Consider the following 57,548-nt stretch of genomic DNA (forward strand, 5'->3'; position numbering starts at 1 on the left):
ACCACCCTGTTGCGCGCGTTGGCGGGCGAGGTGGAACCGGCAGCGGGCAAACGGATTCAGGGCCAGACCGTCCAGATCGGCTGGCTGCGACAGGAACTCGACGACCTGCCGGTCGATATGCGGGTGCTCGAAGCCGTCCAGCAGGTCGCGCAGCGAATCATGCTGGGCGACAAGGAGATCTCCGCCGGTCAACTCGCCGAGCGGCTCGGGTTCACCCCCGCCCGGCAGCGCACACCGGTCGGTGATCTGTCCGGTGGTGAGCGCAGGCGACTCCAGCTCACCCGGATCCTGATGGCCGAACCGAATGTGCTGCTGCTCGACGAGCCGACCAACGATCTCGATATCGACACCTTGCAGCAGTTGGAGGATCTGCTCGACAACTGGGCGGGCACCCTGGTCGTCATCAGCCACGATCGCTATCTCATCGAGCGCATCGCGGATTCGACGTGGGCGCTGTTCGGCGACGGAAAACTCACCAACCTGCCCGGCGGCATCGACGAATACCTGAAAAAGCGTGCGGCCCAGGGGGAGACCTCGGGCAAACCGGGCGACGGCAAAGCGGTCGTTACGGCGGCCACGGCCACCGATTCCGCCGCCTACCGCGCCGCCCGCAAGGAATTGTCCAAACTCGAACGCGCCATCGACAAACTCACCGAGCGCGAGCGGAAACTGCACGCGGCGCTTGCCGACGCGGCCACCGAACCGGATCGACTCGTCACGCTGGGCGCCGAACTCAAACAGGTGCTCGCCGACAAGGAGATCGCCGAGGAACGCTGGATGGAACTGGCCGACGAATCCTGAGACGTCAGCTGGTGCCGGAGGCGCGGCCTTCCGGTACGACCACCGGAAGGCAGGTCTGCACGAAATCCGCGCCGAATCCGGTGAGCACAATGCTGCGGTAGTACACCTTGGTCCCGAATCCGGAGCGCTTCAGCACTTCCCGCACCGGTGACTGCGCCTCGAGGATCTGGTAGCGGTTGGGATTGCCGACCGGTTCGTGCGCGACATCGATCAGCCCGAGTCGGCGCAGGTTGGGCAGATACTGCTGGATTCGGTTCGGGAAACGCAGGCCCGCGTGGTCACCGATCAGATTGAGCCCCGACACGACCCGCTCCGCGCCGAGTCCGCGCGGACGCCCGGTGCGGATATCGATGGAAGGCTGCGGGCCGTCCAGGTGCAGGAAACGCAGGATGCGGGCTTCGTCGGGAGTCAGATCCGCGAGCATCCGCGCGAAGGCGGGGTGGATCTCCGCGGCGTCGGCGTGGGTGCTCGCGGACAGTTTCAGCAGCGCCGCGCCCTGTTCGCGCAGCGTCGGCACCTCGGCGTCGCGGCTGGTGGCCGGTGCGGCGGAAATACCGAGTGCCTTGCGGACCGCGCCCTTGAATTCGGCCTCGGCGTCGGCGAGGACCTCCCGCGTCGGCGTGCCCGCGATACTGCCGCGCACCACGGCGGCGCCGACTCCGAGCGCGGTGTCGACACTCCACGCGGTCACCGCGCCCGCGGCCGTGACCGCGACCTTGGCGACGCCGGTGGCGGCGCGCACGGTGTCACGAGCGGAAGGGCGGTGGCGTCCGTGTTCGGGAAGATCGACGGCACCGGCGGGCCGTCGAGCCAGTTCCGTGGAAGGCGTCGGCGACGCCGACTCGACGGTTCCGGAGGGCTCGACGGCCTCGATATCGCCGCCGTCGCCGTCCGCATCCGTCATAGCCATGTCGTCGCCACTCCCGTTCCGAAGATCAGGATATGAGCGTATCCGGCGAACAGCCCGAGCACACCGCCATGGAGAAAAAGGAGCCATTCGTCCTGTTTGATGGCCGCTCGCAGCATATCCACGAAGTCGTTGGGCGAGAGCGCCGACATCTGTTTGGCGATGTAGTCGTTGATCTGCTTGCCCTGGCGGACGTTGAACTCCGGGTCCGCGAAGGCGATGGGGGCGATCCCCATGGCCTCGGTGGTCAGGGTGGATTGCAGCGAGTCGTACTCGCGGCTGCCGAGCATGAACTTGACCGCGGGCCTGGCCGCGCCGAGCGCGCGGTCGGCGGCGGGGCGCAGGGTGTCCTCCAGCATCTGCATGGTGCGGTCCGAGCGCGGGCCGTTGAGCAGTTCGTCACCGATATTGGCGACCGTCATGACCTGGCTCGACACCAGTTCGGCGTAGCCCGCGGTGATCTCGTCCTGGCGTTTGATCAGCAGGCCCTGCCGCCACGGGCACCACCATTTCGGGTAGGCGGGGGCGAAGATCATGTTCAGGCCGACGTAGTTGACCACCCAGCCGATGATCACACCGCCGATCGGCAGTACCACCAGACTCGACCAGCCCGTCAGGTGCAGCACGCCGACCAGCACCACACCCATCGGCGCGCCGAAGTAGAAACCGAAGTTCTGCATGAACCGCAGTTCCTTCGCGCCGAGCACCTGGAAGAGCGTATTGAGCAGATGCGGCCTGGCCTGGAAGTACCGGATCACCATTTGCTTGACGTCGATCAGTTGATCGATATTCGCGCCGAGTTCATTCGTCAGTTCCAGCAGAATCTCGGGCAGCTGCTGCTTGACGCGCGCGTGCACCATCTCACGCACCTGCGTCGGCAGGTTGTACCAGAACTGCGGATGTTCGCGGCGCAGGATTTCCTCGACGATGTCGCGGATCTGCGCGTCGGCGATGGACGTCAGATGTTCGGCGAGTTTGTCCGGCTCCAACTCCCGATAGAAGTCGGCCACACTGCCGAGTTTGGCGAGCCCTTTGTCGACGGCGATGCTCGCCATTTTGTCGGCACGGGACGGAACGATGCCCTGCCAGCCGATTCGCCCGTCGTAGCTCAGCAGCGGAAGAACTTGAATTCGCTTGGGCAGGAAGGGGAAAACCGCACGAAGACCGGGTAGCCGGACGCCGTGGAAAGCGATCGGCTTGAACAGCATCAGGATGCCGGTCCAGTTCGTGATGTAACCGATCACACCAGTGAAAAGCGGAATGGTCACAAGCTCGAGAAGGATTGTCGGGTGGATTCCGAAAATATTCTCCAGCACGACACCCTCCTGCAGATACAACCGGTGGTCCGCCGCCTCACCGGCACCCCAAACTAGCACCCCTGGGCGTGCTGGACCCCATTGTGAGCTGTCGAGCCGTGTCGGGTCCGACGCCGCGCCGACAGCCGTGAGCCGGAGATATCGGTCACAGTGCGCGACGGTAATGTCACAGCTCGGTGCGGCTGCGGCGACAATGGCCACCACCACATTCCGGCGCGGGGTGGCACGGATGTGGACAGGGGTGGCCCCGAGAACGCCATGTTCGGCGTACCTGGAAGGCTGACGGACAATAATCTTGGGCAGACAGACTCGTTCACTTGGCAATACATCGGAGTAGACGTGGCAGACGACAGGGCCGGACAGGACATCACCCGAGCCGGTTCCCGCTCCGTGGAACGCAGCTCGGATGTCGAAGAGCGGCAGATCAGCAACGAGGCCAGGCTGATCCGCGGTGTGTTCCGCGCGGCGGGGCTCGCGGCGGGTACCGCCGTGCGCGGTGGACAGTGGGCGGTCAACACCTCCTACGAGGTCACCAAGGAGATCACCAAGGCCGCGCTCGACGGTGAGTCGTCGGCCGATATCGCCGACCGCACCGGTAACGCCCTGCGCGCCATCGCCCGCAGCGCGCTCGGGGTCACCGAGGGTTCGGTGCGCGAAATCGTCAGTTATGTACCGACTCCTGGCAACGGCGCGGGCACCGCGGGTGCGCCGCCGGTCGCGATCGGCTCGCATCTGCGTTCGGCCACCACGCAGGAATTGCGCCGTCGCGGTGACGCCCTGCTCGCCCGTTCGGCCGACGTGTACTTCACCGAGGACGTGCACCCCGCCTACGACCGCATCCTCGACGAACTCGCCCCCGACGAGGCGCGCATCCTGCGCTTCATGGCCCTCAACGGCCCGCAGCCCGCGGTGGATGTGCGGACCAATCGTCCGCTCGGTATCGGTTCGGAACTGGTGCGCGGCGATCTCACCTCGGTGCCGGAGCAGGCGGGCGTGCGCTATCCGGACCGTGCCCGCCCGTATCTGATCAACCTCAACCGCCTCGGCCTGACCTCGACCTCCGACGATCCGGTGGTACTGAGCCGGTACATGGTCCTGGAAGTGCAGCCGGTTGTCGAGGCCGCCTTGAAGAAGGCCGGTCGCGCGCCCAAGATCGTGCGCAAGAGTTTGCGGCTGACCGAATTCGGCGAGGATTTCTGCCGGACCTGCTTCACGATCGGAAATTGATCTTCCGACCCCGTCGCACACGCAATATGCTCGTCTGGTGATAGCAATCTGATACGGATCTCCCCCAAATCGTGAGGCATGGCAGCTTCGGATGGGATTGTTGAGATATGCATCAGGGAAGCGGCGAGCAGTGGCGTGGCGACCCGGGGGCGAACGCCGCCGAACGGCACGTCGGCGATACGGCCTCCGAGAGCGTCACGACCGTTGCCGCGGTGGACGGGGCGACCGAGGCGCCGACCCCCGCCGGTGACGGCCGCCCCGGCGTCGACGACGATGTCACCGCCGGTGCCGTCGTCACGGACGACCCGACCGCGCCGGACGACCAGCCGGTGGCGGACCAGGCCATCGCCGCCGACGAATCGGCGACCGCCGCCGACGAGACGAATCCCAACGGTGACCCCCGCATCCGCACCACCCCGCCGCGGCGCGACGAACGCGGGGTCGACGACATCTCCGCAATCAGCAGGCTGAAATTCCGCTATCTGCGCACACTCGACACGAAAGAGTGGGAAGAGTTCGCGGACACGATGATTCCCGAGGCCACCGCCACCTACAGCGAATATCTTCAATTCGAATCCCGCGACGCGTTCCTGGCATTCATGCGTAATACTCTCGGTCCGCACGTCATCACCGAGCATCGCTGCGATCACCCGGAAATCGACGTCGACGGCGATACCGCGACCGGTACCTGGTACCTGGCCGATACCGTCCTCATCCCCGAGCACAACATGCTGTTGCGCGGGGCCGCGTTCTACACAGACCGCTATGTGCGCTGCGAGGACGGACAGTGGCGGATCGCGCACACCGGATACGAACGCTCCTACGAGGTGGTGCTCTCGCTCAGTGATCTACCCAGCTTGCGCCTGACCTCCAGCCGCTGGGGGCTGATCGCGCGCGAGAGCGGAATCGCCCCGGTCGAACGGGATCCCGGCGCCGCGCCGGTGCGGCGCGAACCGGAGGCGCGGTAGTCAGTCCGCGGTCGCGACCAGCGGTTCCAGCAGCAGTTTCGGATGTTCCTTCTCGATGTACTGCAACCGCCACTTGTCGCTGAACAGCGCGAGAATCGCACCGTCGGTGCGGGTGAACACCTCGACACCGCGCTGGCGATCGAGTTCGGGAGCCGATTCCGCGTCGGTGCGCCGCGCGAGCGTGTAGCCGAGGAATTCCATTTTCGTCTCGACGTTGAATTCGGCCATCATCCGGGCGGTGACCACCTCGAACTGCATCGGACCGACGGCGGCGAGCACGGGGGAGGCGTCACCGCGCAGATCGTTGCGCAACACCTGCACCACGCCCTCGGAATCGAGCTGGTCGATCGCCTTGCGGAACTGTTTGTACTTGCCCGCGCTCTGCGCGCGCAGCGCGGCGAAATGTTCGGGCGCGAACGAGGGAATCGGCGGGAATTCCACCTTCTTGTCCACGAAAAGGGTGTGCCCGGGGGCGAGGGCGGTCGCGTTCACGAGGCCGACCACATCGCCCGGATAGGCGGTGTCGACCGTGGTGCGTTCCCGGCCGAAGACGGTCAGCGCGTACTTCGTCGCGAACGGTCTGCCGGTCTGGGCGTGCGTGACCACCATGCCGCGCTCGAATTCGCCGGACACGATGCGCATGAACGCGAGCCGGTCGCGATGGGCGGCGTCCATCCCCGCCTGGACCTTGAACACCACCGCGCTGAACGGCGCGCTGGTCTCGCGCGGTGTGCCGTTGATATCGGCGCGCGCGGCCGGGGCGGGGGCCAGCGCGACCAGCGTCTCCAGCAGCTGCCTGACACCGAAGTTCAGCATCGCCGAGGCGTAGATGACCGGCGAGGTCTGACCGGCCAGGAACATCTCCTGATCGTGGTCCTGCCCGGTGGCCGACAGCAGTTCGCTCTCCTCGGCCGCGGTATCCCACGCCTCGCCCTCGCGCTCGCGCGCCTGTTCCGGGGTCAGCGATTCCTCGGGGGCGATGGTCGCACCACCCGCGGTGCGGGTGAAGTGGATGTACTCGACGGCCTCGCCGTCCTCGCCGCGGCGCAGCAGACCGCGGAAATCGCCCGCGATGCCGACCGGGAGGAACAGCGGGGTCGGGGTGAGGCCGATGCGCTCGTTGATCTCGTCGAGCAGCTCCAGTGGCGCCTGGCCCGGTCTGTCCCATTTGTTGATGACGGTGACGACCGGAATACCGCGGTGGCGGCACACCTGGAACAGTTTCAACGTCTGCGGTTCCAGGCCCTTGGCCGCGTCGATCAACATGACCGCCGCGTCGACGGCGGTGAGCACGCGGTAGGTGTCCTCGGAGAAGTCCGAGTGACCGGGGGTGTCGACCAGGTTGATGACGTTGTCGATATCCGAGCCCGCGGCGCGGTAGTTGAACTGCAACGCGGTGGAGCTGACGGAGATGCCTCGGGCCTTCTCCATCTCCATCCAGTCCGAGACCGTCGACTTGCGTCCGGCCTTGCCGTGGATAGCGCCCGCCTCGGAGATCATCCTGGCGTGCAGCGCGAGTGCCTCGGTCAGCGTCGACTTGCCCGCGTCGGGGTGCGAGATCACCGCGAACGTGCGTCGACGCGAGACTTCGGCGGGCAGTCCGCGCGGCGTGGGAGCGACGACATCCTCAGGGGCGGTCACGGAACAACCTTTCACTTCACGACCGATCGGCAACCGCTCCAGCGTACGTGACGGCCGATGTCGGCTCGCCGCCGCGCCGTTCACCGCCACCCGATGCTGACCAGGCCGATTGAAATATGTCCGGGCTGCTGCGGTATGGTGTTCGGGTTGTCTCGGCGAGGGTGACCGCAGACGTTTTGCGTTCACCGTGATCGACGCGGCTCGGCTTCCGGCCGTCCTCGTTCAGTCTTCGCCCGACGAGTAGACCACCGCCACGATTACGACAGCCACTGGTTTTTCTGTAATCGCCGGCGAGCAACCGTTGATCCAGCCCGGAAGAGCCGTAGGAGTAGATCCAGTCATGTCCGACGCCAACCTTCTCGAAGCCGCCGTACGCACCGAGTTCGGTAAGGGCGCCGCGCGCCGCACCCGTCGTGCCGGCAACGTCCCCGCCGTGCTGTACGGCCACCAGTCCGACCCGCAGCACCTGTCGGTGAACGCCCAGGCGTTCGCCGCGATCCTGCGTGAGCACGGCACCAACGCTGTGCTCAACCTCGTCATCGACGGCGAGAAGCAGCTCGCGCTCACCAAATCGGTTGTCGTGCACCCGATCCGTCGTTACATCGAGCACGCCGACCTGCTGGTCCTCAAGCGTGGCGACAAGGCCACCGCCGATGTCCCCGTGACCCTGGTCGGCGAGGCCGCCTCCGGCACCCTGGTCACCCAGGACGCCATCACCGTCTCCATCGAGGCGGACGCGATGAACCTGCCCGAGGCCATCGAGATCTCGATCGAGGGCGCCGAGGCAGGCACCCAGATCAACGCGGGCGATGTCGTGATGCCCGAGGGCGTCACCCTGGCCGCCGATCCCGATCTGCTGATCGTCAACATCATCGCCGCGCCCGCCGCCGAGTCCGAGGGCGAAGAGTCCGACGAGGCCACCGAAGCGGCCGAATAGTCTTTCGGATCGGTTCTCTACGTGACCGAATCCGTGACCGGACCCGCGCTCGTGGTCGGCCTGGGTAACCCGGGCCCCGAATACGAGCGCACCCGGCACAACATCGGCTTCCTGGTCGCCGACGTGCTCGCAGAGCGCGTCGGCGGCCGTTTCGCCGTGCACAAGAAATCCGGCGCCGACCTGTTGCAGGCGCGCCTGGACGGCCGTCAGGTGCTGATCGCCAAGCCGCGGTCGTTCATGAACCTCTCCGGCCGTCCGGTGGCCGCGCTGGCGAAATTCTTCTCCGTCCCCGCCACCGAGGTTATCGTCGTCCACGACGAACTCGACCTGCCCTTCGGTGAGATAAAACTCAAACGCGGCGGCGGCGAGGGCGGTCACAACGGTCTGCGTTCCATCTCCAGCGCGCTGACCACCAAGGAATACCTGCGCACCCGCATCGGCATCGGCCGTCCGCCCGGTCGCCAGGACCCGGCCGACTACGTCCTGAAACCCTTCGCCGCCCCGGAGCGCAAAGAGGTACCGGTGATCGTGGAGCAGGCCGCCGACGCGGTGGAACTCCTGCTGAAACTCGGGCTCGAACCCGCCCAGAACCGTCTGCACTGAGCTTCGCACGTAGCCGGGCGCACGCCCGATCTGTCACCGTCGCGGCGTAAGTTCGTCCCCATGAGCGGATTCACCGGTTTCCCGCTGGCGGGACTGGATTTCTACGAAGATCTCGAAGCCGACAACTCGAAGACGTTCTGGAATGCGCACAAGGCGGTCTACGACGAATCGGTGCGCGCGCCGATGGTCGCCTTGACCGCGCTGCTCGAACCCGATTTCGGAACGGCGAAGATCTTCCGGCCCTACCGCGACGTCCGGTTCTCCAAGGACAAACTGCCGTACAAGACCGCGCAGGGCGCGGTGGTCGGCACCGCGCCGGGAACGGGTTGGTACGTGCAGATCGGCGCCGCCGGACTCTACGTCGGCGGCGGTTTCTATTCCGGCACACCCGCGCAGATCGCCCAGTACCGCGCCACCGTCGACGACGACGTGCGCGGTCGGGAACTCGAGGCGATCCTGGCGAAACTTCGTAAGCAGGGTTTCGCCATCGGCGGCGACACGTTGAAGACCAAGCCCAAAGGATACGAGGCCGACCACCCGCGAATCGAACTCCTGCGACACAAGTCGATCACCTGCCGCAAGGAGTTCGGCGCACCCGACTGGCTCCCGACCGCCCGCGCGGCCACCGAGGTCCGCAAGACCTGGGAATCCATGCGCCCGTTCATCGATTGGCTCACCGCCGTCGTCGCCCCGACCGGGTGACGCCGGCAGCGCTCGCCGCGTCGGTCGCGGCACCGGCGACCGGATCAGACTCGCTCGGACAGCACCAGGGCGAAGCGGTCGTCCGGGTCGGTCCACACCCGCTCGGTGCGGAATCCGGCGTCGGCGAGTTCGTTCCGCAGCCCGTCGAGGCGGAATTTGGCCGAGATCTCGGTGCGCATCTGCTCGCCGGGCGCGAATTCGACGGTCAGATCCAGTTCCCGGACCTTGACCGTGGTGGCCTCGGTCGCCGCGAGGCGCATCTCGATCCATTCGTTCTCGGCATCCCACACGGCGATATGGTCGAACTTCTCCGGGACGAAATCGGCGTCGAGCCGATTGTTCAGTACGTGCAGCACATTTCGGTTGAATTCGGCGGTGACCCCGGCCGCGTCGTCGTAGGCGGGCACGAGTACCGCCGGGTCGATCACCAGGCCCGCGCCGATCAGCAGTTGTTCGCCCGGTTCGAGGACTTCGTGGATACCGGCGAGGAATTCCGCGCGCTCGGCCGGGACGAGATTGCCGATGGTGCCGCCGAGGAAGGCGATCATGCGACGTCCGCCGCGCGGCAGATTGCCGAGGGTGCCGGTGAAATCGCTGACAACGCCGTGGACGGAGACGGCGGGGAATTCGGCGGCGATCTCCTCGACCGCGGCGCGCAAAGCCGACGACGAGACATCCTGGGGCACATACGTTTCCAGTGCGCCTTCGGCGGTCAGCGCGTTCAGCAGCAGCCGGGTCTTCGCCGAGGAACCGGAACCGAGTTCCACCAGCACCTCCGCGCGGGTACTGCGCGCGATCTCGCCGACCACCCGTTCGAGCAGCGCACGCTCGGTGCGGGTCGGGTAGTACTCGGGAAGTTCGGTGATCTGCTCGAAGAGTTCGCTGCCGCGCGCGTCGTAGAACCATTTGGGCGGCAGCCATTTGGGGGCCGAGGTCAGGCCCAGCAGGGCGTCGGCGCGCAAGGCGGCGGTCAGATCGTCGTCGGAGAGGTGGGTCTCCAGTGTGGGTACGGCGTTCATGGCGCGAGCCTTTCGGGATCGGGAAGCGGTTCGACGACGAGGTGATCCGGACGCGCGGTGACGAGACTGCGGTCGGGGATCGACTGCCAGCGCGGATCGTCGTCGAAGGGTTCGGAGGACAGGATGGCGAAATCTTCGGTGACCAGGGCCGAGAGCGAATGGTGCCAGGTGGTCGCCCACAGCTGGGCGCCGTCGCCGAGCAGGAAATTCAGCCGCGCCCCGGGCGCGTGCGCCGATACCGCCGCGATCAGTAGTCGGAGCGCGGCGGGTGCGGCCGTCCAGGCGCCGTCCGGGAAATCGGTGGCGAGCAGTCCGCGCAGGAGCACCCACAGCGTCGCGGAATCGGTGGCCGACTCGGCTTCGAGCAGACGGGCCGCGTCGAACAACGCACCCGCCCCGAGTTCGGCCGCGGTGTCGGCGAATTCGGCGGCGACCGCGGTCAATGTCCGACGCCAGTCCGGGACGACCCCGTTGTGACCGAACGCCCAGCGGCCTTCGGTGAACGGCGCGCACGCGGTCAACTCGATCGGCATGCCGACCGTGGCCGAACGCACCGAGCCCAGCACCGCCCACGATTCGAGTTGCGGCAGTACCTCTTCCACGGCCGGATCGGTCCAGATCGGCGCGGGATTGCGGTAGCGGCTCACCGACACGGTGTCCTCGTCGTCCTCGCGCCACCACGCGACACCGAAACCGTCGGCGTTGATGGTGCCGCCCTTGCGCATATCCCGCGGCGCCCACGCCTGGGTGCGCAGCGAATGCGTGCCGACGGTCAGCATGTCGCCCACGCGTACCGGCGGACCCACATACCCGAGATGTCTGCACATCAGCGCCCACCCGTCGGGACCGTGACCGTGCGCGCCCGGGCGGGCACGGTCGGCGGCTGGACAGAGCCGAGGTCGCCCATCAACGTTCCTCGGGACGCAGATCACGGGCCAGGCGGAACCCGGCGAAGATCTGCCGCCGGATCGGATGATCCCAGTTGCGGAAGGTGCCGCGGCAGGCCACGGGATCGGTGCCGAAGGAACCGCCGCGCAGCACCCGGTAGTCGCCGCCGAAGAAGACATCGGAGTACTCGGCGTAGGGGAACGCGCGGAAGCCGGGGTAGGGCTCGAAACCCGACGCGGTCCACTCCCAGACGTCACCGATGAGCTGGTGCGCGCCCGCGGGCGAGGCGCCCTTCGGGTACGCGCCGACCTCGGCCGGTTCGAGGTGGCGCTGACCGAGATTCGCGGTGTCGGCGTCGGGTTCGGCGTCGCCCCAAGGGTATTCGCGGGTACTCCCGGTCGCCGGATCGAAACGCGCGGCCTTCTCCCATTCCGCCTCGGTGGGCAGTCGCTTACCCGCCCACCTCGCGTAGGCCTCGGCCTCGTACCAGCAGACGTGCACCACGGGCTGACGCGGGCGCAGCGGTGTCATCACGCCGAAGACCCGCCGCCACCACTGTCCGCTCGGATCGCGCTCCCAGAACTGCGGTGCGATCAGCCCCGCTTCCCGCCGGTGCGCCCATCCCCGATCGGACCACAGTTCGGCGCGGTCGTAGCCGCCGTCGTCGATGAAGGCCGCGTACTGCGCGTTGGTGATCGGCGCGGCATCGAGGGCGAAGGCGTCGACGTGCACCGGGTGGGCCGGGCGCTCGTTGTCCAGCGCCCACGGGTGGGTGGAGGTGCCCATCATGAATTCGCCTGCGGGAACGATGATCTCGCCGTCGACCGGGGTGAGGGTGGTGGGCGCGGGCGGGGCGGACAGCACCGCTTCACCCGCGCGCAGTTGGTGGGTGGCCAGCATCGTCTCGTCGTGCTGCTGTTCGTGCTGGGCGATCATGCCGAACGCGAAACCGTCCTGGACGAGGGGATCGCCGCGCAAGGTGTTGCGGTCGAGCACATCCCACACCTCGTCGCGGACCGTGCCGACGTATTCGCGTGCCTGCGCCGGATCGAGCAGCGGCAGGCCCGGCCGGTTGGCCCTGGCGTGTTTGAACGCGTCGTAGAGTTCATCGATATCGGCGCGGACGGGCTCGCGACCGCCGACATCGCGCACCAGCCACAGCTCTTCCTGATTGCCGATATGGGCGAGATCCCACACCAGCGGACTCATCAGCCGGGAATGCTGGGCTACCAGTTCGGACTCGTCCAGGGCGTCGGTGAGGCCGAGGGTACGGGCGCGCGCCCGGGCCAGTGCCGAGGCGATCCGGTCGCGTAATCGCTCGACGTCGTCGGTGGGTGCGGAAAAGTGCGTGGTCACGGCAGAACTCTCCGAGGGTTGTTCGATGCGGAACGGGGGAACGGCGGGCCGGGCGGCGGCTCGCGCTGGTAGCCGGTGCGGATCCGGCCGGTCACGAACTCGCTCCGGCCCGCTCTCCGCTCGGTGTCAGGCTCGCGCGGCAGCGTCGGGCCGCGGTCTCCAGTTGAGTCGCCGCGGCCGGAGTCGCGGCGTGCGCGGCGGCGAGGGTGAGTATGTCGGCCGCGATCTCGCGGATCTGCGAGTCGGCCAGTCCCTGCCGGGCGGCGTCGAGCCAGCGGCCGGTGAGCGGAGCGGCGAGCGCCGTCGCCTCGGCGACGATCTCGGGGGAGGACAGCAGCGCGTCGACGGCGTGGACGGGCACGGCCCACACGTCCTCGGGCTGGGCGTCGATGTAGCGGATCTCCAGATGGCCCGAGGCGCGGACCGGCGGAAACAGGGTGGTGAGGTGATAGTCGAGGTCGGCGAGACCGGGTCTTCGGCCGATCTCGTCATCGAGCGCGCCGCCGAGCCAGTCGGCGAAGGTGGCGCACGGCGGCGCCGACCAGTTGTCACCCGAACCGTTGGCCACCGAACCGTTGGCACTGCCGTCGGGGCGGCGCACACACAGTAGGGGGACGTCCAGCGCCCAGCGGGCGTAGGAGGCGATGGGGTCGGACCAGTCCTCGGCGGGCGGACGGGCACGCGCGTTGTCCAGTCGCAGCCAGGTCCGCATGCGCTGGGAGGCCCACGCGCCCGCCGGAGCGCCACGCAGGACGGGGGAGCAGGCGAAGGCGGCGAGCAATGCGGGGCCGATGACATGGGTGGCGGTCCAGCGCGCGGCGACCTGCGCGGCATCGGCGCCCGCGTCCACGCTGACCTGGGTGGCCGCGGTATTGCACATCATGAGTTTGCCGAAGGGGCCGATTCCGCCGAAGCACTGCTCCATCGCACGGTAGCGAGGTAGTCGCAGCACGCGTTCGGGGTGGCGGTCGGCGTCGGCGGAGGCGGAGATCACGCGGATCGATCGGGAACCGAGTAGTTCGGTCAGCAGCCCGGCATCCTCGCTCAGGCGCTCGCACAATTCGGCGGCGGTGGCGAAGGGGGCGCTGGAGAGTTCGATCTGACCGCCGGGTTCCATGGTGACCCGGCTGCCCCCCGGCAGCGGAAGCGCCGGTGAATCGGGGGCGATGGACCTCGGTGCGTAGGGTCCGAGTGCGGCTGCCAGTGCAGCCAACCGCGGGCGTGGGGCGGCCGTCGGGCCTGACGCCGAACACTCACCCTGCGCGGTGAGCCATTCGAGTTCGGCGCCGATCAGCGTGGGTGGGCCCAGCTTGAAGCAGACACCGCCCACGTACGCCTCGGCCGCGGCGCGCGAGGACAGTTCCTCCGACGCGGGGGCGGAGCCGGTCGATTCCGGATGCTCGAGAGTAACCGCCATGCCGACCTCCACCGTGAGTTCCTGCACGGGCCGGATCGTGTCCGACGCCGTAAGTTCGTATCGCGTTCGAGTTTGCCTGGTTCGAGCTGCGTGGTTCCGGCTGCCGGATCTCACCCGGAGCGTTCGATCTCGTAGTTCCGTATCGCACTGTCGCGAGCGTTTATTCCCCGCCTCGCATCAATCCAGCGTAGCGAGCGACACCGACAAGTACCGGGGGAAGAAACCGACGAATATGTGACGGCTCGGACTCGGAAGCCGTGTCGATCGTCACCCGATAGGGTCGAGTACATGCTTGACCTGAAGCGCGTGCGGGCCGATACCCCCGGTTACGACTCGGACACGGGGTTGGTCTTCCTCGACAGCGCCGGATCGTCGTTACCGCCGCGCGTCGTCGTCGACACCGTCGTCGGCCATCTGCGCCGCGAGGCCGCGATCGGCGGTTACCGGGCCGCGAGCGAACGGCTCCCCGATCTCGCCGCGGTGAAGACCGCGATCGGCGAATTTATCAACGCCGCGCCGGGCAGTATCGCGCTCAGCGACAGCGCGACACGATCCTGGGCGGATTTCTTCTACTCGGTGCCGCTCGCGCCGGGCGACCGCATCCTGATCTCGGGTTCGGACTACGCGAGCAACGCCATCGCCGCGTTGCAGCGGGCCCGCGCGGTGGGCGCGGTCGTCGAGCGCGTACCGAGCGACAGCAGCGGCCAACTCGACCTCGACGCGTTGGAGCAGATGGTCGACGAGCGGGTCCGACTGGTCTCGGTGTTGCACGCGCCGACCAACGGCGGACTGGTCAACCCGGCCGCCGAAGCCACCGCGATCGCGCATTCGGTGGGCGCGCTGGTCCTGCTCGACGCCTGCCAGTCGGCCGGGCAGATCCCCGTCGACGTCGCGGAACTCGATGTCGACGCGTTGTCGGTCACCGGACGCAAATGGCTGCGCGGTCCGCGCGGCACCGGATTCCTCTACGTGCGCCCCGAGCTGGCGGCGACCATGGAACCGCAGCGGCTCGACCTGCACAGCGCCGAATGGGTCGACGAGACCGATTTCCGCCTCGCGGGTGATGCCTCGCGCTTCGAATTCTGGGAGCACGATGTCGCGGCCCGCCTCGGCCTCGGCGCCGCGGTGCGATATCTGCTCGAACTCGGACCCGACGAGGTCTACGAGGCCATCGCGGCCCGCGCCGAACATCTGCGCAAGGCGTTACCGCAGATCTCCGGGGTGACCGTGCGCGACCTGGGCATCCGCCACAGCGGCATCGTCTCGTTCACCGTCGACGGCGTCGATCCGCTCGCGGTGCGCGACCGCCTCGCCGAACAGGACATCACCGTCACGGTCAGCCACGCGAGTTCCACCCTGCTCGATATGACCGAACGCGGCCTTGCCTCGGTGGTGCGTGCCTCGCCGCACTGCTTCGTCGGTTTCGACGAACTCGACCGCTTCGTCGCGGCCGTCTCGGCGCTGTAGCGACCGTGTCGCAGCGCGAACTCGTCGTCCTCGGCACCGCCAGTCAGGTGCCGACCAAACTGCGCAATCACAACGGCTACCTGCTGCGCTGGGGCGAGGAGGGTGTGCTGTTCGATCCAGGTGAGGGCACCCAGCGGCAGATGACCTACGCGGGCGTCTCGGCGACCGACATCACCCGGATCGCCCTCACCCACTTCCACGGCGATCACTGCCTGGGCCTGCCCGGGATCGTCCAGCGCATCAACCTGGACCGGGTGCCGCATCCGGTGGATGTGTACTACCCGGCCTCTGGCGAGGTGTACTACCAGCGACTGTGCAACGCCACCGCCTATCACCGGACCGTCGACCTGCGTCCGCATCCGATCGTGGGCGGAGGACCGTTGGAAGCGCCGGGTGCGCCGTTCGTCCTCACCGCGGCTCCGCTGTCGCATCCGGTGGAGGCGTTCGGTTACCGGATCACCGAACCGGACGGATTCCGGCTGTCGCAGCGGCGACTGCGGGAGTTGGGTCTGAGCGGACCCGTCGTGGGTGAGTTGCGGCGGCTGGGCGCGGTGGAACACGAGGGACGCACCGTCACCCTGGCCGAGGTCGGCGAACCGAGACCGGGTCAGAGCGTGGCCTTCGTCATGGACACCCGATTGTGCGACGGCGTCGTCGAATTGGCTTCCGGCGTGGACCTTCTCGTCATCGAGGCGACATTCCTGGAATCGGAGGCCGACCTCGCCGCCGAACACGGACATCTCACCGCCGCCCAGGCCGCCGGGGTGGCCGCCGAAGCGGGCGTCCGCACCCTGGTCCTGACCCACTTCTCCCAGCGCTACCGCTCCCTCGACGGCCACCGCGCCGAAGCCGAACGTCGATTCTCCGGTGAGATCGTCGTCGCCGAGGATCTGGCGCGTATTGCGCTGCCCCCTCGGCTCTGAGCGGGTGTTCGTCGACGCGGTGCGGGCACGAACCCCGAAAGTATTCAGGGCAGATGTAATTCGATCACCCGACCGACCAGGGCGCGGGCGTCGGTGTCGGCGGCGATGAGGGCGAGACTGCGGTTGGCGCGCAGCGTGGCCACGCCGTGCAGGTTGGTCCACAGCGCGAGGGCGCGGGCGGCGACCGTCTCGGGCGCGGCGTCCGGACCGAGGACGGCGCGGACCAGGTCGACGAAGGCGGCGTAGGCGGGCAGCGTCGTCTCGCGCAGATTCTCTCCCGAACCCTCGAGCAGGTCGTGGCGGAACATGAGGGTGAACATCTCGGGCCTGGCGCCCGCGAATTCGACGTACTCGAACGCCATGCCGCGCAACCGATCACGCGGGGTTCCGGCGACCGTGGTGAAACGTCGGAGCAGATCGCCGAAACCGCGGGCGGCGATGGCGGCGAGCAGGGCGTTGTGGCTGGGGAAATACCGGCGCGGCGCACCGTGGGAGACACCGGCGGCGCGGGTGATGGCGCGCAGGCCGAGCCCCTCCGCGCCCACCTCTTCGAGCAGGTCGACCCCGACGCCGACCAATCGCTCCCGCAGCGGTTCGCTCTCGACCATGTCGACATTGTGCACCCGCGTGCCCCGTCGTCGCCCGGTGGGGGTAGACACTGTCTACCCGAATCGTGTAGACAGTGTCTACGAACTCGTCCCGGAAGGAAGTCCATGTGGTACCGGCTCTTCAAACACGTTCTGCTCGGTCCGCTGCTGCGGCTGCTCGGGCGGCCGGACATCGAAGGACTGCACCATGTCCCGGACAACGGTCCGGTGATCATCGCGGCCAACCACCTCGCGTTCATCGACTCGCTGTATCTGGCGCTGGTACTGCCGCGCCGCGTCACCTTCCTCGCCAAGATGGAGTACTTCACCGGCACCGGCCTGAAGGGGCGCTGCACCCGGTGGTTCTACACGGTGGCGGGGCAGGTCCCGGTCGACCGCACCGGCGGTAGCGCGGCCGCCGACGCTCTGGCCGCCGCCACCCGCATCCTCGAATCCGGCGGCGTCTGGGCCATTCATCCGGAGGGAACGCGCTCACCCGACGGCCGGATCTATCGCGGCCGCACCGGCACCCTGCGGGTCGCCATCGCCACCGGCGCGCCCGTGATCCCGGTCGTGCTGTCCGGTACCGATCGCGTCAATCCGCGCGGCAGCCGCCGCTGGCGTTTCGCCAAGGTGCGCGTCAGCTTCGGCGCGCCCCGCTACTACGGAGCCGCCGACGATCACCACCCGCGCGCCGCCACCGACGAACTGATGCGTGACCTCGCGGCCAGGGCGGGCCGCCCCTACGTCGACCGGTACGCGGCCACCTTCGCCCACGATCGGACACAGGTCCGCTCGGCCTGACCCGGCCCGGCGAAAGCTGCCACGGCAAGGTTCCGACCACCGAGTCCACGGATTCTCTTCCTCGGATCGAGTCCATTTTCGCGGCGTGTCGGGGGTGTCGAACTCAGCTTGTGACCGTCGGGGATGGGAAAGGGGGTTAACGTACGGACTCTTCGGCGGGATAGTTGGAACAGGGCGGGCGATCGGCCTGTTTCATACCGAGGAGACCGACAGTGAGCAGGTTCACCGAGGAGATGTACGCGACCGCGGGTAGCTCCGACCGCGGTCTGATCACGGGGGAGCCGGACGCGCCGACCCGCTCGACGTGGGGCGAGATCCACGGGATCGCCCGGCGGATGGCGGGTGGGCTCGCGGCGGCCGGAATCGGACCGGGTGACGCCGTCGGCGTGCTGGCCGGAATGCCGGTCGATATCGCCCCCGCGTGCCAGGCCGTCTGGATGCGCGGCGCCTCCGTCACGATGCTGCACCAGCCGACACCGCGCACCGACCTGGGCGTCTGGGCTCGGGATACCGAGACCGTCCTCTCGATGATCGAGGCACGCGCGGTCGTCCTCGGCGCACCGTTCGAGATCGCCGCGCCACTGCTGCGCGAACGCGGCATCGCCGTCGTGCTGATCGACGAATTGCGCACCGGAGACGAGATCGATCCGCTCCCGACCGGCGAGGACGATATCGCCCTCCAGCAATTGACCTCGGGGTCGACCGGCTCACCCAAGGCCGTGCGGATCACCCACGAGAATTTCTACGTCAACGCCTACGCCATGTTCGACCGGGTGAAATTCCAGCTCGACGATGACGTGATGATCAGCTGGTTGCCCCTGTTCCACGATATGGGCATGGTCGGATTCCTCAGCGTGCCGATGCACCTGGGCGCCGAAGTCGTGTGCATCACCCCGCTCGACTTCCTGAAGCGGCCGCTGCTGTGGGCCGAGCTGATCGACAAATATCGCGGAACAGTGACCGCCGCACCGAATTTCGCGTACTCGCTGCTCGCCCGCAGGCTCGCCCAGACTCCCGACGGCGCACTCGATCTGAGCTCCGTGCGCTACATGTGGAACGGCGCGGAACCGGTGGATCCCGACACCATGGAGGCGCTCGCCGCCGCCGGAGCGCGTTTCGGACTCAACCCGATGGCGCTGACCCCGGTCTACGGCATGGCCGAGACCACGCTCGCGGTCTCGGTGCCCGACCCCGGGCACGGCCAGGTACTCGACATCATCGACGCGGGCCTGCTCGAAGCGCTCGGCAAGGCGGTGCCGGTGCACGCCGACAACACCCACGGCGCGGTGCGCAGGCTGCCGACCCTCGGCTACCTCGTCGACCACCTCGAAGGCCGGGTCGTCGACGCCGAACGGCAGCCACTGCCGACGCGGTCGGTCGGTGTCATCGAATTGCGAGGTCCCGCTGTCACTTCCGGCTATGTCACGGTGGAGGGGTTCCGCGCCGCGCAGGACGCGGACGGCTGGCTCGACACCGGCGACATCGGCTATTTCACCGAAGCGGGCCTGATTGTGGTGTGCGGGCGCATCAAGGACGTCATCATCATGGCGGGCCGCAATATCTACCCCACCGATATCGAACGCGCCGCGATGCGGGTACCCGGCGTGCGACCGGGCAACGCCGTCGCCGTGCGGCTCGACGCCGGGGACAAACGCGAAAGTTTCGCGGTGGTTGTGGAATCCAACGATCACGAGAATCCGGACGAGGTCAAGCGCATCGAACGCGAGATCGTGCACGCGGTGTTCTCCGAAGAGGGCGTGCGTCCGCGCACCGTCGCGGTTCTCGGGCCGGGCGCGCTGCCCAAGACGTCGTCGGGCAAACTGCGTCGCGCCGCGAGTGCGGTTCATCTGCGCTGAACGGCACCGGTCCACGCGGACACTTTCGCGCCCGCACGCGGGAAATCCGCGCGCGAGGCGTCGGAATGTCCGCGTGGGCCGTCCCGCCTATCTGTTGTAGACGATCAAACTCACGATCAGCCCGAGCACGAGGGCGACCGCGGACGCGACGGCGACCCACTTGCCGAATTTCTCGCCCTTCTTGTGCGCCAGGTAGCCGAAGACGATGCCGGCGGGCCCGAAAAGGATCGGGCACAGCAGCAGCGCGAGCACCGCGCACACGGCGCCGATGATGGTCAGGGTCGGCGGGCCCTGCTCGCGCGGGGCGGGCGCCAACGGTTCGTAGGGGGGCGGCGAGGGATAGCGCGGCGGATCCCGGTCGGGGTTGTCGCCGGGTTGCTGCGGTGTGGTCATAGCGCCTTCCTCGAGCGGGTGGGTCGCTAGCTGACGGATGCCTACAGATCGGTGTCGTTGACGATTTCGATCGCGGCCGCTTCGGCCGGACGGTCGTCCTGCTCGGCTTCCTCGGCCGCCCGATCGCCGTGTGACCACTCCTGCTCGAGTTCTTCGCCGATACCGAGCCTGCCGTCGTCCTCGTTCTCCCGATAACGGATGCGCAGGTCGTCCGGCGGATTCTCGACGTTCCGCTCGTATTCGCGGATCTCGTCGGCCTGCTCGTCGTCTCCCATGTCCATATCCAACGGTTCACGGTCCATACCGGACAGTATTCCCGGATTCGGCGCGACGACGCGGATCCGAACCCGGGAATTCGCGCGAGCCGCGATCAGGTGGAGCTGATTCCCGCGATGCCGACCACGGCGACGACCAGCACGATCGCGAGGGCGAGGACGACGCCGTTGGCGATCGCGGCCCACTTGCCGAGTTGTTCGCCCTTCGAATGGCCGACGATCCCGAAGATGATCCCCGCGGGCGCGGTGACGACGATCGGTATGAAACACAGCACGGCCGCGACCGCTGTGATTCCGAGGCAGACGAAACTCGCGATCGACCACGCCGGGGTGTCGGATCGGGGCGGGCCGTACGGGCCGTAGGGCTGGTAGGCGGGGCCGCCGTACTGCGGCGGGTAGCCGTACGCCGCGGGCTGCAGATATCCGGGCTGCCCGTAGGCGCCCCCGGCCTGCTGTGGATAACCGGGTTGCTGGGGATAACCACCCTGTTGCGGATAGTTCTGCTGTGGATAGGTGGGGATGGATTGCTGCGGGTAGGCGGGATGACTCGGCGCGACCGGGTCGGCCGGGTAACTCGACGGTGCCTCGCCGGTCGGATACGCGGGATAACCCCCGGCCGGTGTGTACCCGGGCGGCCCGGCGTCCTGCGGCTGGGCCTGTGGGAACGGCGCGGGCCCGGTACCCGGCCGGTAGACCTGGGTCTCGGCGGCCCTGGCCGGATCGGCGACACTGTCCTGTGCCTTCTCCAGGCTCCAGCCCCGCTGCGGTTCCTGCGGTGTCGTCACGGTGACTCCCCCTCCTACGAACGTATGTCTGTCGCACGCGTTATCGCCGTCGACGGCTCCCACGTAACGCAGTCGGCGGCCCGGACCGGAGTCCGAGCCGCCGAACCATGACGAACGTACTACGCGTTGCCGTTGAACAGTCCGGTGACCGAACCGTTCTCGAAGACCTCGCGGATGGTGCGCGCCAGCAGCGGAGCGATCGAGAGCACCGTCAGCTGCGAGAACTTCTGGTCCTCGTCGAGCGGCAGCGTATTGGTGACGACGACCTCTTTGGCCCCGCAGTTCGCGAGGCGCTCGGCGGCCGGATGGCTGAGCACGCCGTGCGTCGCGGCGATGACCACGTCGCCCGCGCCCGCCTGCTTGAGCACGTTGACCGCGCCCGCGATGGTGCCGCCGGTGTCGATCATGTCGTCGATCAGGATGCAGGTGCGGCCCTCGACGTCACCGACCACGCGGTTGGCCTTGATCTGGTTGGGCACCAGCGGGTCGCGGGTCTTGTGGATGAACGCCAGCGGCGAGCCGCCGAGTGAATCCGCCCACTTCTCGGCGACGCGCACGCGGCCGGAGTCCGGTGAGACCACGGTGATGTGATCGAGGGTGTAGTTGTTGCGGATGTACTCCGCGAGCTGCACCTGCGCGTGCATGTGATCGACCGGGCCGTCGAAGAAACCCTGGATCTGGTCGGTGTGCAGGTCGACGGTGATGATGCGGTCCGCGCCCGCGGTCTTCAGCAGATCGGCGACCAGGCGAGCCGAGATCGGCTCACGGCCGCGGTGCTTCTTGTCCTGACGGGCGTAGGGGTAGAACGGCAGGACCGCGGTGATCCGCTTGGCCGAACCGCGCTTGAGCGCATCGATCATGATGAGCTGTTCCATCAGCCACTGGTTCAGTGGCGCCGGAAAGCTTTGCAACACAAAGGCATCCGAGCCGCGAACGGACTCCTCGAACCGGACGAAGATCTCGCCGTTGGCGAAATCACGCGCGGTCTGGGGGGTGACGTGGACATCGAGTTCCTTGGCGACCTGCTCGGCCAGCTCAGGATGAGCGCGTCCCGAGAAGAGCATGAGGTTCTTCTGGTTGTCGATCCATGACGCGGTCACTACTGTTTGCCATCCTTTTGCTCTATAACCTGACTCGACATCTCGTCGGCCGCCGACACTGCCGCCGCCGCCGCGCGCGCCGCATCCGTCCCTGGACGGTGGCGCTGCACCCAGCCCTCGATATTCTTCTGCGGTCCACCGGATACCGCGAGAGCTCCGGGGGGAACGCTTCTGCGCAGTACAGTACCCGCCGCCGTATAGGCGCCGTCACCCACCGTCACCGGGGCGACGAACATGGTGTCGCTTCCGGTGCGCACGTGCGAGCCGACCACGGTGTGATGTTTGCGTACCCCGTCGTAGTTGACGAAAACGCTGGACGCGCCGATGTTGCTGTGTTCACCGATGGTTGCGTCACCGACATAGGTCAGATGCGGCACCTTCGAATGCGCGCCGATCGACGCGTTCTTGGTCTCGACGAAAGCGCCGAGCTTGCCCGATTCGCCGACGACGGTTCCGGGCCGCAGATAGGCGAAGGGGCCGATAGCGGCACCCGGCCCGATCGACGCGCCCTCGCCGTGACTGCGCACCACCTTCGCGCCGTCGCCGACCAGCACATCGGTGAGGGTGCTGTCCGGGCCGATCTCGGCGTCCTCGCCGATGACGGTGGTGCCGAACAGTTGGACCCCGGGCCGCAGCACCGCGTCCCTGCCGATCTCCACACCCACATCGACCCAGGTACTGGCCGGATCGATGACGGTGACGCCCGCGCGCATATGCCGTTCGAGGATGTAGCGGTTGAGCGTGCCGGTCGCCTGGGACAGCTGGACCCGGTCGTTGACCCCGGTCACCTTGGCCGAATCGACCAGGCGCGCGCCGTGCACCGGATGCCCGGCGTCGTGGGCGAGTCGCAGCACATCGGTCAGGTACAGCTCGTGCTGGGCGTTCGCGGTGGAGAGCCTGCCGATCATCGCGCGCAGGACCGACGCGTCGAAGGCGTACACACCGGAGTTGACCTCGGTGAGCGCGCTCTGCTCCGGCGTCGCGTCGGCGTGCTCGACGATCTCGATGACCTGACCGTCCACGTCGCGCACGATGCGGCCGTAACCGTTCGGATCGTCGGGGACGAAGGTCAGCACCGTCACGGCGGAGCGTTCGGTGTAGCTGCGGTGTTCGTCGAGCAACGCGCTCAACGTATGGCCGTCGAGCAACGGCACGTCGGCGGAGGTGACGAGCAGATCGCCGGTGAAATCGGCGGGCAGCGCGTTCAGCGCGCACCGGACCGCGTGGCCGGTGCCGAGCTGTTCCTCCTGGATGGCCAGGCTGATCTCGCGGCCGAGATCGGCGGCCACGGCGTTCGCCGCCGCCCCGACCTGTTCCCTGTCGTGGCCGATCACGGTGATGAGGTAGGCGGGGTCGATCTCGTTCGCCGCATGCAGCGCGTGCGCGAGCATGCTCCGACCGGCTAGCGAATGCAGCACTTTGGGGGTCTTCGACCGCATTCGCGTTCCGGCTCCGGCTGCGAGAACGACGACGGCGGTCTGCTGTGGCATGGATCTCCCTCGGCTGCCTGTCATCGTGCTTCGGCGGCTTCGTTCTCGGTCAGCGCTGTGTGCTTGTGGGTCCGCGTGTTCGTGGGTCCGCATAGTGTGATCCCCGATGTGCGCGGCCAACGATAGGCCATCGTGCCGGTGTGCTCCGCCGCCAGGACTCGAACCTGAACTATCTGAACCAAAATCAGAGGTGCTGCCATTACACTACGGCGGATCGTCACACCGGCGGATCGGGAAACCCGCCGCTGTGCCCCGCGGCACGGCATGAATCCTCGCATGAGACCCCGCGTCAAGTCGAGCTAGCCCGCCTGCCCGCGGATTTTTCCCCGCGCGCGTCGTACGCGGGGTACCCGCCGGGCGGCCGAAGCCGTGTCCTCCGGGCGGCCGAACGACGATCGCGCCCCGGCAGTCCGCGGGTCGGCGCACCGGCGAACACCGCTGTCTGGAACAGTTGTCGCGGAACGGTAAATGTCCGTGCAGGGAGGCCAGACAATGCGTACGACCCACTTCCCCACGCAACGACCGACACTCCACCGCCATGGGTAATCCGCAGGGAACCTCGAGGAGCAGGCCGGACGCGGGGCGATCGGCCGGGCGCGAACCCGTCGATCCGGCCACCGGCGACAAACTCCGCAGGAGCGGTTCGCCCGCGCGTCCTCGGATGACCGGAACCCAGCGCCGCCAGCAACTGATCGAGATAGGCCGCGCCCTGTTCGCCGAACGCGGTTACGAGGCGACCTCGATCGAGGAGATCGCGCAACGCGCCCAGGTCTCCAAACCCGTAGTGTACGAACACTTCGGGGGTAAGGAAGGCCTGTACGCGGTGGTCGTCGACCGCGAGATGTCGATGCTGCTGGACATGATCACCTCCTCGCTCACCCAGAACCGCTCACGCGTGCGGCTCGAACAGGTGGCGCTCGCGCTGCTCACCTACATCGAGGAACGCACCGACGGATTCCGAATCCTGGTGCGCGACCAGCCGGTCGCCACCGACGACGGTCGGTACTCCAGCCTGCTCAACGAGGCCGTCAACCAGGTGGCGCACATCCTCGCAGGCGATTTCGAGCGCCGCGAACTCGACACCAGCCTGGCCACGCTCTACGCGCAGGGACTCGTCGGTATGGTGTCCACCGCCGCGACCTGGTGGCTGGATGTCCGCACACCGCCCAAAGAGGTTGTGGCAGCCCATTTGGTGAACCTCTGCTGGAACGGACTGCGCCACCTGGAGGCCGATCCGCAATTGGACTCGGAGTGGCCGACGACGGCCACCGACCGACCCGAGAGGTAACCAGCGAATTGCGATGGAGGCCCGGCTGAATGCTCGAATTGGTTAACGGGCGTACACCTGGTGGTACGGTTCACGCATCCTCTGGGTGCTGTTCGGGCGGTGTATCGGTCTACTTCGAGATGTCGGTCTACTTCAGGATGGCTGGGTTCAAGAATGACAGGCGGATCTGATGGCTAGGCAAGCGCGCGCGGAAATCACCCGCGACTCCGTCCTTGCGGGCGCTGCCGATGTCTTTCTGCGCTTGGGCTATGCGAATGCGAGCCTCAGCGAGATCATCGCGCAATCGAACGTGACCAAGGGCGCCTTGTACTTTCACTTCGGTTCGAAGGAAGAACTCGCACGCGCCGTGGTCGACCAGGGCAACGAGCGCCTGGTCGGTTCGTGCCAGGGATTCTTCGATCCCAGAGTGCCCGCGCTGGAAGCATGCATCGGCATCACCTACGTGGTGGCCGACCTATCCATGAACGACCCCATGGTCGGCGCGATGCTCAAACTCACGCACCAGATCGGCGACTACCGCGGCGCCCAGGGCGACAACATCGCCAAAACCTGGGGCGACACCTACCGCGTACTCGCCGAACGTGCCATCGCACAAGGCGATCTGGAAGCCGACCTCGACTCGGACGTGGTCGGGCTGCTACTCCAGGAAATCACCGCGGGCGTGCACATCGTCGCCGTCGGCACGGACTCCATCGACCAGATGGCCACCCGCATGGAACGCGCGTGGTACTTCCTGCTGCCGTCGATCGTGCCGGGCGAGAAGTTGTCGTACTTCCGGGAATTCGCGGCACGAAGGCTGCGGCGGTACGTGCCCTGATTGTGGCGGCCCGGGGGCCGCGGGTTCGCGGCCCTTCTTGTCTCGCGTCCGAGCGGTCGATACTCGCGCCTTCGGCGCATTGTCTCGACCGCTCGGACGCGAGACGGCCGCGAACGGGCGCTCGTCAGGCTCGCGCCGTGGGGGTGGGGTTGGTTGTGAGTGGTTGTTTTCGAGGGTTTGCCCGGGGTGGGTGCGGTGGTTCTTGGGTTGTGGGGGCGTTGTAGGTGGGGATCTGGTTCTGATGCGTCGGGGGGTGTCGGAGTCCGGAGTGCGACGTGGGTGTGGGGGTTGTGCTGGTGTTTGCGTGCGGGAGGCTGGGGGGTGAGGTTCGGCTGCTGCCGAGAGGTCGGGGCTCGACGGTTCGGCGACGATCTCGGGGGCGGGGCACGCACTGGCGGTAGTAGGGGTGACGGGGGTGTCGGTCGTGGTGTTTAGACTCAGTTGGCTGTTCTGAACCATCGCCTGAGCTCAGGAGTCGCAATGCCCACCCACCGTCCACCTCTTGCTGGACTGGCCGCGGTGGCCGGTGCCGACGCGGCCCTGCGGACTGTCGCGGGGCTGGTGGGGAAGTCTTCGGTCGAACTCGTCGCGCCGTCGGCGGCGCGGCCGTTCGTCTCGGCCACGGTCGCGGTGAAACGGCCGGTGGTCGTGGTGACGGCCACGGGGCGTGAGGCCGATGACCTGGCGGTCGAGTTGACCGAGATGCTGGGGGAAGCGGTCGCGCAGTTCCCGTCCTGGGAGACGCTGCCGCACGAGCGGCTGTCGCCGGGGGCGGATACGGTCGGGCGCAGGCTGGAGGTGCTGCGGCGGCTCGCGCATCCGGAGGATCCGGTGTTCCCGGTGCCGCTGCGGGTGGTGGTGACCACGGTGCGCTCGCTCATGCAGCCGATGGCGGCGGGGCTCGGGGATATCGAGCCGGTGGTGCTGCGGGTCGGGGCGGAATTCGACTTCGACGGATTGCTCACGCGGCTGGTGGAATTCGCCTACACGCGGGTCGACATGGTGGGCAAGCGCGGTGAGTTCGCGGTGCGCGGCGGAATTCTCGACGTCTTCCCGCCGACCGCCGATCATCCGGTGCGCGTGGAGTTCTGGGGTGACGAGATCACCGAACTGCGCCCGTTCTCGGTGGCCGACCAGCGCTCGCTCGGCGAGATCGAGGTGGATCTCGTCGTCGCGACGCCGTGCCGGGAACTGCTGCTGACCGAGGCGGTGCGCGACCGGGCCGCCGAGGTGGCCGCCGACAACGCGGCCGACGCGGCGCTGGTCGAGATGCTGGAGAAACTCTCCCAGGGCATCCCCGTCGACGGCATGGAAGCGCTGCTGCCGGTGCTGCAACCCGGCGAACTGCGCCTGCTGACCGAGGTGCTGCCCGACGACACCCACCTGCTGCTGTGCGATCCGGAGAAGATCCGCACCCGCGCCGCCGACCTGGTCCGCACCGGGGAGGAATTCCTGGAAGCCTCGTGGACCGCGGCCTCCTTCGGCGCCTCCGCGCCGCTGGGCGCGCACGGTCTGGATCTGGCCGCCTCCGGGTACCGAGGGCTGCCCGAGATCCACGAGAGCGCGAACCGGCGTGGGCTGTCGTGGTGGACCATGAGCCCGCTGACCTCGGGCGATCCCGCCGAGGTCGTCCTGCCGCTGCTGGCCGGACCCGCCGCGCGCGGTTCCGAGGAACTGGTCGCGACGATCTTCGCCTCGCTGCGCGCGCACGTCGCGACCGGCGGACGCGCGGTGGTGGTGGTCGCGGGGCACGGCACCGCGCAGCGCGTGCTGGAACGACTGGCCGACGCCGAAGTGCCCGCGGGAGTGCTCGACAGCGCCGAGGAACCGAGTCCCGGCCTGGTCGGAGTGCTGTGCGGTTCCCTGCACGACGGACTGGTCTTCGAGGACGCGGGACTGGTGGTCGTCGCCGAATCCGACCTCACCGGAAACCGCGTCACCGCGCCCGGCGAAGGAAAGCGGCTGCCCGCCAAACGGCGCAATCAGGTGGACCCGCTCGCCCTCAACGCGGGCGATATGGTCGTGCACGATCAGCACGGCATCGGCCGCTTCGTCGAGATGATCGAACGTACCGTCGGCGGTGCTCGCCGCGAATACCTGGTTATCGAATACGCGCCCGGAAAGCGCGGCCAGCCTGGCGACCGGCTGTTCGTGCCGATGGAATCGCTGGACCAGCTCTCCCGCTATGTCGGCGGTGAGATGCCGAGCCTGTCCAAACTGGGCGGCTCGGACTGGGCCAATACGAAACGTAAGGCGCGCAAGGCGGTTCGCGAGATCGCGGGCGAACTCGTGCAGTTGTACGCGGCCAGGCAGGCGGCCCCCGGTCACGCCTTCGGCAAGGACACCCCGTGGCAGCAGGAGATGGAGGACGCGTTCGCGTTCACCGAGACGGTCGACCAGATGACCGCCATCGCCGAGGTCAAATCCGATATGGAGAAGCCGGTGCCGATGGACCGCGTGGTCTGCGGCGACGTCGGTTACGGCAAGACCGAGATCGCGGTGCGCGCGGCGTTCAAGGCGGTGCAGGACGGTAAACAGGTCGTCGTGCTGGTGCCGACGACCCTGCTGGCCCAGCAGCATCTCCAGACCTTCACCGAGCGGGTCGCGGGATTCCCGGTGACGGTGAAAGGGTTGTCGCGTTTCACCGATCTCGCCGAATCGCGCGAGGTGCTCGCGGGGATGGCCGACGGTTCGGTCGATATCGTGGTCGGCACGCACCGGCTGCTCCAGACCGGTGTGCGCTGGAAGGATCTCGGCCTGGTCGTGGTCGACGAGGAACAGCGCTTCGGCGTCGAGCACAAGGAACACATCAAGGCGCTGCGCACCCACGTCGACGTGCTGACCATGTCGGCCACCCCGATTCCGCGCACCCTGGAGATGAGCCTGGCGGGCATCCGCGAGATGTCGACCATCCTGACCCCGCCCGAGGAACGCCACCCGGTGCTCACCTACGTCGGCGGCTACAACGACAAACAGGTCACCGCCGCCATTCGTCGCGAACTGCTCCGCGACGGGCAGGTCTTCTACGTGCACAACCGGGTTTCATCGATCGACAAGGCCGCCAAGCGGATTCGCGATCTGGTGCCGGAGGCGCGGGTGGTCGTCGCGCACGGCCAGATGCACGAGGACATGCTCGAACAGACCGTCCAGGGTTTCTGGGAACGTGAATTCGACGTCCTGGTGTGCACGACGATCATCGAGACCGGCCTCGACATCTCCAACGCCAACACCCTGGTCGTGGAACGCGCCGACGCGCTCGGCCTGTCACAGCTGCACCAGTTGCGCGGTCGTGTCGGACGCAGCAGGGAGCGCGGCTACGCCTACTTCCTGTACCCACCGGAGAAACCGCTCACCGAGACCGCCTACGACCGGCTCGCCACCATCGCGCAGAATTCCGATCTCGGCGCGGGTATGGCCGTGGCCATGAAGGATCTCGAGATCCGCGGCGCCGGAAACGTTCTCGGCGCGGAACAGTCCGGCCATGTCGCCGGCGTCGGCTTCGATCTGTACGTGCGACTGGTCGGCGAGGCGGTGGAGGCCTACCGGGCCGCCGCCGACGGCAAGCCGATCGTCACCGAGGAGGTCAAGGAGGTCCGCATCGACCTCCCCGTCGACGCGCATATCCCGCCCGACTACATCGCCAGCGATCGGCTGCGGCTGGAGGCGTATCGCAAACTCGCCGCAGCGCAGGACGATTCGGCGCTCGCCATGGTGGTGGAGGAACTCGTCGACCGCTACGGCCCGCTGCCGGTCGAGGTCGGTCGTCTGGTGTCGGTGGCGAAACTGCGTCTGCTGGCGCGCGAGTACGGCGTCACCGAGATCGCGGTGGCCGGGACCACGCTGAAGATCTCCCCGCTGCTGAATCTCCCCGATTCCAAACAGCTCCGGCTCAAGCGCATCTATCCGAGCGCCTCCTACAAGCCCGCGAGCGGCGTGGTGCAGCTGCCGTTGCCCCGGGTGCAGGACAGTGTCGGCGCGGACCGGGTCCGCGATATCCGGTTGCTGCAATTCGTCGCCGACCTGCTGCTGGCGTTGGACGGCAAGGCGCAGGGCGCGGTGGATCTCACCGTCGCGACCGAGATGTCCGCGCATTGATGGATCGACGCGACGAGGTCGGTGCGGTGCGTCGGGTCGCGGCGGGTCTGGCCGACGCCGTCGAGGTGATGGATCGGCTGTGGAGTTTCGGTGGCTGGGAGGTCACCCAGACCCACGATTCGCTGCGCCCGTACCTGCTCGAGGAGACCTACGAACTCCTCGACGCCATCCAGGACGCCGACGCGGAGACCATCAAGGAGGAGCTAGGCGATCTGCTGCTCCAGGTGCTCTTCCATTCCAGGATCGCCGAGGCGGCGGGGGAGTTCACCGTCGACGACGTGGCCGCCGCGCTCGTCGCCAAACTCGTCAACCGCAGCCCGCACCTGGTCGGCTCCTCGCTCGACCCCGCCGCGACGGTCGCCGACAAGATCGCGGCCCAGGAAATCGCCTGGGAGGAACGCAAATCGGCGGAGAAGGCCAGGCGTTCCTGCCTGGACGGCATCGCCATGGCCCAGCCCGCGCTCGCACTGGCCGAGAAGGTCATCGCGCGTAGTACCAGAGCGGGCCTGCCCGACGACCTGATCCCGGACGAACTGCGCGTGGTGCGCCTCGGTGGACCCGACAGCGCCGAGGAACGCCTGCGCAAGGCCACGATGACCTTCGCCGCGACGATTCGCGCCGCGGAGGACGCCGCCGAAGCCGCATGCGGCGATCGTCATCGGCTGAGCGCGGGCGACTGGCGTCGCTACTGGCCCTGAGGGCACCTGTCGACGCGAACGCCCGACGATCGGTTCGCCGTGATCGGAACGTGTCGGGCAAACCGGGCGCGAACCCGGCGGGGCCCGCCGCCGCCGACTGTGACGGTGCTCCCACGGCGGTCGTCCCGCGTTAACGCCGGGGCCGCCGACACCGAAGTCACACCTACCCGCAAGCTTGTCGTCACCGCCCGTCGGGAATCCTGTCGGTACGGCTTCGCTAAGGTTGCGGGGATTCCGATGCCAATGGCGGGCACACCGCCGGGAGGATGTACGGTCCGGTGCACATCGGCAGAGTCGCGGAGTACCCGCGACCGGATCACGTGTTGTTCCACTTGAGCGACACCCATCTCATCGCGGGCGACGGCGAACTCTACGACGCCGTCGACGCGGATCTGCGGCTGCGACAGCTGCTCGACCACGCCGTCTCCGGCGGTATCCGACCGACCGCGATCGTCGTGACGGGAGATCTGGCCGACCGGGGTGAGCCCGAGGCCTACGACAAACTGCGCGAGATCATGGAACCGTTCGCGCGCCGCGCGCAGGCCCCGATCGTCTGGGTGACCGGCAATCACGACGACCGCGCCACGCTACGGCAGCGACTGCTCGACGAATACCCCTCGACCGCCCCGCTGGATCGGGTGCACATGGTCGACGGTCTGCGCATCGTCGTGCTCGACACCACCGTGCCGGGCCATCACTACGGCGATCTCACCGACGACCAGCTGTCCTGGCTGCGCACGGTGCTGTCCGAGCCCGCGCCGTTCGGCACCGTGCTCGCCATGCACCACCCCCCGGTGCCGTGCGTGATCGATCTCGCGGTCACCGTCGAACTGCGCGATCAGCGCCGCCTGGCCGATGTGCTCGACGGCAGCGACGTACGCGCGATCCTCGCCGGTCACCTGCACTTCTCCACCTTCGCGACCTTCGCGGGCATTCCGGTCTCGGTCGCGTCGGCCAGTTGCTACACCCAGGATCTCGGTGTGCGGACGGGCGGTCTGCGCGGGCGTGACGGCGCGCAGGCGTTCAACTACGTGCACGTCTATCCCGACACCGTGGTGCATTCGGTGGTGCCGATCGATCGCGGCCCGACCGTCGGCAGTCCGTCGACGCCGGAGGAAGCCGCGGCTACCCTGCGGGAGGCGGGCATCGTGATACCGCCCGCCGCGCGCATTCCGCACGTCATGCGCAACGCGCAGCCGACACCGGAATCCGGCGACGAATCGATGCGCTGACCGCTCAGGCCGCGCCCGACTCGGGCATGACCGGGTGCGACGCCGGGTCGATCCGCTCCCACGGAGCGGGCTCGGGGTAGTACTCGGCGAGGAACGCCGACACCGTGCGCACCCGTTCGGCTTCGCCGACCTCGGGGAAGCTCCCGTCGTTGAGGCAGAAGAAGTCGACGTCACGTCGTTCGATCAGCTCGGGTAGTAGGCCGAGCCCCGCCCTGCTGGTGGTGTCGACGTAGCGCATCCTCGCCGATTCCTGCGGCACCGCGCGTCCGCTGAGCAGGGCGTAGTAGTGATAGAGCGAGTTGGTGACCGAGATATCGGTCGCCGCGCGGAACCGGCTGGCCCTGGTACGCCCGAAATCCTCGGCGAATTCCGCCTCCATCTCCAGCAGGACGCTGCGGCGCAACGGCACCGGGGTGTGCTCGAGATGGCGGGTGATCACATGCCCGAACCGCCGCGCGAGCAGTCCGCGATTCACCCGCGCCGCGTTCTCGAAACCGCTGCGGCGCTCGTTGTTCCGGCCGGGCCCGATGCGGGTGTCGGCCTCGATGAAACGGCTGATTCCGGCCGGGGTGAAGAACATGGACGGGCGCGTGGGGCGGGCGAAGAACATGTCGTCGTTGGAGTACAGGAAGTGCTCGCTGAGCCCCTCGATGTGCTGGAGTTGGCATTCCACGGCGTGGGAGTTGAAGGTCGGCAGCCCGCTCGTCTCGCTGAAATGGTCGACGGCGCGGACCACGGTCACCGCCGGATGGTCGGCCAGCCAGGCCGGAACGGCGGAATCGGTCGCGATGAAGATGTGCCGGATCCACGGCGCGTTCTTGTGCACCGAGCGCATCGCGTATTCGAGTTCGTCGATCTGACGGATCCTGGCGTCGGCGTCGTCGCCCTCGCCGACCACCACCTGTGCCAGCATGCCCGCGCGGCGAGCGCGGAATTCGGGATCGGACCCGTCGACCCAGGAGAAGACGATGTCGATATCGAAGTCGACGTCGGTCGGGTGCGGAGCGAACATATCGGTCAGGGTCGGCCAGGTCCGCTCGAACAGCGTGACATCGGCCATCGTCACGTCGGCGAGATCGAACACGGTGCGCGTCAGCGCGTTCGGACGCGGGCATTCGACGGTGTCGCCGTGGTAGTCCCAGAATTCGAGGTCGACGTGGTGGGCCGGGTCGGTGTCGCGCCCCAGCCGCACGACATTGTCGAAGGGGGCGGCGCAGGCGAATCCGGCGGACAGCGCCGCCGTCAGCACCCGCTGCGCCATCGTCCGGTGCGCGGCGTCGACGGCGAGCACCAGGCGGTGCTCACTGGCACGGACCAGCAGGAACGGCACTTCGGCCGTCGCCAGCTCACCGCGTAGGTAGATCAGATCGGCGACCATCGCCTCCGAGGCGACCAGATTGCGCGCGGTCGATCGGGCGACCGTACCCACCGTCGGTGAGTGCGTTGCTCCCATATCCATCATTGCTTTCCCCATCCATCGGGTCGTTCCGTCGGAAAACACCGAGGCACCGCGCCGGAGACGGGTGGCGGCCCCGGCCACGTGGGAGTGGGCCGAGGTCGCCTCGCGCGGCGCGGTCGAATTCAGGGATGGGGCAGGATGCTGTAGGGCAGGAACGAATTCGCCGGCCGATACCAGGACGATCGGTTGACCATTCGTTCTCACCTCACTCTGGGACAGACGCGCACGGATTCGTACCGGACAGGCTGACGCGCAGGGCCGGAACAGCCGAGCGCGACGGAATCAGCGCGCAGGGCCGGACAATCATCGGCCGGCGGATTGAAGAACTCCTGATGAACAGGGAGTTGCTAGGAATGATGCATCGCATTCCGGCGTGCGTCAATCGGAATCGCCGACGTGGTTGTCAACGGTATCAGTCACCTACTTCCCACCTGCCTCAGGGCAGCCTTGCCGAATCGTTCACGGACGGTGTTTCGGCGACTGTCGAAGCGTGTGGGAGGGGGCGGTCGCGGGCGCGGTCGCTGCCCATCCCGGCGCACCTCCGCCTGATAACCACCTGAGATCGGTCCGGACAAATTCTCCAGCGCCAGCGGTGACGCGCCGCAGCGCCTTAGACTGGCTGTCAGCGCGACACAGCCCGTCGCGCGCATCGCGATCCACGAGGTGAACCCAGATGGCAGCCGGAGCGAGCTCGACGCAACAGGACCATTCGACAGATCATCCCGTCTTGGACGTGCTTCCGGAATGGCCACGCAAAACCATCGCGGTGCTGGTCACCACGGATCCAACGCCCCATGCGATTCCGGTGTCGTGGCCGGTCCGCGCGGGCGACCGGACCATACTGCTCAGTCTCAAGTACGATCGCGGATCTCTGGCGAGACTTCGGCAGCGGCCGCCGGTGGCACTGCTGATCCTGGGTGGCGGTAACGTCGCGCTCTGCGCACGCGGAACAGCTCAGGTAATTGCCGAAGAGATGCCCGACGCGCAGGATTACGTCGCGGTTCGCATCGATGTCGACGTGATCGATGATCATCGGCAGTCCGCTTTCGCCGTCGTCGACGGCATTCAGCGCACCGTCCTCGATGCGACCGAATTGCACGCACTCCAGGGCCGGGTGGAAACTTTGCAGGACTGGGCTCATCAATCACGTTGATCCGCCGCCATACGGATCGGACATCAAAATAAAACCGCTGCAAGAACAATCGGAAACAGCGATGAAAATCGCGGAGAAAGGCGGCGCGCGAGCGCCGAACGGAAGGGGATCATGAGCGTCACACTGGCCAAGGGCGGCAATGTTTCACTGTCGAAGCAGGCCCCGAACCTGACCAAGGTTACGGTGGGACTCGGCTGGGACACCCGCACGACCACCGGGGCGGACTACGACCTCGACGCGAGCGCGCTCGCCACGGGTTCGAGTCTGAAAGTGCTGTCCGATCAGCACTTCATCTTCTACAACAACCTCCGCTCGCCGGAAGGGACCATCGAGCACACCGGTGACAACCTGACCGGTGAGGGCGAGGGAGACGACGAGTCGATCAATATCGATCTCGCCGCCACGCCGCCGACGATCACCAATATCTTCTTCCCGGTGTCCATTCACGACGCCGACGCGCGCGGTCAGTCCTTCGGCCAGATCCGCAACGCGTTCATCCGGGTCGTCGACTCGGTGACCGGGGCCGAACTCGCCCGATACGACCTCACCGAGGACGCCTCGACGGAGACGGCGATGATCTTCGGCGAACTCTACCGGCACGGTCCCGAATGGAAGTTCCGTGCGATCGGTCAGGGATACGCGTCCGGATTGGCGGGCATCGCCCGCGATTACGGCGTCAATATCTGACGTACTCGATCGGGCAGGTCGCCTCGGCCGTATTCGCCGAGAAGACCTGCCCGTTCGCGTTATCGGGGTCGCGTCGTCTCACGCCCCCGCACGGAACGGTGCGACCACCCGTTGGCCGTATCCGTTCTCGCTCGCCTCCTCCGCGCGTCGAGTGCGGTCGGGCAGGCGGATGTTGACGCGCTTGAGCCACCGATCGGTGCCGTCGTAGCGCGCGGTGAAGGGGACCCGGCCGTGGACGGCGACATCGTTGTCCACCAGCAGGAATTCACCCGGTTCGAGTGCCGCGGTGTGGCAGACCCTTTCCAATTCGGCGGTGAGATGGGCGTACGCGCGCCGGAATTCGGGATCCGCGTCGTCGAGCGGCGTATAGGCGGGGTCGTAGCGCAACATCGAATCCTGCGCACCGTCAGGGGATTCGCACCATATCGTCGGCACCGGCGGGGCCGGATAGCGCTGGTGGCCGTCACCGTAGGAGATATCGGGCAGGATCGGCAGCGTCGGGGTGCTCAGCAGGCGACGCTGCTCCGCGGTGAGTTCGACCTGCCGCACCGAGGACAGGGTGGTGCCGATCTCGTCCGGATTGCGCAGGCACGCCAGCATCAGCAGGTTCGCCCGGTGCGGGTGGAACGCGTCCTCGCTGTGGGGACTGAGCAATATCGTGCTGCTCGCGCCGGACTGTTCGTACTCGTGCCCGGGCGTCGGCAGGATGTTGTTGACGAGCCTGCCGCCCTGCTGGCCCGCCCAGCCGAACGGTTCGCCGACCGCCCGCGCGATCAGCATCATCACGATGTCGAAGTGGAAGGAACGGGCGCGGCGTTCCCGATCGCCCGCCCAAGCGGCGGCCTCGTTCCATCCGGACGGGGTCGGGCCGAATTCCTCGTCGGTGACCGGTAATCGGCTGACAATCGTTGCCCCGGCATTGCTGGTCGGGGCGCGGAAGGCCTCGCGAAGTGACGCGGGAAGTTCCGAGACCCCGGCATCGATCCGGGCGACGAGCGCGGAATCGGTCAGGGTGCGCGCCCACTCGGCGGGATCGCCCGGTGTCGCGTCCAGCGCGGTACAGATCCGATCCGCCAGCGCCCGGACGGCTCGTCCGGCCCGCGCGGGCAGTTCGCGCCGCTCGATTTCGTGTGGGTGAAGCGTCTTACGTTCGGAGAGAACGCTTTTCACCAGGAGAAACCTTCCTTTGTATCGGCCGAACGAGGGGTGACGATCCGATCAGGGAAGCGGGCGTTACTCGATGGCCGACACCGGGCGTGCACGAGGAAGCCGCTGGGTATAGCGATAACGCATCAGCGAGGGTACGCGAGAAAGACTCGGCCGGAGCAAATTCCCGGCATCCATCGGCGAGGCAGTGGAACGGGGCCGGGACGCCGTACGCCGAGGCGTCGGCGTCGCGTCGAGGACGGGTCCGCGACAGCTATATACGAACTGCCGCAACACTTCCACGGCGCCGGTCGGATCGGGGAACCGGGAACAACGGTCTCGTCTGCCACGTTGCCCGGCCCGACGAAATCGGCCTGTGGACAACTGGCGACACGCCACACGCCTGTGGATAACCGAAAGCGTGATCGGGCGTTGCCGACCTAATCTTGCGTGGTGGCCGAGGGTGCCGCACGAGGGGGGACGCGATGATCGCGACGACACAGCACCGGCCGCGTGATTCGGCGGCGTCGGCTCCGGCGGGCCCGATGCGCGATGAGCCCCGAGCCGCGAAGGAGTCCTCTCTCACGCCGCGCCGTCGTGTCCGCTCGAATCTGGATGATGGAGTGGTGTTCGCGAAGACGATCGGCGTCGTAGCCGCCGCCCTGGTGACCCTGGTGATCGCCGGGTGCGGCGCGGGTCCCGCGCTGCCGCCGATTCCGGAAGGTATTCCGCCCGGCCCCGGCGCGGTGCTGCCCCCGATCGATCTGGACGCCCCCGGCCGCAGCGCGTCGCAGTTGCGCGACTGGGCCTCCGAGCAGTCGAGCACCGGCATCTCCACCGTCGCGCTGGAGGCATACGGCTACGCGGCCGCGGTGATGGCCCGCGCGAGACCGGAGTGCGGAATCGGCTGGACCACCATCGCGGGCATCGCCAGCGTGGAGAGCAGACACGGCACCCACGGTCGGTCCGACCTCGGCGACGACGGGAATGTGCGTCCGCCGATCATCGGCATCGCGCTCGACGGCGCACCCGGTGTCGCGCTGATCCGCGATACCGACCGTGGCGTACTCGACGGCGACGGTGACCACGATCGCGCCATCGGGCCGCTGCAATTCATCCCGGAGACATGGAAGCGATGGGGTGTCGACGCCAACGGCGACGGCGTCGCCGACCCGCAGAACATCGATGACGCCGCGTTGACCGCGGCCAGGTACCTGTGCGCGAGCGGCGGCGACCTCACCTCCGAACCGGGATGGCAGCAGGCGCTGCTCACCTACAACCGGTCCAACAGCTATCTGCTCACCGTCCGCGATCGCGCCGCCGCCTATAGCGTCGGCCGCCGAGTGTGATCCCGCGCGCACCGCGTTCCGCGGGCCGACTCCACCCGCCGTGCCGGGACCGCACCCGTCGCGTACTGCGATAGGCTCGGCACCGCACGGCCCATCCCGTGATATCCACCGTGCCAGCAGCGAAGGAGTGTCGTTTTCGTGGCCATCATCGAACAGGTCGGAGCTCGCGAGATCCTGGATTCTCGTGGCAACCCCACTGTCGAGGTCGAGATCGCCCTCGACGACGGCACGCTGACCCGGGCGGCGGTGCCCTCCGGCGCCTCCACCGGTGAACACGAGGCGGTCGAATTACGCGACGGCGGCGACCGTTACCTGGGCAAAGGCGTGCAGAAGGCCGTCGAGGGCGTCCTCGACGAGATCGCTCCCGCCGTCATCGGACTCGACGCTGTCGAGCAGCGCACCGTCGACCAGGTGCTGCTGGATCTGGACGGCACCCCCGACAAATCCCGGCTCGGCGCGAACGCCCTGCTCGGCGTGTCGCTGGCGGTGGCCCGCGCCGCCGCCGAATCCTCGGGCCTGGAGCTGTTCCGCTACCTGGGCGGCCCGAACGCGCACGTGCTCCCGGTGCCGATGATGAACATCCTCAACGGCGGCGCGCACGCCGACACCGGCGTCGACGTCCAGGAGTTCATGGTCGCCCCGATCGGAGCGCCCACCTTCAAGGAGTCGCTGCGCTGGGGCGCCGAGGTCTACCACTCGCTCAAGGCGGTGCTGAAGTCGAAGGGCCTGTCCACCGGGCTCGGCGACGAGGGCGGTTTCGCCCCCGATGTCGCGGGCACCAAGGAGGCGCTCGACCTCATCATCGTCGCCATCGGCAAGACCGGCCTCAAACTCGGCACCGATGTCACGCTGGCGCTCGATGTCGCGGCCACCGAGTTCTACACCGCGGGTAGCGGTTACAAATTCGAGGGCAGCGTCCGCTCGGCCGCCGAGATGGCGCAGTTCTACGCCGACCTGCTGACTTCCTACCCGCTGGTCTCCATCGAGGATCCGCTGTCGGAGGACGACTGGGACGGCTGGGTCGCGCTGACCGATCAGATCGGCGACAAGGTGCAGCTGGTCGGTGACGATCTGTTCGTCACCAATCCGGAGCGCTTGGAAGAAGGCATCGCCAAGGGTGCGGCCAACGCGCTGCTGGTGAAGGTCAACCAGATCGGCACCCTCACCGAAACCCTCGACGCGGTGGAACTCGCGCACCGCAACGGCTACAAGACGATGATGTCGCACCGGTCCGGCGAGACCGAGGACACCACCATCGCCGATCTGGCCGTCGCCGTCGGCAGCGGTCAGATCAAGACCGGCGCCCCCGCGCGCAGCGAGCGCGTCGCCAAGTACAACCAGTTGCTGCGCATCGAGGACGCGCTGGGCGATTCCGCCCGGTATGCCGGGGACGTCGCGTTCCCGCGGTTCGCGTTCGAAGGATGATCACCGCGATGCGCGCGAGGGGTACGGCGGTATAGCCGAGGCTCTCGTGCGCATCGCAGCACAGGTACAGGGAGCGGTATGACCGAGCGGCGCGCGCGTGGAACCAGTCCGGCCGGACGCGGGGACCGCCGCACGTCACGCGTGGCCGGTTCGCGGCCGCGCGCGGGCACCGATACCGAAACCGCCGCCAGGCCGGCCGCGGCCAAACGCGCGGCGCGCCGTCGGACCGACACCGACAAGAAGGCCTCCCCGCGCAAGATCGCCGCGCGCGGGGGTGCCGGTGGCGACCGTAACGAGCGCACCATTCTCGGCCTTTCCACCGGTAAGGCAGTCGTTCTCGCGGCCGTGGTGTGCGCGCTCGCGTTGACCCTGGCCGTGCCGATGCGGACCTATTTCGCCCAGCGCACCGAGGCGACCGAGCTGGCGCAACAGCGACAGGAATTGGAAGCCGACCTCACCCGGTTGCGCGATCGGCGTGCCCAGCAGCAGGATCCGGCCTACATCCGGGCCGAGGCCCGCGACCGGTTGCGCCTGGTGATGCCGGGGGAGACGCCCTACATCGTGCAGGTACCCGGTATCGAGGCCCCGCCCAGGCCCGCGGCGCCCACCCCGTCGAAGGCTCCCGAACCCTGGTACACCGAACTGTGGGAGACCATCTCGCAGCCACAACCCAGCGCGGCGCCCGCGCCGACGTCACCGGCCGGGCCGCCGCCCACAGACCCGTCAGCACCGGAAGGACCACGGTGACCGCACCGACAGACCGCGATCTCGAGATCATCGCCGCTCAACTCGGCCGCGAGCCGCGTGGGGTGCTCGCGGTGGCCTATCGGACGCCCGACGGTCTGCCCGCGGTGGTGAAGACCGCGCCGCGATTGCCGGACGGCACGCCCTTTCCGACGCTGTACTACCTGACCGATCCGCGGCTGACCGCCGAGGCGAGCAGGCAGGAATCGGCGGGCGTGATGCGCGAGATGACCGAACGCCTCGGCGCCGACCCCGCTCTGGCCGCCGCCTACCGCGCCGCGCACGAGAGCTATCTGGCCGAGCGCGACGATATCGAGTCGCTCGGTACCGATTTCACCGGCGGCGGCATGCCGGATCGGGTGAAATGTCTGCACGTGCTGATCGCGCATTCGCTGGCCAAAGGCCACGGACTCAACCCTTTCGGGGACGAAGCGGTGGCGATCGCGGCCGACCACGGGTTGCGCGGTAAGGCGATCCCGGCCGATTGGCCGAAATACGAGCGGACGAAAGAAGACCGATGAACGCATCACCCTCCGCGGCGAACCGGGTCGCCGCCGTCGACTGCGGCACCAACTCGATCCGTTTGCTGATCGCCGATGTGCTGCCCGACGGCCGCCTCGCCGACGTGCACCGCGAAATGCGGATTGTCCGGCTCGGCCAAGGGGTCGACGCGACCGGATCCCTCGCGCCGGAGGCGATCGAGCGGACCAGGGTCGCACTGGCCGATTACGCCGCGCTGATGCGGGACGCCGGTGTGGATCGTGTGCGGATGGTCGCCACATCGGCGACCCGTGACGCCGCCAACCGGGAGGATTTCTTCGGGATGGCCAGGGCCGAACTCGGTTCGGTCGTGCCCGGCGCCGAGGCCGAGGTGATCACCGGTGACGAGGAGGCGCGGCTGTCGTTCACCGGCGCGATCGGCGAGTTGTCCAGCGAGGCCGGACCTTTCGTTGTCGTCGATCTCGGCGGCGGTTCGACCGAATTGGTCTTCGGCGACAGCGACGGCGTCAAGGCCGCCTACTCCGCCGACATCGGATGCGTCCGTATCACCGAACGCTGCCTGCCCGGTAATCCGCCGACCGCCGAACAGGTCGCGGCGGCAAGGGAATTCGCCACCGAGCGGTTGACCGAAGCATTCGAGCGGGTTCCGGTCGACGGCGCGCACACCTGGGTCGGGGTCGCGGGCACCATGACGACGATCGCCGCCGTCGCGCTCGATCTGCCCGAATACGATTCCGAGCGAGTGCATCTCACCAGCCTGACGCTGGATCAGGTGCGCGAGGTCTGTGATCGTCTGATCTCGATGGACCACGATCAGCGCGCCGCACTCGGCCCGATCCATCCGGGACGCGTCGACGTGATCGGCGGCGGCGGTGTGATCACCGAGGTGCTCGCGTACGAATTGTCGCGTCGCGCGGGCATTTCGGCCCTCGTGGTGAGTGAGCACGACATCCTCGACGGAATCGCGCTGTCCATCGCCTGAGCCCGGGCGTGCCGCCCCCGCCGCGTTACCGGCCCCGTTCCCCCTCGCGGTCGATCAAGTCCATGACCGCCGCGCGTAGATCGGCGCGCGGCCCGTTGTCGTACAACTCGACGAGCGCGATCTCGGCGACCATCGCGACCATCAGCTGCGCCACCGCCCCGGGATCGGGCCAGCCGAGCCCGGCCAGGTCGCCTTCGACCACGCCCGCGAAGTCGCGATTGCGCGCGGAGACCTCGTCGAGCAGGTCGGTGTCGGTGCGTGATTGCGCGAGAAAGGCCTTGGTGCCGCGTGTTTCCAGGCAGGCGTCCAGATAGGCGGTGATGCCCGCCCGGATCCGTTCGACGCCGGGCGCGATATCCCCGATGCGCGCGGTGATCAGCTCGGCGAGCGCGTCGTGGTACCGGCGGTGCAGCGCGATCACATAGCTGCGCCGATCCGGGAAGTGGTGATAGAAACTGCCTTTCGCCATGCCCGCCACCTCGACGACGGCATTGATCGACAGTCCACGCAACCCACGGTCCTGGGCGACCTGTTCGCCTGCGTTCAGGAGTGCGTTGCGGCCGGGCTCGGCTGGTCGTGGCATGAACTGATCCTCCCCGATCTCTTTGCGTGCGCGCATACCGAGGCTACGCTATGACCGACCGGTCGGTCATAGCGTTCGCGGTCACGGCGTTCGTGGGGTACCGGCCGCACCGACGAGATGAGGAGATTTCGATGTCACGCTGGCCGACACATGTCGCGGGACTCTGCGCGGCCCTGGCCCTGGCCGTCGCGAGCGCGACGCAGGTGGCCGCCGCCGACGACGCACCGGTCGCGCCGTCCTACAGCTACCTGGGCGGACTCGCCGCGCAGGCCACCGGCCCCGGCGTTCCGCCGCCCGGTGCGAACGACTGGTCGTGCCGACCGAGTGCCGCCCATCCGAATCCGGTGGTACTGCTGCACGGTCTGAGCAACGACACCATCACCTGGAATTCGCTGTCCCCGGTCCTGGCCGTCGCCGGATACTGCGTGTTCACCACGACATACGGCACCGGTCCGCTCGGCCCGATCGGATCGATCACCCCGGTGGAGGAGAGCGCCGTGCAGATCGGCGCGTTCATCGATCGGGTGCTGGCGACGACCGGGGCGGCGCGGGTCGATCTGGTCGGCCATTCGATGGGCGGCGCGGTCCCCTTCTACAACCTCAACTATCTGGGCGCGGCGTCGAAGATCGATGACTACATCGCCATGGGCGCCCCGCTGCACGGCACCACCCTCAGCGGTATCCAGTCGATGTTCGCCGGATTACTCGAACAGCCCGCGATCGATGAACTGCTGACCAGCAAATGCGGCCCCTGCCAGGTCTCCTACGGCGCCCCGTTCCTGCGCGTGCTCAACCCCGATCCCGCCATCGCTCCCGATATCCGGTTCACCACGATCGTCAGTCGCTACGACGAGATCGCCACCCCGTTCACCACCGGTCAGCTCGAGGGGCCGAACGTGCGCAACATCGTGCTCCAGGATCTCTGCGCCACCGACTACACCGAACACTACGAACTGACCGCGGACCCGGTCGCCGTGCGTGCGGTACTGAACGCGCTCGACCCGGCACATGCCGAACCGGCCTCGTGCACGGTGGTATTGCCCTTCATCGGCCCGGTCGGACGCTGATCCGATCGGTGGCAGCGCCGCGCCGCACGATAGTTGCTGAACAGTTGCGAGATGTGTCACTGTCTCGACCATGTCCCACGACGTGGTGTCGGATCGGCCGATAGCAGGTCGAACCCTGTTCGGTCATCCGATCGGTCTGGCGAATCTCTTCGGCGTCGAACTCTGGGAACGCTTCTCGTTCTACGGAATGGTCAGCATCCTCGGGTACTACCTCTACTACTCGGTGACAGACGGCGGCCTCGGGCTTTCGCAGAGCACCGGGGTCGGCATCGTCGGCGCCTACGGTGGTCTCGTCTACCTGTCCACGGTGCTCGGCGGTTGGATCGCCGACCGGCTGCTCGGCATGGAGCGCACCGTCTTCTACGGCGGTGTCGTCGTGATGGCGGGCCATATCGCGTTGGCCGCGCTGCCGGGGCTGGCCGGGGTCGGGGTCGGCCTGGCCCTGGTCGCGCTCGGCAGCGGCGCGCTGAAAGCCAACGCGTCCTCGTTGCTGGGCACCCTGTATCCGAAGGATGACGCCCGCATCGACGGCGGTTTCACCCTCTTCTACCTCGGCATCAATATCGGAGCATTCACCGGCCCGCTGCTGACCGGACTGTTGCAGACCCACCTCGGATTCCACTACGGCTTCGGCGCGGCCGCGGTCGGCATGGCGCTCGGGCTCACGCAGTACGTCATCTTCCGTGGCAATCTGGGCACGCACGGTCGCGAAGTACCCAACCCCTTGCCCCGCACGGCGATCGCCCCGATGATCGCGGCGGTCCTGGCCGTCGTGCTCGCCGCGGTGATCGCGTGGGTCACCGAACTGGTGACCCTCGACAATCTGCCCGATGTGACGACAGGTGTCATCGCTGTCGCCGCCGTCGTCTATTTCACGATCATGCTGACCAGCGCGAAGGTGGAACCGACCGAACGCAGCCGGGTGCGCGCCTTCATTCCGCTGTTCCTCGCGAACGCGGTGTTCTGGTCGCTGTTCCAGCAGATCTTCACCGTGCTCAGCGTCTATTCCGATGAACGTATCGACTGGAACGTCTTCGGCTGGACCGCGCCGTCGAACTGGATCAGTTCGATCGAGCCGGTCTGGATCATCGCGCTGTCCCCGCTCTTCGCGCTGATGTGGACGCGCCTGGGCAATCGCGCGCCGAGCACACCGCGCAAATTCGCCCTCGGCGTCATCGGGATGGGGGCGGCGTTCCTGCTGTTCGTTCCGCTGGCCGGATTCGACGGGAAAACGGTGCCGGTGCTGCTCGTAGTCGTGGTCATGGCACTTTTCGCCGTCTCGGAACTGTTGCTCTCGCCCATCGGCCTGGCCGTCACCACCCAACTCGCCCCGGTGGCGTTCCGCGCCCAGATGATGGCGCTGTATTTCTTCTCGGTCGGCATCGGCACCTCGATGGCGGGCACGCTCGCCCGTTTCTACGACCCGGACAACGAGGTCGCGTACTTCGGAATCACCGGACTGGTGGCGATCGCCGTCGGCGCGATTGTTGCCGGGCTCGCGCCCTGGGTAAGTCGCTATATGGCGGGCGTCCACTGAATCGACAACTCCGGTAGTCGCCCGATCTCGGCAGGCCACAGCATGAAGGAGTAGACCGTGACGATCTCGCGCCGTTCCGGCCGGGGCGGAATGTTCCGCACCAAATCGGTGGAACAGTCCATCCGCGACACCGACGAACCCGATTCGAAACTCCGCAAAGACCTGACCGCCTGGGATCTGACCGTCTTCGGTGTCGCGGTGGTCGTCGGCGCGGGCATCTTCACGCTGACCGCGCGCACCGCGGGCGACGTGGCCGGTCCTTCGGTCTCGCTGGCCTTCGTCTTCGCCGCGGTCGCGTGCGGATTGACCGCCCTGTGCTACGCAGAATTCGCCTCGACGGTGCCCGTGGCGGGCAGCGCCTACACCTACTCCTACGCCACCTTCGGTGAATTGGTCGCCTGGATCATCGGCTGGGATCTGATCCTCGAGTTCGCGCTCGCGGCCTCGGTGGTCGCCAAGGGCTGGTCGCAGTATCTCGGCGAGCTGATGGGGCGCAGCGCGGCCGTCGTCGACCTCGGCCCGGTCACCTTCGACTGGGGCGCGGTGCTGCTGATCACGGTCCTCGGTGTACTGCTCGCCGTGGGCACCAAGATCTCCTCGCGTGTCTCGGCCATCGCCGTCGCCATCAAACTGGCCGTCATCGCCCTCGTGCTCGTGGTCGGCATCGGCTACTTCGACAAGTCGAATCTGAGCCCCTACATACCGCCGTCACAGTCCGGCGCCGCCGACGAGGGCATCCACCAGTCGCTGTTCTCCTACCTGACCGGCGCGGGCAACAGCACTTTCGGCTGGTACGGCCTGCTCGCCGCCGCGAGCCTGGTGTTCTTCGCGTTCATCGGTTTCGACGTGGTCGCGACCGCCGCCGAGGAAACGCGGAACCCGCAGCGCAGCGTGCCGCGCGGCATCCTCGGCTCGCTGCTCATCGTCACCGTGCTGTATGTCGCGGTCTCCCTGGTGCTCACCGGCATGGTTCCCTACACCGCACTGTCCGGCGGCGACGCCACCCTGGCGACCGCCTTCGCGCTCAACGGCGCGGACTGGGCGAAGAACGTCATCTCCGTCGGCGCGCTCGCCGGCCTCACCACCGTCGTCATGGTGATGTACCTCGGACAGACCCGCGTCCTGTTCGCCATGTCCCGCGACGGCCTGCTGCCGCGCCGACTCGCGCACACCGGCCAGAACGGAACCCCCGTGCGGCTCACCGTCATCGTCGGCGTCTGCTGCGCCCTGCTCGCCGGTTTCGTGGACTTCGGCACGCTGGAGGAGATGGTCAATATCGGCACCCTGTTCGCCTTCGTCCTCGTCGCGGTCGGTGTGCTGATCCTGCGCCGCACCCGCCCCGACCTGCCCCGCGGATTCCGCGTCCCCCTCGTACCGCTCATCCCCGTCCTCGGCGTCCTGGCCTGCCTGTGGCTGATGCTGAACCTGTCGGTGGAGACCTGGCTGCGTTTCCTGGTGTGGATGCTGATCGGTTTCGTGGTGTATTTCGCCTACGGTCGGCGGCATTCGGTGCTCGGCCGCGCGTCGACGGCGGAGAAGACCTCCGACTAGCGCGCGCGTCCCCGGCGGCCGCCGCTGTGATCCATCCCCCACCCGCCCGCTACCGCTGAGCGGCCGCCCTCGCAAATCACGTTGTCCACCTTGACCTCTGGCAATTCCGTGGAATACCGGCGATTGACATGATCCGCCCATTCGACCCACCAGGGTATGTCGGGATTCCGGTACAGGCGTACGAGTCGGTAGGCTGACCCGCACGCCCCTATAGCCCAATTGGCAGAGGCAGCGGACTTAAAATCCGCCAAGTGTCGGTTCGAGTCCGACTGGGGGCACTACGAAACCGCAGGTAAATCGGTATTCCGGTCGTTGTCCCTGTCGTCGGCAACCCATTGATACCCGCAGCAGCCGGACTGCCCTGGTACATCGCCTCCGCCACGGGTGCGGATCGCCATCGACTCGCTGTCGGTGGGGATCGGCGGTCCGGTCTGCTCGAGGAGGCGCGATCGCGACAGCGCACGTGCACCCTGCGGATTCCGGAACCGGACGTGGCAGCATCAATGGCATGTCGATTGCTGTCACATCCTTCGATCACGTCCGGCTGACGGTGTCCGATATCGAGCGGTCTCGGAAGTTCTACGATCTCGTTTTCGGGTGGCCCGTTTACCTGGAGGTGCCCGTCGACGCCGACGACGCCACCCGTGAGAAGTTCTGGTTCCTGTTCGGTGGGGTCCTCTACCGGGTGAGCGACACCCAACTGCTGGGGTTGCGGCCGGTAGCCGAGGACGGTTTTCACGAGGACCGTTGCGGGCTGGATCATTTGGCGTTCACCCTGCCGGATCGCGCTGCCCTCGAAGCGGCGGTCGCGCTGCTCGATGAACACGGTATCGAACACGAACCGGTCAAGGAACTCGGGGTCATGGCGATTCTGGAATTCCGCGACCCCGACAATATCGCCCTGGAACTGGTCGTACACGCCTGACTATTCGGCGCCGCGACTGGTGAAATCGAAGGATCCACCGTCGATGCCCCAGGAGATGACCCGTTCGGGGTGAATGCGGATGACCGCGCGTTCCTGGGGCGAGAACGGTGGCTCCTCGTCGTCGAGCGCCTCGGCGGTGCCGCGTACCTCGATGCCGCGAATCACGTACGGCTCCAGGGAAACCTGTTGGTCGACGACGAACGACACGCGGCTGCCCGCCTCGATATTGCGGAATTTGCGGCTGGCGCGCATCCGCATGCCGCCGATATCGATCGAGCCGTCGGCGTTCACCCGATAGCCGGTCGGATTGTTCTGTACGATGCCGTCGGGTGACACCGTGGCCAGTCGACCGATTCCGGCCTCCGCGAGGAACCGCTGTTCGTTGTTGGTGAAGGTCATGTCGTTTTCTCCTCTGTGAATTCGTGTGTGGCCGTCGATCCGTGCTCCGAAGTCAGAACAGGATCAGCGCGGTGCACAGTCCGGCGATGGCGATGAATTGCAGGGTGACCCGGTACTTCAGAATGCTGTCCCACCTGTCCTGTAGCGCGCGGGCATCGGCCGGAATGACGCCGCTCAGCGCCGCGGCGGTCTGCCGGGAATTGATCGGCTTGGCGACGCGGACGTAGAAGGCGAGCCAGGTCAGCAGTGCCGTCACTGTGATCCCGGCCGCGACGGCGGCGCCGATCTGCCCGGCCGCCAGCGCGATCAGCAGTGTGAGCACCGCGGCGATCATGCCGCCCGCGCCGACGATCGGCATGCGTCTGTCGCCGTAGTAGTGGCCCCATCCCGCGCTGATGGTCACGGTCGCGTCATCGAGTTTGCGGTTGACGGACCGGGTGATCACGGCCCCGCAGACATCGGTGCCGTAGACGACGGCATTGGCGAGAACGGCGGCGACGGCGATGATCTGGCCGGTGACAACGAGCATTTCGGCTCCCCTTTCCTGAAATCTAGCATCGCTAGAAACTGGAGCAACGGTAACATTTGCCTGTTAGCTTGTCTAGCGTTGCTAGATTCCGGGCCGCTGATAGGGACGGGCCGGTCGAAGACGTGATGGCGAGCCGCTGCCACGTCGGCTACGATCTCGGACCCAGGAGCGTTGCCGGCATTCCGAGGGGGGATCGTGCTGCAAGCCGATATCGATCAGATCAACGCGCTGGCCCGAACTTTGGATGAGATCGCCGCGAACGTCGACGCGATCGACGTCCGGACACGAGCGAAGACGGTGGCGGGTGGTCTCGCAGGGACGCCGTTGGGGGCCGCGTGCGAACTGGCGACCGAATACACCGAAGGGGCGTGGCTGCGCACGAGCGGGCGGGTCACGGCGGTGGCCGCCGCGATGCGCGTCGCCGCCGACGACCTCGCGGTCACCGACGCCGAGTTCGGGCGGCGGCTCGATGAATTCGACTACCGCGCGCCCGAGAGTCGCTGATGAGCGAGTGGGCTTTGACCAGGACCGATGTCGCTTCCTGGGATCCCGCCGTACTCGCCGGGCTCGCCGACCATCTCGACGAGGCGAACGGTCGATACGCCGACGAACTGCGTCGGATGACGCGACGGGTCGCGGAGGCCCATACCTCCTGGGCCGGTGCGGCATACGATGCCGCCTCGGACCGGGTGGACGAAGATCACCGGCAAGCGTCCAAGATCAACGCGGAGGTCGTGGATCTGGCGACGGTGTTGCGCCGAGCGGGTCTGCGGCTGGCCGGCGAACGCGCCAATCTGATCGACAAGGTCGAGACGGCCGAGAACATCACCCCGATCGCGGGGGAAACGTATCGGGTGCGCGACGATTGGACCCTCCGGGTGGGGTTCGCCGACGACACCCCGGCCGACAAGCGCGCGGAGATCACCGGGAACGCGCAGGCCCAACAGGGGTTGATCGACAAGGCCTTCTTCGAGTTACGTGACGCGGCGCGGTCGGCGGATCGGCTGATCCGTGCGGCGGCGCAGCAGGTTCGCGACGCCGGCAACGCGGTGGGGGAGGCGCTGGATCGGCCGGTGGTCGCGGAGACCGAGGATCCCGGTGTCGATCGGGCGGTGTCGGCGCCACCCGCCAACGCGACGGTCGCGCAGAACGCGGCGTGGTGGGACGGTCTGACCGACACCGAACGCAAGGAGGTCGTCGCTCGCCATCCCGAGTGGATCGGCAATCGTGACGGAATCCCGGCGGCGGCCAGACACGAGGCGAACGTCGCGGTCCTCGCCACCGAAAGACAGCGGCTCCGGCAGCGGCTGGAGAAGCTGAACACCGATATCGACAACCATCCGACCGGTGGGTGGTTCACCGACGAGGACGCCGAACGCGATCTGGTGAAGGAGAAGCTGGCATCGCTCGACGAGGTCGGCAAGCTTCTGGAAGCCAACCCGGAGCAGGGGCGGCTGCTGGTGCTCGACACCTCGGGTGAACGGGTGAAAGCGGCTTTCTCCATCGGAGATCCGGACACCGCCGCCCACATATCCGTCGCTGTTCCCGGGAAGGACACGACCGTCGATCGGTCGTTGTCCGGCATGGTCGACGAGGCCAGGGGGCTACAGATGGAGGCGGAGAAGGCGCTGCGGTCCCGGGGCGACGACTCGGAGGTGGCGGCCATCGCGTGGATCGGTTACGAACCTCCCGATGCCGGAGGGGGGACGCCATGGGACTCCCGCAAGAGCCTGGACAACTGGGTCGAAGGCACGCTCGGGTCGGCGAGCGAGGATCGGATGCGTTCCGGCGCACCGAAATTGGCGAGTTTCCTGGAGGGTCTGGATACCGCGTCCACCACCTCGGACCCGCATATCACCACGCTCGGGCACTCCTACGGATCGTCCACCACCGCGCTCGCACTCCAGCAGTTGCAGGCGCAGGGCAAGTCGGTGGTCGATGACGCGGTTTTCCTCGGTTCTCCCGGGATCTTCGCCGACGACGCCACCGATCTCGGGTTGCGCCCGGGGCACGCCTATCTCGCCGAGGCCGATGATGACCCCGTCGCCGATCTCGGAAGGTTCGGTGGTGACCCCTCGTTCGGCGATTTCGACAACCTGTCCACGAAGGACGGGGTCGGCTATGACGGGCAACAGCGCGACGGCGTCACCGGACACAGCCGATATCCGCACCGGGGCACGATCACGGCGTACAACTTCGCGATGATCGCCGCGGGCCATCCGGAGATGGCGGTGCGATGACGATCCGCGCGGTCCTCGGCGCCGGTCTGGTCGGGGTGTCGCTCGTATTGACCGGAACCGCGTGTGACCCGACCGGAAAGGACGAGATGCACGAGCACTACCTGGCGCAGTTGGAGGAGCGGCTCCGCAACTGGCCGAGTCTGGAAGACACCGCGCGGCAGATCACCGACGCCGTCGACGAGATCGCTCGGGCGATCACCGCCCGGGTCCCCGCCTTGCGCTTCGAACTCAGCGACGAAGCGACGCAGGGCAGTTGCGGCGGCGACTTCCATCGCAACCGGATCGGAGGCGTCAATCGGGAAGTCGGGAGGCTCGTCGCTCCCGGTCCGATCCCCGATGACGCCTGGCCCGATGTGCTGGCCGACACGCGACGTATCGCGGCGTCGTACGGCGTCACGCAGATGGAGATCCGTGTCGACAAGCCCGGCTACCACAACGTCCGCTTCTACGATGACACCTGGAACGAGATCACCCTCGGTCATGTGGAGGCGACGGTGATCGGGGGCGTCACCGGTTGCCGGTTGAAGTCGGGCACCGAACCGAACCCGCCCGTCACTCCCGGCGGCAGATGAAACCACCGCCGACCCGGCGGATTCGTCCTGACCACATGCACCGGCCCAGCTCGTCGCGACGAGCTGGGCCGGCACAGTTCAACTACGCGATGGAGCTACGAGCCCGCGCTCAGGGTGGTGAGCAGCGCGGTAATCAACGCGACAAGTGCGTCCATGCTGATTCTCCTATCTCATCGCGGTGAGAACTTCCCCACCATCGCCACGAGTTTGGCGATACCTGAAACGCTAACCGGAACTATTTTGGAGGAAAAGAATTCTCCTGGCTTCGTTACCAACCATTTATCTTGAATGGGTCGCGTCGCTACGGGAGGAATCGATTGAAAACCAGTCACTCGCTGGCGTTTCAGCATTCGTGAGAGCCTCCGAGGGCGTCCTGTGCTGAGCGGGGAAAGATCGATCTACCTGCATGTATGTCGGTGGACTCGATGCTGGATCCGGGCCGGTGGATGTTAATGTCGCCTGCGTGAACTTCTGGTCGGTTATGTGGGACGCTTAGCAAACTGTTCGTCGCATTTCCGCGATTCCTTCCATATGGTCAGTTGAACGACTGGGGTAAGGGGTGGAGGGCAGGTTTTAAATTATCAAATGATGTTTAGGTTCGCGCTCCCGGGTAACCTCATTCGAGAGACACACTCGAGGGATCCGACCGGGCCGAGCGGGAAGGAGGGAATTCGGATGATTGTCGAATTTATCAACTCGCTGCTGGAAGCCATTCGGGCGATTGTGGGTATTTGACGCAATTCGCGCCGACGAGATATCCGCCCCACGGTCGCCGACCGCGGGGCGGATATCGGTTTCACGCATCATCGGCTCCGGCCGCGACCTCTCGAACCACAACCTTGGTGGTGATCTGCCCACCCTTGGTGCGTCGACCCCAGCACTCGGGGACCTGATATCGGAGGTGGATGCGATGGACAGTAGAGCTGTCCCCGCAACACAGACCGGAGTATCCGATGTCGATCACCAGCACTTTCACCGCCTCGGCGGAACGTCGTGCCACGGTCTCGACCCGAGACGGCGTCGAGCTCGCGGTACGCGAATACGGCCCGCGTGACGCGGAGTCGACCGTCGTCCTCCTGCACGGCCACTGTCTGCGCGCCGAATCCTGGACCTACGTCCGGGACGAGCTGACGCGGCGGTACGCCGGAGCCAGGGTCGTCTGCTACGACCATCGCGGTCACGGCGACTCCGCCACCGCGCCCCAGGGGACCTACAACCTCGACCAGCTCGGGCACGACCTGCGTGACGTTCTCGACGCGGTCGCCCCGACCGGCCCGGTCGTGTTGATCGGGCATTCGATGGGCGGGATGACCGCGCTGACCTACGCGGCCCAGAACCCGCACGAGATCGGAACCCGCGTCGTCGGTGTCGCGCTCATCGCCACCGCCGCCAGCGGACTGGCCGACGCGGGCTTCGGCCGCCTGCTGCGCAACCCCGTCGTGTCGCTGTTCCAGTCCGCCGTCCGACGCGCGCCGCGGGTCATGCAACATGCCAAGCGGGTGGCGAGCACGGTGTTCGCCCCGATCATCCGCACCGCCGAATTCGGTGATCGCACGGTGAGCCCCCGGGTGCTCGCGCTGGCCAACGCGATGCACAACGAGACCCCCATCGTGACGATGGCGAGCTTCCTGAGCGCGTTCATGACCTACGACCGCACCGACGCGCTGGCCGCGCTGTCGCGGATTCCCACGCTGGTGCTGTGCGGCTCGGCCGATCTGATGACGCCGCCGTCGCATTCGGTCGCGATGGCAGCCGCCGTCGACTACGCGGATCTGGTCATCCTCGAAGGCGCGGGTCATTCGGTCATCCTCGAGCAGCCGACCGGTGTCGCCGCGGCCATGGCCCGCCTGATGACGCGGGTGAGCGGTATGGGCGAGACGTTCGATTCCGGCTTCGCCCTCGCCGCGTAACGCTCAGCCGAGCAGGGGCAGGGCGACCGGGCCGGGTCCGGTCGCGGCGGCCGGGATGCGCTCCAGGACCCCGCCTGCGAAGACGTCGTAGAGCGGCAGTGATTCCAGGTGGACGTATCCGATATGGCAATCGCAGACCGCGAGCGGGCAGCCGCGTGGCGCCGCCGCGCGGGAGAAGGATCCGTCGTAGAGGTTGCCCAGCGGTTCCGGCACGAAATGGCAGCGGCGGACGGTGCCCTCGCCGTCGACCGAGATCACCGAGGATCCGGTACGGCACGGTAATCCGACGGAACGGTGCGGGTGACGGCTGAACGGGAACAGCGGATCCAGCGCGGTCCAGTCGTCGGCCTCGGCATCGGTGTAGGTGTGGCCCTCGGCGGCGTTGACCCACAGGTAGACGTGGTCGGGCAGATCGGCGCGCAGCCGCCGCGCGTGCGGCGAATGTTGCGGCAGTCCGACGATGCCGACACTGAAACGCACACCGGCGTTCGCCAGCCGCACGGTTTTGTCGAGGAAGCGGGCGTACGGGGTCTGGCCGGGATGGTAGGTGCACCACAGGGCGAGGGTGTCGCGATCGGCGTCGGCGAGCCATTCGGTGCGGCAGCTGAGATTGGTCTGGATGGCGACCCGCTCGACATGCGGATGGTGCGACAGTTCGATCATCGCCCGGCGATACCAGGAGCGGACCAGCCCCTCACCCCACGGTGTGAACAGGATCGAGAGCCGGTGCTCGGTCGCGGTACCCGCCCACCGCGTGAAACGTTCCAGCGCGGCGCGATCGGCGCGCAACTGCTCGGTCGAATCGCGCCGCTTGGCGAAGGGGCAGTACGGGCAGTCGTAGTCGCACGACGACAGCGGCCCACGGTAGAGAATCGTCAGAGCCACGGGCCGGTCACCGGTGCTCGTAGGCGGCCATGGCCGCGCGGACGGCGGGGGAGAAGAATTCCGGGCCGATGGCGTCGGAGTAGGCGAGACCGCGCGGCGACAGGCGCAGCCGGTCCGATCCCGCGTCGTCGAGCCAGCCGCGCTCGGCGAGCGACCCGAGTTCGGTGGAGAAACCGTCGCGGGGATCGCGGCCGAAGAGCCCGCGGTACTCCGCGACGGAGAAACCGTCGGCTTGCAACAGCGATTGCAGCAGGTACCGGCGTTCGGCCTCGTCCCCGTCGATGACCCGGCCGTAGGCGGCGCGGGTGAAATCGGTGGTGGCCGTGTAGGTGTCGATGATGGCCCGGACCTCACGCGGGGCGACGGCGTAATCGAACGAGTAGTGCACGCCGGAGGTGTAGGAGCGGGCTCCGCAGCCCAGACCGATCATGCCGTCGGTCTGGCAGGCGTAATCGTCGGGGCCCTGCGGTGGCGCGTCGAGTCGGCGGAACATCCGCATGGAGACCTGCGCGTAACCCTCGGCGAGCAGGTGATCGCGGCCCTCCTCGTAGCGTCGCAGCCGTTGCTCGTCCCAATCATGTTCGGCCGCGACGGGGTCGACGTTCCTGCCGAGGCCGGTCAACGGACGGACGTAGAGCGGGTACAGGTAGATCTCCTCCGGTCGCCACGCGAGCGCGGCGTCGAGTGAGAGTCGCCAGCTGGCCGCGGTCTGGCCGTCGATGCCGTAGATCAGGTCGATGTTGAGCACCGGTATGTCGGCGTCGCGGATCCGGCCCAGTGCCGCTTCGACATCGGCGCGCCGCTGCGGGCGCACGGCGGCGCGGGCCTCCTCGTCGATGAAACTCTGCACGCCCAGGCTCAGGCGCGTGGTCCCGCGCTCGGCCAGGACGCCGAGCCGATCGGCGGTCGCGGTGCTCGGTGAGGCCTCGACCGACAGCGGGACAGCGCGCAGGTCCGCGCCCATCACGTGCTCGGCGATATCGCACAGCCTGGTCAATTCTCCGGCCTCGAGGAAGGTCGGCGTGCCGCCGCCGAACGCGGCATTGGCGAAACGCACCGGCTCGGTGTCGCCGAGGGCCGCGCGCACGGTCTCGGCCTGACGCGTCAGCGCGTCGAGGTAGCGGCCGGTGAGTCCGTCGGGGGCGCCGACCCGGGTGAACAGATTGCAGAATCCACAGCGGACCTCGCAGAAGGGGATGTGCAGGTAGAGCGAGAGCGTGCTGGTGGGTTCGCCCGACCACAGGTCGGCGATGGCCGGTCGCGGGGTGAGGGGACGGTAGGCGGTTTTGTGCGGATACGCGTAGACGTAGTTCTGGTACGGCCGAGGTAGCGCGACGGTGTCGATCATGCGGGAGGCTCCAGGAAGAAGTGGCCGTAGGGGACTGTCCACACCGATTCGTGGCCGAGCCGGTGTCCGGTGTAGCCGTCGTCCCCGTAGGCGGTGCCGTGGTCGGAACAGACGATGGCGAAACATCGCCGCCGCGAACGCATCACGTCGAACAGGCGTCCCACGTGGCGGTCGATGTATTGCAGTGCGGCCGCGTGGGTGGCGCGGCTGTCACCCGCCTCGCGGGTAGCGCCCGGCAGGTGGAACCAGTTGGGCTGATGCAGTGCGGAGGCATTGACGAAGAGGAACAGTCGCCGGTCCTCGGGCAGCGCGGACACGATACGTTCGGCACAGGCCACCTGCGCTTCGAACGAGGTGGGCGAGGCGACGGAAAACTCCTTCTCCCAATGGCTTTCGGCGAACAGGCCGGGCAGGACGCTGCCGAGCGCGCCCTGTTTGTTGAAGAAGCCGACGCCGCCGACACATGCCGTGTGGTACCCGCGCGCGGCGAGTGCGGTCACCAGATCGGGTTCGTCGAAGACGAAGGTCCTCTCCGCCGTCGTCTCGCTTCCCGCGAAACGCGCCGCGAACAGACGCGGATGCGGGCCGGGCGTGGCCGGGGTCGGCAGGAATCCGGCGAAGATCGCGTGGTGGGAGGCGTAGGTGAAACTGCCCGGCGCATGGCGTCGTTGCCATTGTCCGCCGGGCAGGTGCGCGGCCAGATTGGGCAGACGGCCCGCGGCGGCCGCTTCGACCGCGACGTCGTAGCGCAGGGTGTCGAGGGTGAGCAACAAGACGTCGTCACGGCCGATCACCTCGGTCATATCGGGGCGCGGGTCGGGGGTGGTCACGAAGCGCACCCGACCATGACTCGCGACGAAACGGCCGGCGACGCGACGGGATGACGGTCGCGGGCCGCGCGGATCTGCGCGGTGTAGGTGTCGAGTCCGGCGGCGGGTCCGTCGGGCAGGCCGGTGAGCCGCGGCAGCAGGTCGCCGAAGGCATTGACCTCGCCGACGACGAATCGCCGCCAGCCGATCACGGGAAGCAGATCCACACCGACGCACAGTGTTCCGGGGAAGCAGGCGGCGGCGCGTTCGCAGATCGCCATGGCTTCGGCCCACTGCTCACCCGCCGCGGCGCGCACCGCGTCCACGTCACCGCGAGTCCCCCCGAGATGCAGGTTGGTCATCGGCGCCCGGCTGGTCCGGACGACGACGTGGGTCGCGCGGCCCGCGATCACCACCACGCGCAGATCGGCCGATCGGTTGTCCTGCGAGGCCTTCGGAATCCAGCGCTCGGCGTGCAAGCCGTCCGGTGCGAGCCGGTCGACGATCGCGGCGACTTCGCGTTCGTCGGTGTAACGCCGTATCCGCAGCGAGTTGTGCAATACGCCGTCGGCGGTGATCTCGACCGACGTCGTCGCCCGGATCCGGCCCGAGCGCGTCGATTCGATCGCGAGCACACCCGAGGCCGACGACCCGTGCGCGAGTTTGACGAACACGCGCGCCATCTCCGCCTCGCGCATACGCTCGCGGACATCCGACCAGTCGTGGACCGGTGCGGCCGTGCCCGAGGTGAGCGCGGGCGGCACCGGAACGCCCGCCCGCGCCAGCCGTTCGTGGCACAGGCGCTTGTCGAACAGCACGGCGATATCGTCCGGATCGTCGAGCCTGATGCCGCCGCGCAGCGAACGCACCGCCTCCAGGAAGCGGACGTACCAGCGTGCCGAACCCTCGACCCGGGTCGGATCCGGCACACCGCGCAGCACCCGATCCACCTCGGCGTTCTCGCCGGGCGAGTCGAGTCGCACGATCTCGTCGGCGGCGAATTCGTGACCGCCCGCGCGCAGGACGTCACGCCATTCGAGTACGCGCGGTTTCGCCGAACCCGCGGTGACCGCGGCTTCGGCGAACATGCCGACCCTGCGGTTCTCACCGTTGCCGACGATCACCCAGCGCGGTGCGGCCCCGCGGACATCAGTCATGTCGCGTCACTTGCCGCGCCGAGGGAGCGCCGTGACGGAGCCGACTCCGCACGGACTCGCGACGGCGCATCGATGACCCTCGTCACTCGCCGACGGCGACGAAACGCCACACGGTGCCGTCTTCCTCGTCGTCCTGCTCGGCGTCGTCGGCGTCCAGACTGAGCGCGACGCCCGCGGGTTCCAGCGCGGCACGCACCCGCTCGCGCATGGCGTCGGTCAGGTAGTTGTGGTGCATATCCAGGGATTTCAAATGGCTCAGCGGCTGACCGGTGAGCAGTGCCGCCGCGCCGTCGTCGGACAGCACACCCATCGAGACGTCGAGCGATTCGAGTCGGGCGACCACCGGCGCGGCCGAGAGCGCGGTGGCGATCTCGTCCTGGATCTCGCTGTTGCGCAACGCCAGGTGCGTCAATTTCGGCAGCCGGGTGCCCGTGAGAATCGGGGCCAGATCTTCCACGACCGCGTCGCCGCCGTATTCCGAGGTGCCCAGCCACAGATCGAGGTGGGTGAGTTCGGGGAAATCGCTCGCGCCGATACCGCGCACTGCCTCGGCGGGCAGACCGCCGCTCTCGAAAGTCAATTTCCGCAGCCGCTCGTGACGCGTCGGCGGAAATTCCAGATCCTGACCACCGCGCACCCCGAATTCCTCGAGTTCGGCGAAGGTTTCCAGCAGCGGGGTGATCCGGCCCTGTTTGATCCAGGAGATCTCGTTCTCCTCCATCACGATGTCGGCGAGGAACAGCGACCGCAACGCGGGCAGGCGATCCTTCGCGGCGATCAGCGCCTCGATCACCGACTCCGGCCCGTTGTCGTAGGACTCGGTCCACTGGCCGACGATCAGGGCTTCGACCTGCGTGGTGTCGACGGCATCGAGGAACCGGGCGAAACATTCCTCCCAGGTTTCCTTGGAATCCCACGACGACACACCGAGGCGCCAGGCCACCGAGCGCGCGGCGGGCAGGTTCTTCTTGCCCGCCTTCTCGTCGCCTTTCTTTTTT

General features: G+C 67.5%; 53 protein-coding genes and 2 tRNA genes (2 of these 55 cut by a window edge). 31 read left to right on the top strand and 24 right to left on the bottom strand.

Annotated elements, in window-relative coordinates; translation table 11 throughout:
* On the top strand, positions 1-801 hold the 3' portion of the coding sequence (locus tag DAT37_RS27705; protein WP_109527823.1) for an ABC-F family ATP-binding cassette domain-containing protein. It extends 1,005 nt beyond the left edge of the window; 801 of the gene's 1,806 nt are visible here — the last part of the coding sequence; the start codon falls outside the window, past its left edge; it ends in the stop codon at positions 799-801.
* 4 nt (positions 802-805) lie between these two features.
* On the opposite strand, the gene DAT37_RS27710 is transcribed toward DAT37_RS27705, so the two are convergent.
* Together DAT37_RS27710 and DAT37_RS27715 are read right to left on the bottom strand one after the other, a co-directional pair.
* Positions 806-1,711, bottom strand: coding sequence for an Abi-alpha family protein (locus DAT37_RS27710; protein ID WP_232840043.1), 906 nt, complete (start codon positions 1,709-1,711; stop codon positions 806-808).
* Positions 1,702-3,348 carry a DUF445 domain-containing protein gene (locus tag DAT37_RS27715; RefSeq protein WP_232840044.1) on the bottom strand — a complete coding sequence of 549 codons (1,647 nt, stop codon included), beginning with the start codon at positions 3,346-3,348 and terminating at the stop codon, positions 1,702-1,704. Before DAT37_RS27715 ends, DAT37_RS27710 begins: the two co-directional genes overlap by 10 nt.
* A 15-nt stretch (positions 3,349-3,363) precedes the next feature.
* On the opposite strand from DAT37_RS27715, the gene DAT37_RS45715 reads away from it, so the two are divergent.
* A complete protein-coding gene (locus DAT37_RS45715; RefSeq protein ID WP_109527825.1) occupies positions 3,364-4,251 on the top strand; it encodes an Abi-alpha family protein in 888 nt (295 codons plus the stop codon).
* Between the two features lie 449 nt (positions 4,252-4,700).
* Positions 4,701-5,219, top strand: coding sequence for a nuclear transport factor 2 family protein (locus DAT37_RS27725; RefSeq protein ID WP_408637447.1), 519 nt, complete (start codon positions 4,701-4,703; stop codon positions 5,217-5,219).
* Here DAT37_RS27725 and DAT37_RS27730 read toward each other — a convergent pair whose 3' ends face one another.
* Entirely contained in the window at positions 5,220-6,860 is a 1,641-nt protein-coding gene (locus DAT37_RS27730) for a peptide chain release factor 3 (protein ID WP_109527826.1), read from the bottom strand.
* A 340-nt stretch (positions 6,861-7,200) separates the two neighbouring features.
* Between DAT37_RS27730 and DAT37_RS27735 the strand changes: the two genes are divergently transcribed.
* Genes DAT37_RS27735 through DAT37_RS27745 form a run of 3 tightly spaced genes read left to right on the top strand, consistent with a single transcriptional unit; the run spans position 7,201 to position 9,102 of the window.
* Positions 7,201-7,797 carry a 50S ribosomal protein L25/general stress protein Ctc gene (locus tag DAT37_RS27735; RefSeq protein ID WP_109527827.1) on the top strand — a complete coding sequence of 199 codons (597 nt, stop codon included), beginning with the start codon at positions 7,201-7,203 and terminating at the stop codon, positions 7,795-7,797.
* A gap of 21 nt (positions 7,798-7,818) precedes the next feature.
* A complete protein-coding gene (gene pth, locus DAT37_RS27740; RefSeq protein ID WP_109527828.1) occupies positions 7,819-8,400 on the top strand; it encodes an aminoacyl-tRNA hydrolase in 582 nt (193 codons plus the stop codon).
* A gap of 60 nt (positions 8,401-8,460) precedes the next feature.
* Entirely contained in the window at positions 8,461-9,102 is a 642-nt protein-coding gene (locus DAT37_RS27745) for a DUF2461 domain-containing protein (RefSeq protein ID WP_109527829.1), read from the top strand.
* 44 nt (positions 9,103-9,146) lie between these two features.
* On the opposite strand, the gene egtD is transcribed toward DAT37_RS27745, so the two are convergent.
* From egtD to egtA, 4 genes are all read right to left on the bottom strand, one after another.
* Positions 9,147-10,121 (bottom strand): L-histidine N(alpha)-methyltransferase, encoded by a 975-nt coding sequence (gene egtD, locus DAT37_RS27750; protein WP_109527830.1) that lies wholly within the window; start codon positions 10,119-10,121, stop codon positions 9,147-9,149.
* Positions 10,118-10,948 carry an ergothioneine biosynthesis protein EgtC gene (gene egtC / locus DAT37_RS27755; protein WP_109527831.1) on the bottom strand — a complete coding sequence of 277 codons (831 nt, stop codon included), beginning with the start codon at positions 10,946-10,948 and terminating at the stop codon, positions 10,118-10,120. The genes egtD and egtC overlap by 4 nt, the downstream gene beginning before the upstream one ends.
* A gap of 79 nt (positions 10,949-11,027) precedes the next feature.
* A complete protein-coding gene (gene egtB / locus DAT37_RS27760) occupies positions 11,028-12,311 on the bottom strand; it encodes an ergothioneine biosynthesis protein EgtB (RefSeq protein WP_408637448.1) in 1,284 nt (427 codons plus the stop codon).
* A 145-nt stretch (positions 12,312-12,456) separates the two neighbouring features.
* Positions 12,457-13,782, bottom strand: a complete 1,326-nt coding sequence (gene egtA / locus DAT37_RS27765; RefSeq protein WP_109527951.1) for an ergothioneine biosynthesis glutamate--cysteine ligase EgtA — start codon at positions 13,780-13,782, stop codon at positions 12,457-12,459.
* A 288-nt stretch (positions 13,783-14,070) separates the two neighbouring features.
* Between egtA and DAT37_RS27770 the strand changes: the two genes are divergently transcribed.
* Positions 14,071-15,249 carry an aminotransferase class V-fold PLP-dependent enzyme gene (locus DAT37_RS27770; protein ID WP_109527833.1) on the top strand — a complete coding sequence of 393 codons (1,179 nt, stop codon included), beginning with the start codon at positions 14,071-14,073 and terminating at the stop codon, positions 15,247-15,249.
* A gap of 5 nt (positions 15,250-15,254) precedes the next feature.
* Positions 15,255-16,172: a ribonuclease Z gene (locus tag DAT37_RS27775; protein WP_109527834.1), complete on the top strand. Its 918-nt coding sequence runs from the start codon at positions 15,255-15,257 to the stop codon at positions 16,170-16,172.
* 44 nt (positions 16,173-16,216) lie between these two features.
* Here DAT37_RS27775 and DAT37_RS27780 read toward each other — a convergent pair whose 3' ends face one another.
* Positions 16,217-16,780 carry a TetR/AcrR family transcriptional regulator gene (locus tag DAT37_RS27780; RefSeq protein WP_109527835.1) on the bottom strand — a complete coding sequence of 188 codons (564 nt, stop codon included), beginning with the start codon at positions 16,778-16,780 and terminating at the stop codon, positions 16,217-16,219.
* A gap of 105 nt (positions 16,781-16,885) precedes the next feature.
* Here DAT37_RS27780 and DAT37_RS27785 point away from each other — a divergent pair, with 105 nt between their 5' ends.
* Both DAT37_RS27785 and DAT37_RS27790 read left to right on the top strand, forming a co-directional pair.
* Positions 16,886-17,563 carry a lysophospholipid acyltransferase family protein gene (locus tag DAT37_RS27785; protein WP_109527836.1) on the top strand — a complete coding sequence of 226 codons (678 nt, stop codon included), beginning with the start codon at positions 16,886-16,888 and terminating at the stop codon, positions 17,561-17,563.
* A gap of 212 nt (positions 17,564-17,775) precedes the next feature.
* Entirely contained in the window at positions 17,776-19,419 is a 1,644-nt protein-coding gene (locus DAT37_RS27790) for a fatty acyl-AMP ligase (protein ID WP_109527837.1), read from the top strand.
* A gap of 87 nt (positions 19,420-19,506) precedes the next feature.
* On the opposite strand, the gene DAT37_RS27795 is transcribed toward DAT37_RS27790, so the two are convergent.
* The 6 genes from DAT37_RS27795 to DAT37_RS27820 form a co-directional block, all read right to left on the bottom strand.
* Positions 19,507-19,812, bottom strand: coding sequence for a hypothetical protein (locus DAT37_RS27795; protein ID WP_198654466.1), 306 nt, complete (start codon positions 19,810-19,812; stop codon positions 19,507-19,509).
* Between the two features lie 41 nt (positions 19,813-19,853).
* Entirely contained in the window at positions 19,854-20,114 is a 261-nt protein-coding gene (locus DAT37_RS27800) for a hypothetical protein (RefSeq protein ID WP_109527838.1), read from the bottom strand.
* 68 nt (positions 20,115-20,182) lie between these two features.
* Positions 20,183-20,872, bottom strand: a complete 690-nt coding sequence (locus DAT37_RS27805; RefSeq protein ID WP_109527839.1) for a DUF4190 domain-containing protein — start codon at positions 20,870-20,872, stop codon at positions 20,183-20,185.
* A 119-nt stretch (positions 20,873-20,991) separates the two neighbouring features.
* Complete coding sequence (locus DAT37_RS27810; protein WP_109527840.1) at positions 20,992-21,972, bottom strand: ribose-phosphate diphosphokinase; 981 nt, start codon at positions 21,970-21,972, stop codon at positions 20,992-20,994.
* A complete protein-coding gene (gene glmU / locus DAT37_RS27815; protein ID WP_109527841.1) occupies positions 21,972-23,462 on the bottom strand; it encodes a bifunctional UDP-N-acetylglucosamine diphosphorylase/glucosamine-1-phosphate N-acetyltransferase GlmU in 1,491 nt (496 codons plus the stop codon). Before glmU ends, DAT37_RS27810 begins: the two co-directional genes overlap by 1 nt.
* 143 nt (positions 23,463-23,605) lie before the next feature.
* A tRNA-Gln gene (locus DAT37_RS27820) sits at positions 23,606-23,676 on the bottom strand.
* A gap of 447 nt (positions 23,677-24,123) precedes the next feature.
* Here DAT37_RS27820 and DAT37_RS27825 point away from each other — a divergent pair.
* The 5 genes from DAT37_RS27825 (at position 24,124) to DAT37_RS27845 (ending at position 31,592) form a co-directional block, all read left to right on the top strand.
* Positions 24,124-24,750 (top strand): TetR/AcrR family transcriptional regulator, encoded by a 627-nt coding sequence (locus DAT37_RS27825; protein ID WP_109527953.1) that lies wholly within the window; start codon positions 24,124-24,126, stop codon positions 24,748-24,750.
* Positions 24,751-24,919: 169 nt separating this feature from the next.
* Positions 24,920-25,567: a TetR/AcrR family transcriptional regulator gene (locus tag DAT37_RS27830; protein WP_109527842.1), complete on the top strand. Its 648-nt coding sequence runs from the start codon at positions 24,920-24,922 to the stop codon at positions 25,565-25,567.
* Between the two features lie 480 nt (positions 25,568-26,047).
* Positions 26,048-29,662, top strand: a complete 3,615-nt coding sequence (gene mfd, locus DAT37_RS27835; RefSeq protein ID WP_232840045.1) for a transcription-repair coupling factor — start codon at positions 26,048-26,050, stop codon at positions 29,660-29,662.
* On the top strand, positions 29,662-30,360 hold the full coding sequence (locus DAT37_RS27840; RefSeq protein WP_109527843.1) for a MazG family protein: 699 nt from the start codon (positions 29,662-29,664) through the stop codon (positions 30,358-30,360). The genes mfd and DAT37_RS27840 overlap by 1 nt, the downstream gene beginning before the upstream one ends.
* Before the next feature lie 278 nt (positions 30,361-30,638).
* On the top strand, positions 30,639-31,592 hold the full coding sequence (locus DAT37_RS27845) for a phosphodiesterase (RefSeq protein ID WP_198654467.1): 954 nt from the start codon (positions 30,639-30,641) through the stop codon (positions 31,590-31,592).
* Between the two features lie 4 nt (positions 31,593-31,596).
* Here the strand turns inward: DAT37_RS27845 and DAT37_RS27850 are convergent, their stop codons facing one another.
* Positions 31,597-33,054, bottom strand: coding sequence for a stealth family protein (locus DAT37_RS27850; protein WP_109527845.1), 1,458 nt, complete (start codon positions 33,052-33,054; stop codon positions 31,597-31,599).
* Between the two features lie 670 nt (positions 33,055-33,724).
* On the opposite strand from DAT37_RS27850, the gene DAT37_RS27855 reads away from it, so the two are divergent.
* Positions 33,725-34,204, top strand: a complete 480-nt coding sequence (locus DAT37_RS27855) for a hypothetical protein (RefSeq protein ID WP_109527846.1) — start codon at positions 33,725-33,727, stop codon at positions 34,202-34,204.
* 111 nt (positions 34,205-34,315) lie between these two features.
* Positions 34,316-34,891, top strand: a complete 576-nt coding sequence (locus DAT37_RS27860; RefSeq protein ID WP_109527847.1) for a TerD family protein — start codon at positions 34,316-34,318, stop codon at positions 34,889-34,891.
* Positions 34,892-34,969: 78 nt separating this feature from the next.
* Here DAT37_RS27860 and DAT37_RS27865 read toward each other — a convergent pair whose 3' ends face one another.
* Entirely contained in the window at positions 34,970-36,061 is a 1,092-nt protein-coding gene (locus tag DAT37_RS27865) for a TauD/TfdA family dioxygenase (protein WP_109527848.1), read from the bottom strand.
* Positions 36,062-36,582: 521 nt separating this feature from the next.
* Here DAT37_RS27865 and DAT37_RS27870 point away from each other — a divergent pair.
* From DAT37_RS27870 to DAT37_RS27890, 5 genes are all read left to right on the top strand, one after another.
* Positions 36,583-37,386 carry a lytic transglycosylase domain-containing protein gene (locus tag DAT37_RS27870; RefSeq protein WP_109527955.1) on the top strand — a complete coding sequence of 268 codons (804 nt, stop codon included), beginning with the start codon at positions 36,583-36,585 and terminating at the stop codon, positions 37,384-37,386.
* A 138-nt stretch (positions 37,387-37,524) separates the two neighbouring features.
* The gene (gene eno / locus DAT37_RS27875) at positions 37,525-38,811 is read left to right on the top strand and encodes a phosphopyruvate hydratase (protein WP_109527849.1); all 1,287 of its coding nucleotides are present in this window, start codon (positions 37,525-37,527) and stop codon (positions 38,809-38,811) included.
* Positions 38,812-38,889: 78 nt separating this feature from the next.
* Complete coding sequence (locus DAT37_RS27880) at positions 38,890-39,558, top strand: FtsB family cell division protein (RefSeq protein WP_109527850.1); 669 nt, start codon at positions 38,890-38,892, stop codon at positions 39,556-39,558.
* Complete coding sequence (locus tag DAT37_RS27885; RefSeq protein WP_109527851.1) at positions 39,555-40,076, top strand: DUF501 domain-containing protein; 522 nt, start codon at positions 39,555-39,557, stop codon at positions 40,074-40,076. The genes DAT37_RS27880 and DAT37_RS27885 overlap by 4 nt, the downstream gene beginning before the upstream one ends.
* Positions 40,073-41,038 carry a Ppx/GppA phosphatase family protein gene (locus DAT37_RS27890; RefSeq protein WP_109527852.1) on the top strand — a complete coding sequence of 322 codons (966 nt, stop codon included), beginning with the start codon at positions 40,073-40,075 and terminating at the stop codon, positions 41,036-41,038. Before DAT37_RS27885 ends, DAT37_RS27890 begins: the two co-directional genes overlap by 4 nt.
* 25 nt (positions 41,039-41,063) lie before the next feature.
* On the opposite strand, the gene DAT37_RS27895 is transcribed toward DAT37_RS27890, so the two are convergent.
* Complete coding sequence (locus DAT37_RS27895; RefSeq protein ID WP_109527956.1) at positions 41,064-41,621, bottom strand: TetR/AcrR family transcriptional regulator; 558 nt, start codon at positions 41,619-41,621, stop codon at positions 41,064-41,066.
* A gap of 131 nt (positions 41,622-41,752) precedes the next feature.
* Between DAT37_RS27895 and DAT37_RS27900 the strand changes: the two genes are divergently transcribed.
* From DAT37_RS27900 to DAT37_RS27920, 5 genes are all read left to right on the top strand, one after another.
* The gene (locus DAT37_RS27900; protein WP_109527957.1) at positions 41,753-42,688 is read left to right on the top strand and encodes an esterase/lipase family protein; all 936 of its coding nucleotides are present in this window, start codon (positions 41,753-41,755) and stop codon (positions 42,686-42,688) included.
* A 70-nt stretch (positions 42,689-42,758) separates the two neighbouring features.
* The gene (locus tag DAT37_RS27905; protein WP_109527853.1) at positions 42,759-44,225 is read left to right on the top strand and encodes a peptide MFS transporter; all 1,467 of its coding nucleotides are present in this window, start codon (positions 42,759-42,761) and stop codon (positions 44,223-44,225) included.
* 90 nt (positions 44,226-44,315) lie between these two features.
* Positions 44,316-45,776 (top strand): amino acid permease, encoded by a 1,461-nt coding sequence (locus tag DAT37_RS27910; RefSeq protein WP_109527854.1) that lies wholly within the window; start codon positions 44,316-44,318, stop codon positions 45,774-45,776.
* 204 nt (positions 45,777-45,980) lie between these two features.
* Positions 45,981-46,054 (top strand) — tRNA-Leu (locus DAT37_RS27915).
* 230 nt (positions 46,055-46,284) lie between these two features.
* The gene (locus DAT37_RS27920) at positions 46,285-46,701 is read left to right on the top strand and encodes a VOC family protein (protein WP_109527855.1); all 417 of its coding nucleotides are present in this window, start codon (positions 46,285-46,287) and stop codon (positions 46,699-46,701) included.
* Here the strand turns inward: DAT37_RS27920 and DAT37_RS27925 are convergent, their stop codons facing one another.
* Positions 46,702-47,100: a PPOX class F420-dependent oxidoreductase gene (locus tag DAT37_RS27925; protein WP_109527856.1), complete on the bottom strand. Its 399-nt coding sequence runs from the start codon at positions 47,098-47,100 to the stop codon at positions 46,702-46,704.
* A gap of 52 nt (positions 47,101-47,152) precedes the next feature.
* Complete coding sequence (locus DAT37_RS27930; protein WP_109527857.1) at positions 47,153-47,629, bottom strand: DUF1772 domain-containing protein; 477 nt, start codon at positions 47,627-47,629, stop codon at positions 47,153-47,155.
* 195 nt (positions 47,630-47,824) lie between these two features.
* Between DAT37_RS27930 and DAT37_RS27935 the strand changes: the two genes are divergently transcribed.
* The 4 genes from DAT37_RS27935 (at position 47,825) to DAT37_RS27950 (ending at position 52,351) form a co-directional block, all read left to right on the top strand.
* Positions 47,825-48,133 (top strand): hypothetical protein, encoded by a 309-nt coding sequence (locus DAT37_RS27935; RefSeq protein ID WP_109527858.1) that lies wholly within the window; start codon positions 47,825-47,827, stop codon positions 48,131-48,133.
* Positions 48,133-49,869, top strand: coding sequence for an alpha/beta hydrolase (locus DAT37_RS27940; RefSeq protein WP_109527859.1), 1,737 nt, complete (start codon positions 48,133-48,135; stop codon positions 49,867-49,869). Before DAT37_RS27935 ends, DAT37_RS27940 begins: the two co-directional genes overlap by 1 nt.
* A complete protein-coding gene (locus tag DAT37_RS27945) occupies positions 49,866-50,441 on the top strand; it encodes an LppA family lipoprotein (RefSeq protein ID WP_109527860.1) in 576 nt (191 codons plus the stop codon). The genes DAT37_RS27940 and DAT37_RS27945 overlap by 4 nt, the downstream gene beginning before the upstream one ends.
* 953 nt (positions 50,442-51,394) lie before the next feature.
* Complete coding sequence (locus DAT37_RS27950) at positions 51,395-52,351, top strand: alpha/beta fold hydrolase (RefSeq protein ID WP_109527861.1); 957 nt, start codon at positions 51,395-51,397, stop codon at positions 52,349-52,351.
* Positions 52,352-52,354: 3 nt separating this feature from the next.
* Here DAT37_RS27950 and DAT37_RS27955 read toward each other — a convergent pair whose 3' ends face one another.
* The 5 genes from DAT37_RS27955 to DAT37_RS27975 form a co-directional block, all read right to left on the bottom strand.
* On the bottom strand, positions 52,355-53,236 hold the full coding sequence (locus DAT37_RS27955; RefSeq protein ID WP_109527862.1) for an STM4011 family radical SAM protein: 882 nt from the start codon (positions 53,234-53,236) through the stop codon (positions 52,355-52,357).
* Between the two features lie 7 nt (positions 53,237-53,243).
* Positions 53,244-54,584, bottom strand: a complete 1,341-nt coding sequence (locus DAT37_RS27960) for an STM4012 family radical SAM protein (protein ID WP_109527863.1) — start codon at positions 54,582-54,584, stop codon at positions 53,244-53,246.
* A complete protein-coding gene (locus tag DAT37_RS27965; protein ID WP_232840047.1) occupies positions 54,581-55,414 on the bottom strand; it encodes an STM4013/SEN3800 family hydrolase in 834 nt (277 codons plus the stop codon). Before DAT37_RS27965 ends, DAT37_RS27960 begins: the two co-directional genes overlap by 4 nt.
* The gene (locus DAT37_RS27970; protein ID WP_109527864.1) at positions 55,411-56,550 is read right to left on the bottom strand and encodes an STM4014 family protein; all 1,140 of its coding nucleotides are present in this window, start codon (positions 56,548-56,550) and stop codon (positions 55,411-55,413) included. The genes DAT37_RS27965 and DAT37_RS27970 overlap by 4 nt, the downstream gene beginning before the upstream one ends.
* Before the next feature lie 82 nt (positions 56,551-56,632).
* Positions 56,633-57,548 carry the 3' portion of an STM4015 family protein gene (locus DAT37_RS27975; RefSeq protein ID WP_109527865.1) on the bottom strand. The gene runs 98 nt beyond the window's last position, so 916 of the gene's 1,014 nt are visible here — the last part of the coding sequence; the start codon falls outside the window, past its right edge — the gene reads right to left on this strand; it ends in the stop codon at positions 56,633-56,635.

The organism is Nocardia aurea (genome assembly GCF_003123685.1).
GTDB lineage: Bacteria > Actinomycetota > Actinomycetes > Mycobacteriales > Mycobacteriaceae > Nocardia > Nocardia aurea.

What these genes read in the sequence shown, in the direction of transcription:
- DAT37_RS27795 (WP_198654466.1), bottom strand. Translation starts at nt 19,812, where the DNA reads ATGACCACACCGCAGCAACCCGGCGACAACCCCGACCGGGATCCGCCG.
- egtD (WP_109527830.1), bottom strand. Translation starts at nt 10,121, where the DNA reads ATGAACGCCGTACCCACACTGGAGACCCACCTCTCCGACGACGATCTG.
- DAT37_RS27895 (WP_109527956.1), bottom strand. Translation starts at nt 41,621, where the DNA reads ATGCCACGACCAGCCGAGCCCGGCCGCAACGCACTCCTGAACGCAGGC.
- DAT37_RS27970 (WP_109527864.1), bottom strand. Translation starts at nt 56,550, where the DNA reads ATGACTGATGTCCGCGGGGCCGCACCGCGCTGGGTGATCGTCGGCAAC.
- DAT37_RS27945 (WP_109527860.1), top strand. Translation starts at nt 49,866, where the DNA reads ATGACGATCCGCGCGGTCCTCGGCGCCGGTCTGGTCGGGGTGTCGCTC.
- DAT37_RS27745 (WP_109527829.1), top strand. Translation starts at nt 8,461, where the DNA reads ATGAGCGGATTCACCGGTTTCCCGCTGGCGGGACTGGATTTCTACGAA.
- DAT37_RS27900 (WP_109527957.1), top strand. Translation starts at nt 41,753, where the DNA reads ATGTCACGCTGGCCGACACATGTCGCGGGACTCTGCGCGGCCCTGGCC.
- DAT37_RS27855 (WP_109527846.1), top strand. Translation starts at nt 33,725, where the DNA reads ATGGCAGCCGGAGCGAGCTCGACGCAACAGGACCATTCGACAGATCAT.
- DAT37_RS27785 (WP_109527836.1), top strand. Translation starts at nt 16,886, where the DNA reads ATGTGGTACCGGCTCTTCAAACACGTTCTGCTCGGTCCGCTGCTGCGG.
- DAT37_RS27905 (WP_109527853.1), top strand. Translation starts at nt 42,759, where the DNA reads ATGTCCCACGACGTGGTGTCGGATCGGCCGATAGCAGGTCGAACCCTG.
- DAT37_RS27960 (WP_109527863.1), bottom strand. Translation starts at nt 54,584, where the DNA reads ATGATCGACACCGTCGCGCTACCTCGGCCGTACCAGAACTACGTCTAC.
- DAT37_RS27800 (WP_109527838.1), bottom strand. Translation starts at nt 20,114, where the DNA reads ATGGACCGTGAACCGTTGGATATGGACATGGGAGACGACGAGCAGGCC.
- DAT37_RS27840 (WP_109527843.1), top strand. Translation starts at nt 29,662, where the DNA reads ATGGATCGACGCGACGAGGTCGGTGCGGTGCGTCGGGTCGCGGCGGGT.
- egtC (WP_109527831.1), bottom strand. Translation starts at nt 10,948, where the DNA reads ATGTGCAGACATCTCGGGTATGTGGGTCCGCCGGTACGCGTGGGCGAC.
- DAT37_RS27950 (WP_109527861.1), top strand. Translation starts at nt 51,395, where the DNA reads ATGTCGATCACCAGCACTTTCACCGCCTCGGCGGAACGTCGTGCCACG.
- DAT37_RS27860 (WP_109527847.1), top strand. Translation starts at nt 34,316, where the DNA reads ATGAGCGTCACACTGGCCAAGGGCGGCAATGTTTCACTGTCGAAGCAG.
- DAT37_RS27735 (WP_109527827.1), top strand. Translation starts at nt 7,201, where the DNA reads ATGTCCGACGCCAACCTTCTCGAAGCCGCCGTACGCACCGAGTTCGGT.
- DAT37_RS27880 (WP_109527850.1), top strand. Translation starts at nt 38,890, where the DNA reads ATGACCGAGCGGCGCGCGCGTGGAACCAGTCCGGCCGGACGCGGGGAC.
- DAT37_RS27825 (WP_109527953.1), top strand. Translation starts at nt 24,124, where the DNA reads ATGACCGGAACCCAGCGCCGCCAGCAACTGATCGAGATAGGCCGCGCC.
- DAT37_RS27940 (WP_109527859.1), top strand. Translation starts at nt 48,133, where the DNA reads ATGAGCGAGTGGGCTTTGACCAGGACCGATGTCGCTTCCTGGGATCCC.
- DAT37_RS27920 (WP_109527855.1), top strand. Translation starts at nt 46,285, where the DNA reads ATGTCGATTGCTGTCACATCCTTCGATCACGTCCGGCTGACGGTGTCC.
- DAT37_RS27780 (WP_109527835.1), bottom strand. Translation starts at nt 16,780, where the DNA reads ATGGTCGAGAGCGAACCGCTGCGGGAGCGATTGGTCGGCGTCGGGGTC.
- DAT37_RS27870 (WP_109527955.1), top strand. Translation starts at nt 36,583, where the DNA reads ATGCGCGATGAGCCCCGAGCCGCGAAGGAGTCCTCTCTCACGCCGCGC.
- DAT37_RS27830 (WP_109527842.1), top strand. Translation starts at nt 24,920, where the DNA reads ATGGCTAGGCAAGCGCGCGCGGAAATCACCCGCGACTCCGTCCTTGCG.
- glmU (WP_109527841.1), bottom strand. Translation starts at nt 23,462, where the DNA reads ATGCCACAGCAGACCGCCGTCGTCGTTCTCGCAGCCGGAGCCGGAACG.
- DAT37_RS27770 (WP_109527833.1), top strand. Translation starts at nt 14,071, where the DNA reads ATGCTTGACCTGAAGCGCGTGCGGGCCGATACCCCCGGTTACGACTCG.
- DAT37_RS27890 (WP_109527852.1), top strand. Translation starts at nt 40,073, where the DNA reads ATGAACGCATCACCCTCCGCGGCGAACCGGGTCGCCGCCGTCGACTGC.
- DAT37_RS27710 (WP_232840043.1), bottom strand. Translation starts at nt 1,711, where the DNA reads ATGGCTATGACGGATGCGGACGGCGACGGCGGCGATATCGAGGCCGTC.
- DAT37_RS27910 (WP_109527854.1), top strand. Translation starts at nt 44,316, where the DNA reads ATGTTCCGCACCAAATCGGTGGAACAGTCCATCCGCGACACCGACGAA.
- mfd (WP_232840045.1), top strand. Translation starts at nt 26,048, where the DNA reads ATGCCCACCCACCGTCCACCTCTTGCTGGACTGGCCGCGGTGGCCGGT.
- DAT37_RS27930 (WP_109527857.1), bottom strand. Translation starts at nt 47,629, where the DNA reads ATGCTCGTTGTCACCGGCCAGATCATCGCCGTCGCCGCCGTTCTCGCC.
- egtA (WP_109527951.1), bottom strand. Translation starts at nt 13,782, where the DNA reads ATGGCGGTTACTCTCGAGCATCCGGAATCGACCGGCTCCGCCCCCGCG.
- DAT37_RS27925 (WP_109527856.1), bottom strand. Translation starts at nt 47,100, where the DNA reads ATGACCTTCACCAACAACGAACAGCGGTTCCTCGCGGAGGCCGGAATC.
- DAT37_RS27850 (WP_109527845.1), bottom strand. Translation starts at nt 33,054, where the DNA reads ATGATGGATATGGGAGCAACGCACTCACCGACGGTGGGTACGGTCGCC.